This window comes from Halapricum hydrolyticum (assembly GCF_025517535.1).
GTDB lineage: Archaea > Halobacteriota > Halobacteria > Halobacteriales > Haloarculaceae > Halapricum > Halapricum hydrolyticum.
The window spans coordinates 54,931-105,531 of sequence record NZ_JAOPKC010000009.1 but is presented as its reverse complement, the minus strand read 5'-3'; the positions used below and the strand labels follow the sequence as shown (position 1 = coordinate 105,531).

At 63.8% G+C, this 50,601-nt stretch carries 48 protein-coding genes, 1 tRNA gene and 1 pseudogene (1 of these 50 only partly in view); 24 read left to right on the top strand and 26 right to left on the bottom strand.

Going from position 1 to position 50,601, the window contains the following annotated elements; genetic code table 11:
• On the top strand, positions 1–224 hold a 224-nt coding region (locus OB916_RS09785; protein WP_315909107.1), incomplete at its 5' end, for a hypothetical protein.
• A gap of 1 nt (position 225) precedes the next feature.
• On the opposite strand, the gene OB916_RS09780 is transcribed toward OB916_RS09785, so the two are convergent.
• The 4 genes from OB916_RS09780 to OB916_RS09765 all read right to left on the bottom strand — a co-directional run bounded on the left by OB916_RS09780 (position 226) and on the right by OB916_RS09765 (position 3,806).
• Entirely contained in the window at positions 226–426 is a 201-nt protein-coding gene (locus tag OB916_RS09780; protein ID WP_315909106.1) for a hypothetical protein, read from the bottom strand.
• Positions 427–608: 182 nt separating this feature from the next.
• Entirely contained in the window at positions 609–1,001 is a 393-nt protein-coding gene (locus OB916_RS09775; protein WP_315909105.1) for a DUF1667 domain-containing protein, read from the bottom strand.
• The gene (locus OB916_RS09770) at positions 998–2,317 is read right to left on the bottom strand and encodes an NAD(P)/FAD-dependent oxidoreductase (RefSeq protein WP_315909104.1); all 1,320 of its coding nucleotides are present in this window, start codon (positions 2,315–2,317) and stop codon (positions 998–1,000) included. The genes OB916_RS09775 and OB916_RS09770 overlap by 4 nt, the downstream gene beginning before the upstream one ends.
• A complete protein-coding gene (locus OB916_RS09765; protein ID WP_315909103.1) occupies positions 2,310–3,806 on the bottom strand; it encodes an NAD(P)/FAD-dependent oxidoreductase in 1,497 nt (498 codons plus the stop codon). The genes OB916_RS09770 and OB916_RS09765 overlap by 8 nt, the downstream gene beginning before the upstream one ends.
• A gap of 468 nt (positions 3,807–4,274) precedes the next feature.
• Between OB916_RS09765 and OB916_RS09760 the strand changes: the two genes are divergently transcribed.
• The 8 genes from OB916_RS09760 (at position 4,275) to OB916_RS09725 (ending at position 8,766) form a co-directional block, all read left to right on the top strand.
• On the top strand, positions 4,275–4,901 hold the full coding sequence (locus tag OB916_RS09760; RefSeq protein ID WP_315909102.1) for a halocyanin domain-containing protein: 627 nt from the start codon (positions 4,275–4,277) through the stop codon (positions 4,899–4,901).
• A complete protein-coding gene (locus tag OB916_RS09755; RefSeq protein ID WP_315909110.1) occupies positions 4,898–5,284 on the top strand; it encodes a DUF7318 family protein in 387 nt (128 codons plus the stop codon). Before OB916_RS09760 ends, OB916_RS09755 begins: the two co-directional genes overlap by 4 nt.
• Before the next feature lie 2 nt (positions 5,285–5,286).
• A complete protein-coding gene (locus OB916_RS09750) occupies positions 5,287–6,153 on the top strand; it encodes a ubiquinol-cytochrome c reductase iron-sulfur subunit (RefSeq protein WP_315909101.1) in 867 nt (288 codons plus the stop codon).
• Between the two features lie 4 nt (positions 6,154–6,157).
• Positions 6,158–6,961 (top strand): cytochrome b, encoded by an 804-nt coding sequence (locus OB916_RS09745; RefSeq protein ID WP_315909100.1) that lies wholly within the window; start codon positions 6,158–6,160, stop codon positions 6,959–6,961.
• A gap of 6 nt (positions 6,962–6,967) precedes the next feature.
• The gene (locus OB916_RS09740; protein WP_315909099.1) at positions 6,968–7,735 is read left to right on the top strand and encodes a cytochrome bc complex cytochrome b subunit; all 768 of its coding nucleotides are present in this window, start codon (positions 6,968–6,970) and stop codon (positions 7,733–7,735) included.
• Positions 7,736–7,739: 4 nt separating this feature from the next.
• Entirely contained in the window at positions 7,740–8,123 is a 384-nt protein-coding gene (locus OB916_RS09735) for a DUF7315 family membrane protein (RefSeq protein ID WP_315909098.1), read from the top strand.
• Positions 8,116–8,382 (top strand): DUF7314 family protein, encoded by a 267-nt coding sequence (locus OB916_RS09730; RefSeq protein ID WP_315909097.1) that lies wholly within the window; start codon positions 8,116–8,118, stop codon positions 8,380–8,382. Before OB916_RS09735 ends, OB916_RS09730 begins: the two co-directional genes overlap by 8 nt.
• A gap of 66 nt (positions 8,383–8,448) precedes the next feature.
• A complete protein-coding gene (locus tag OB916_RS09725; protein ID WP_315909096.1) occupies positions 8,449–8,766 on the top strand; it encodes a PRC-barrel domain-containing protein in 318 nt (105 codons plus the stop codon).
• A 9-nt stretch (positions 8,767–8,775) separates the two neighbouring features.
• On the opposite strand, the gene OB916_RS09720 is transcribed toward OB916_RS09725, so the two are convergent.
• Positions 8,776–10,236 (bottom strand): DHH family phosphoesterase, encoded by a 1,461-nt coding sequence (locus OB916_RS09720; RefSeq protein ID WP_315909095.1) that lies wholly within the window; start codon positions 10,234–10,236, stop codon positions 8,776–8,778.
• Positions 10,237–10,397: 161 nt separating this feature from the next.
• Between OB916_RS09720 and OB916_RS09715 the strand changes: the two genes are divergently transcribed.
• The gene (locus OB916_RS09715) at positions 10,398–10,916 is read left to right on the top strand and encodes a hypothetical protein (RefSeq protein WP_315909094.1); all 519 of its coding nucleotides are present in this window, start codon (positions 10,398–10,400) and stop codon (positions 10,914–10,916) included.
• Complete coding sequence (locus OB916_RS09710; protein ID WP_315909093.1) at positions 10,913–11,635, top strand: RNA methyltransferase; 723 nt, start codon at positions 10,913–10,915, stop codon at positions 11,633–11,635. The genes OB916_RS09715 and OB916_RS09710 overlap by 4 nt, the downstream gene beginning before the upstream one ends.
• A gap of 3 nt (positions 11,636–11,638) precedes the next feature.
• On the opposite strand, the gene OB916_RS09705 is transcribed toward OB916_RS09710, so the two are convergent.
• Together OB916_RS09705 and gatE are read right to left on the bottom strand one after the other, a co-directional pair.
• Entirely contained in the window at positions 11,639–12,049 is a 411-nt protein-coding gene (locus OB916_RS09705) for a hypothetical protein (RefSeq protein ID WP_315909092.1), read from the bottom strand.
• Position 12,050: 1 nt separating this feature from the next.
• The gene (gatE, locus tag OB916_RS09700) at positions 12,051–13,967 is read right to left on the bottom strand and encodes a Glu-tRNA(Gln) amidotransferase subunit GatE (RefSeq protein WP_315909091.1); all 1,917 of its coding nucleotides are present in this window, start codon (positions 13,965–13,967) and stop codon (positions 12,051–12,053) included.
• A 156-nt stretch (positions 13,968–14,123) separates the two neighbouring features.
• Between gatE and OB916_RS09695 the strand changes: the two genes are divergently transcribed.
• Positions 14,124–14,393, top strand: a complete 270-nt coding sequence (locus OB916_RS09695; RefSeq protein ID WP_315909090.1) for a hypothetical protein — start codon at positions 14,124–14,126, stop codon at positions 14,391–14,393.
• Between the two features lie 171 nt (positions 14,394–14,564).
• Here OB916_RS09695 and OB916_RS09690 read toward each other — a convergent pair whose 3' ends face one another.
• The 3 genes and pseudogenes from OB916_RS09690 to OB916_RS09680 all read right to left on the bottom strand — a co-directional run bounded on the left by OB916_RS09690 (position 14,565) and on the right by OB916_RS09680 (position 16,689).
• Positions 14,565–15,971: a class II fumarate hydratase gene (locus OB916_RS09690; protein ID WP_315909089.1), complete on the bottom strand. Its 1,407-nt coding sequence runs from the start codon at positions 15,969–15,971 to the stop codon at positions 14,565–14,567.
• A 53-nt stretch (positions 15,972–16,024) separates the two neighbouring features.
• Positions 16,025–16,189 (bottom strand): annotated as a pseudogene (locus OB916_RS09685) (ATP-binding protein); the annotation flags it as partial.
• A gap of 305 nt (positions 16,190–16,494) precedes the next feature.
• Complete coding sequence (locus OB916_RS09680; protein WP_315909088.1) at positions 16,495–16,689, bottom strand: hypothetical protein; 195 nt, start codon at positions 16,687–16,689, stop codon at positions 16,495–16,497.
• 185 nt (positions 16,690–16,874) lie between these two features.
• Between OB916_RS09680 and OB916_RS09675 the strand changes: the two genes are divergently transcribed.
• From OB916_RS09675 to OB916_RS09645, 7 genes are all read left to right on the top strand, one after another.
• Positions 16,875–17,531, top strand: coding sequence for a helix-turn-helix domain-containing protein (locus OB916_RS09675; RefSeq protein WP_315909087.1), 657 nt, complete (start codon positions 16,875–16,877; stop codon positions 17,529–17,531).
• A gap of 81 nt (positions 17,532–17,612) precedes the next feature.
• Positions 17,613–18,545, top strand: coding sequence for a methenyltetrahydromethanopterin cyclohydrolase (gene mch, locus OB916_RS09670; protein WP_315909086.1), 933 nt, complete (start codon positions 17,613–17,615; stop codon positions 18,543–18,545).
• Positions 18,546–18,611: 66 nt separating this feature from the next.
• The gene (locus tag OB916_RS09665; protein WP_315909085.1) at positions 18,612–19,298 is read left to right on the top strand and encodes an MBL fold metallo-hydrolase; all 687 of its coding nucleotides are present in this window, start codon (positions 18,612–18,614) and stop codon (positions 19,296–19,298) included.
• A 475-nt stretch (positions 19,299–19,773) separates the two neighbouring features.
• Positions 19,774–21,087, top strand: a complete 1,314-nt coding sequence (locus tag OB916_RS09660) for an RNA-guided endonuclease InsQ/TnpB family protein (RefSeq protein WP_315909084.1) — start codon at positions 19,774–19,776, stop codon at positions 21,085–21,087.
• A 128-nt stretch (positions 21,088–21,215) separates the two neighbouring features.
• Entirely contained in the window at positions 21,216–23,339 is a 2,124-nt protein-coding gene (gene rqcH, locus OB916_RS09655; protein WP_315909083.1) for a ribosome rescue protein RqcH, read from the top strand.
• A gap of 126 nt (positions 23,340–23,465) precedes the next feature.
• Positions 23,466–24,134 (top strand): DUF4013 domain-containing protein, encoded by a 669-nt coding sequence (locus tag OB916_RS09650; protein ID WP_315909082.1) that lies wholly within the window; start codon positions 23,466–23,468, stop codon positions 24,132–24,134.
• A 177-nt stretch (positions 24,135–24,311) separates the two neighbouring features.
• Positions 24,312–24,386: transfer RNA gene (locus OB916_RS09645), tRNA-Met, on the top strand.
• Between the two features lie 163 nt (positions 24,387–24,549).
• Here OB916_RS09645 and OB916_RS09640 read toward each other — a convergent pair.
• Both OB916_RS09640 and OB916_RS09635 read right to left on the bottom strand, forming a co-directional pair.
• The gene (locus OB916_RS09640; protein ID WP_315909081.1) at positions 24,550–25,263 is read right to left on the bottom strand and encodes a bacteriorhodopsin; all 714 of its coding nucleotides are present in this window, start codon (positions 25,261–25,263) and stop codon (positions 24,550–24,552) included.
• A gap of 2 nt (positions 25,264–25,265) precedes the next feature.
• The gene (locus OB916_RS09635) at positions 25,266–27,578 is read right to left on the bottom strand and encodes a methyl-accepting chemotaxis protein (RefSeq protein ID WP_390884072.1); all 2,313 of its coding nucleotides are present in this window, start codon (positions 27,576–27,578) and stop codon (positions 25,266–25,268) included.
• A gap of 156 nt (positions 27,579–27,734) precedes the next feature.
• Here OB916_RS09635 and OB916_RS09630 point away from each other — a divergent pair, with 156 nt between their 5' ends.
• Both OB916_RS09630 and OB916_RS09625 read left to right on the top strand, forming a co-directional pair.
• Positions 27,735–29,165 (top strand): serine/threonine protein kinase, encoded by a 1,431-nt coding sequence (locus OB916_RS09630; protein ID WP_315909080.1) that lies wholly within the window; start codon positions 27,735–27,737, stop codon positions 29,163–29,165.
• On the top strand, positions 29,165–29,893 hold the full coding sequence (locus OB916_RS09625) for a hypothetical protein (protein ID WP_315909079.1): 729 nt from the start codon (positions 29,165–29,167) through the stop codon (positions 29,891–29,893). The genes OB916_RS09630 and OB916_RS09625 overlap by 1 nt, the downstream gene beginning before the upstream one ends.
• A 13-nt stretch (positions 29,894–29,906) precedes the next feature.
• On the opposite strand, the gene OB916_RS09620 is transcribed toward OB916_RS09625, so the two are convergent.
• Positions 29,907–30,566 carry a glycerophosphodiester phosphodiesterase gene (locus tag OB916_RS09620; protein WP_315909078.1) on the bottom strand — a complete coding sequence of 220 codons (660 nt, stop codon included), beginning with the start codon at positions 30,564–30,566 and terminating at the stop codon, positions 29,907–29,909.
• 108 nt (positions 30,567–30,674) lie between these two features.
• Between OB916_RS09620 and OB916_RS09615 the strand changes: the two genes are divergently transcribed.
• Entirely contained in the window at positions 30,675–31,388 is a 714-nt protein-coding gene (locus OB916_RS09615; RefSeq protein ID WP_315909077.1) for an SDR family oxidoreductase, read from the top strand.
• On the opposite strand, the gene OB916_RS09610 is transcribed toward OB916_RS09615, so the two are convergent.
• The 10 genes from OB916_RS09610 to OB916_RS09565 all read right to left on the bottom strand — a co-directional run bounded on the left by OB916_RS09610 (position 31,385) and on the right by OB916_RS09565 (position 44,248).
• Positions 31,385–32,560, bottom strand: coding sequence for an inorganic phosphate transporter (locus tag OB916_RS09610; RefSeq protein WP_315909076.1), 1,176 nt, complete (start codon positions 32,558–32,560; stop codon positions 31,385–31,387). The two genes, OB916_RS09615 and OB916_RS09610, sit on opposite strands and share 4 nt — an antisense overlap.
• A 67-nt stretch (positions 32,561–32,627) precedes the next feature.
• On the bottom strand, positions 32,628–33,290 hold the full coding sequence (locus OB916_RS09605; RefSeq protein WP_315909075.1) for a hypothetical protein: 663 nt from the start codon (positions 33,288–33,290) through the stop codon (positions 32,628–32,630).
• Between the two features lie 100 nt (positions 33,291–33,390).
• The gene (locus tag OB916_RS09600; protein WP_315909108.1) at positions 33,391–34,014 is read right to left on the bottom strand and encodes a uracil-DNA glycosylase family protein; all 624 of its coding nucleotides are present in this window, start codon (positions 34,012–34,014) and stop codon (positions 33,391–33,393) included.
• Positions 34,015–34,281: 267 nt separating this feature from the next.
• Complete coding sequence (locus tag OB916_RS09595; RefSeq protein WP_315909074.1) at positions 34,282–35,763, bottom strand: glutamate synthase subunit beta; 1,482 nt, start codon at positions 35,761–35,763, stop codon at positions 34,282–34,284.
• The gene (gltB, locus tag OB916_RS09590; protein WP_390884071.1) at positions 35,763–40,295 is read right to left on the bottom strand and encodes a glutamate synthase large subunit; all 4,533 of its coding nucleotides are present in this window, start codon (positions 40,293–40,295) and stop codon (positions 35,763–35,765) included. The genes OB916_RS09595 and gltB overlap by 1 nt, the downstream gene beginning before the upstream one ends.
• Positions 40,296–40,498: 203 nt before the next feature.
• Positions 40,499–40,957: a GNAT family N-acetyltransferase gene (locus OB916_RS09585; protein WP_315909072.1), complete on the bottom strand. Its 459-nt coding sequence runs from the start codon at positions 40,955–40,957 to the stop codon at positions 40,499–40,501.
• A gap of 51 nt (positions 40,958–41,008) precedes the next feature.
• A complete protein-coding gene (locus tag OB916_RS09580; protein WP_315909071.1) occupies positions 41,009–42,076 on the bottom strand; it encodes an asparagine synthase C-terminal domain-containing protein in 1,068 nt (355 codons plus the stop codon).
• Positions 42,073–42,759 carry a PHP domain-containing protein gene (locus OB916_RS09575; RefSeq protein ID WP_315909070.1) on the bottom strand — a complete coding sequence of 229 codons (687 nt, stop codon included), beginning with the start codon at positions 42,757–42,759 and terminating at the stop codon, positions 42,073–42,075. The genes OB916_RS09580 and OB916_RS09575 overlap by 4 nt, the downstream gene beginning before the upstream one ends.
• Positions 42,760–42,911: 152 nt before the next feature.
• The gene (locus OB916_RS09570) at positions 42,912–43,994 is read right to left on the bottom strand and encodes a radical SAM protein (protein ID WP_315909069.1); all 1,083 of its coding nucleotides are present in this window, start codon (positions 43,992–43,994) and stop codon (positions 42,912–42,914) included.
• A complete protein-coding gene (locus OB916_RS09565) occupies positions 43,991–44,248 on the bottom strand; it encodes an rSAM-partnered protein (protein ID WP_315909068.1) in 258 nt (85 codons plus the stop codon). The genes OB916_RS09570 and OB916_RS09565 overlap by 4 nt, the downstream gene beginning before the upstream one ends.
• Before the next feature lie 172 nt (positions 44,249–44,420).
• Between OB916_RS09565 and OB916_RS09560 the strand changes: the two genes are divergently transcribed.
• Both OB916_RS09560 and OB916_RS09555 read left to right on the top strand, forming a co-directional pair.
• Positions 44,421–45,083 carry a 2,5-diamino-6-(ribosylamino)-4(3H)-pyrimidinone 5'-phosphate reductase gene (locus tag OB916_RS09560; RefSeq protein WP_315909067.1) on the top strand — a complete coding sequence of 221 codons (663 nt, stop codon included), beginning with the start codon at positions 44,421–44,423 and terminating at the stop codon, positions 45,081–45,083.
• Between the two features lie 144 nt (positions 45,084–45,227).
• Positions 45,228–48,284: an MMPL family transporter gene (locus OB916_RS09555; RefSeq protein WP_315909066.1), complete on the top strand. Its 3,057-nt coding sequence runs from the start codon at positions 45,228–45,230 to the stop codon at positions 48,282–48,284.
• Positions 48,285–48,301: 17 nt separating this feature from the next.
• Here the strand turns inward: OB916_RS09555 and OB916_RS09550 are convergent, their stop codons facing one another.
• The 3 genes from OB916_RS09550 to eno form a co-directional block, all read right to left on the bottom strand.
• Complete coding sequence (locus OB916_RS09550) at positions 48,302–48,673, bottom strand: DUF5518 domain-containing protein (protein ID WP_315909065.1); 372 nt, start codon at positions 48,671–48,673, stop codon at positions 48,302–48,304.
• Positions 48,674–48,767: 94 nt separating this feature from the next.
• A complete protein-coding gene (rpsB, locus tag OB916_RS09545) occupies positions 48,768–49,565 on the bottom strand; it encodes a 30S ribosomal protein S2 (protein ID WP_315909064.1) in 798 nt (265 codons plus the stop codon).
• A protein-coding gene (gene eno / locus OB916_RS09540; RefSeq protein ID WP_315909063.1) for a phosphopyruvate hydratase crosses the window boundary here: on the bottom strand, positions 49,562–50,601 show its 3' portion. The gene runs 160 nt beyond the window's last position; 1,040 of the gene's 1,200 nt are visible here — the last part of the coding sequence; the start codon falls outside the window, past its right edge; it ends in the stop codon at positions 49,562–49,564. Before eno ends, rpsB begins: the two co-directional genes overlap by 4 nt.

Here is a 50,601-nt window from a genome sequence, read left to right as displayed (position 1 = left end):
GCTTCGAAAACGTGTCCGCCGCAAACCCGGCGACGAAGCACTCAAAATCATCCTCGAAACCGCACTATGACGCCACCAACAATCGCTTACCCAAGAGCGTTCACAGAATAATCGAGGCGGATGTCACGGGGTCGTCCGAGACGGCTTGCCGTCTCGTGATGACGAGAGAGCTCTGCTCTCTCGAACCACTCGACCCCGAGGCAGTTGACACGAGTCCGGAGTGATCTACCGCGACGCGCTGTCGACAGACGCCCCCTCGTCGCTGGATCCAGGGGATTCGACGACCGGCTGGAGATACTCTTCGTAGCAATCTCGACAGATGTAACTGTCGATGACGCCGTCCTCTCCCTTCGTGTGGACGAGGACGTGGACGGTATCGGCGAACGGAACCTGCTCGCCACAGCTCCCGCAGGTCTCCAGCGCCATACCTAGCGGTTCGGTGACGAGTACCAAAGAACTTGCTCCGAGAATCGCGAGTTTACACTCACGTGATGTCGCTACGGCACCGTGCCACAGAAATTCGCAGACTGAGACGGGTTATTGTGCCGATTTACCGCTCTGACTGCCACATATCGGGCGGTCGGATACAAAATCCCTGTGAGGGTCGATCAGTCCGCCGCGACCGGTCCCTCCTCGGCAGCCGGCAGGTCTCGCGTCGCGACGATGGCGACGCCGGTGTCGCAGATGTTTTCGACGATCACGTCACCGAGTTCGACCGGGGCCTCGACCTCGACGGTGGCGAGTTCCTCGACGGCGGCCTCGAGTTTGCCTTTCGGGATCGGTTCGGCCGTCTTCACTGGCACGTACGGCAAGACGCCGCCCGTGACGCGCACCGTCGTCGGCAGCACTCTGGTCGGGTTGCGGAACTCCTCCCGGGCGTATTCTTCGCCCTGTATGCAGTCTGCACCCTCTAACGAGAGGATTTCGCCGTCCTCGACCTCCAGTTCGATATCACAGCCAATCGGGCACCTGATACACGTGATGCTGACGGTTTCGGTCATGCTTCCTCCCGTTGAACGACGTCCAGTTCGAGCCGTGGCTCGGGCAATTCCGCGAGGGTGTCGCTGTCGACGTTCAGCGTGACCATCTCGCCGGGCTCGGCCCGCCGTTCGAACGTCCGGGTCAGTTCCTCGCCGCCCGAGGAGAGCGTGACGAACACGTCTTCCATCGGCGCGTGGACGCGCATGTACAGCGGGATCTCCTCGCGATCGGGATCGATCGTCGAGATCCGGTCCGGGACGACGTAGCGCAGTTTCGCCGTGCTCTCGATCTCGATCGGCTCCTTGCGGGTCTCGACGCGATCCTGCAACGATCGGGCGGCACTGCGACCGGCGATCATGCTCTCCTCGGTGACCCAGTCGACCACGTCGTGGACGTGCAGGACGTTCCCGCAGGCGTAGATGTCCTCGACGTTCGTCTCGCGCGTCTCATCGACGATCGGCCCGCCGGTCACCGAGTGCAACTCGACGCCGGCGTCGACCGACAGTTCGTTCTCGGGGATCAACCCGACCGAGAGCAGTACGGTGTCACACTCGATCTCGTATTCGGTCCCGGGGATCGGTTCGAAGTCGTCGTCGACCTCCTGGACGGTGACGCCTTCGACGCGGTCGTTTCCGTGGATCTCCGTGATCGTCTGCTGGGTGCGAAGCGGGATGTCGAAGTCCTCCAGACACTGGACGACGTTGCGAGTTATCCCGCCCGTGTAGGGCATGATCTCGAGTACAGCCTCGACCTCGGCACCTTCGAGGTGCATGTGACGGGCCATGATGAGCCCGACGTCGCCGGAACCGAGGATGACGGCCTTCTCGCCGGGCAGTTTCCCCTCCATGTTGATCAACCGCTGGGCCGTCCCCGCGGTGAAGATGCCGGCCGGCCGCGAGCCGGGGATGTCCAGCGCGTCCCGGGTCCGCTCGCGACAGCCCATCGCGAGGATCACCTTCTCGGCGTCGATCTCGGTCACGCCGTCCTCGTCGTTGACGGCGTAGACGGTCCGGTCGTGGGTGACCTCAAGGACCATCGTGTCAAGCCGGATGTCGACGCCACGTTCGGCGACGTTCTCGATGAACTCCTGGGCGTACTCAGGCCCCGTCAACTCCTCCTCGAAATACTCCAAGCCGAAGCCGGGGTGGACACATTGCTGGAGGATGCCCCCGAGTTCGAAGTCGCGTTCGAGGATCACGATGTCGTCGACGCCTTCGTCGTAGGCGGCCTGTGCGGCCCCCAACCCGGCGGGACCGCCGCCGACCACGACCAGGTCGTGTTCCTCCCGGCGCATCGCGTCGACGTCGCTGGTGACCGCCTGCCGGCTTTCAGTCATCTGCGTTCACCTCCGAGCTCTCGTGGGACTTCTCCAGCAGTGGCTGTTTGATCTCGTCGGTCAGCAGCTCCGATCCTTCTTCCTCGAGTTTGACTTCTGTCATGGGGATGTCGAGTTCCTCCGAGAGGATTTCGATGACGCGCGGGCCACAGAACCCGCCCTGACACCGGCCGGCACCGGGCCTGACCCGACGCTTGATCGCGTTGACGGTCTGTGCAGGGACGGGCTGGTTGATCGCGTCTCGAATCTCGCCTTCCGTGACGGTCTCACACCGACAGATGATCTGTCCGTAGCGGGCATCCTCCTCGATTAGCCCCGCGCGTTCCTCGTGGCTCATGTGCCGGACCTTCGGCGGACCGCTGTAGTTGGGGTCGAACGCCGGGTCCTCCTCGAGGTCGCCGCGGAGTTCCTCGACGAGATCGACGACCAGTTCGGCGGTCGCCGGTGCCGAGGCCAGTCCTGGGGACTGGATCCCGGCGGCGTTGATGAACCCTGGCACCTCCTCTTCGATCTGGATCCGGAAATCGCCGGTCTCTTTGATCGCCGGCCGCAGCCCGGCGAACTCCTTGATGACGTCTTTCTTCGTCAGGTCCGGAACCGTCTTCTGTGCGCCGTTGAGCACCTTGTCCAGCCCCTGCCGGGTCGTCGCCTTGTCGCGCTTGTCGTCGATCTCCTGGGCGTTGGGACCGATCAGCAGGTTACCCTCGTCGGTCGGCGTCACGACGATTCCCTTCGTGACCTCGGTCGGAACGGGAAAAATAGTCGTGTCGATGTCGATGTCGAACTGCTTGTCGTAGAGATAGTACTCCCCGCGCCGAGGCGTGATCTCGAAGTCGTCGACGCCGACCATCTTCGAGACCTCGTCGGCGTACAGCCCGGCCGCGTTGATCACGATCTCGGCGTCGATCTCGCCTTTCGCGGTCTCGACGGTGAACCCGTCGTCCGTCTTCGTGATGTCGGTCACTTCGGCTTCGAGTTCGACGCTCGCGCCGTTCTCGACGGCGTTGTTGGCGAACCCGACCGTCAACTCGAAGGGATTGACGATCCCGGCAGTCGGCGCCCACAGCGCGGCGACGGCGTCGTCGGTCAGATGTGGCTCCTTCTCGAGCAGCGCCTCGCGCTCGAGGATCTCCAGCCCGTCGACGTCGTTTCGCTGTCCTTTTTCGAGCAACTCTTCGAGCTTCGGCCGTTCGCTTTCGTCGGTCGCGACGACCAGGGCCCCGCGCCACTCGATGGGGACGTCGAGTTCATGCTGGATTCGCTCGTGATATAGTTCGTTGCCTCTGACGTTCAGCCGCCCCTTCTGCTTGTCCGGGTCGGCGTTGAACCCAGCGTGGATCAGCGCCGTATTGGACTTGCTCGTCCCGGTGCAGACGTCTGGCGATTTTTCGACCAGAACGACGTCGAGCCTGTACCGTGAGAGTTCCCGTGCGATGGCCGTCCCGGTTACTCCACCGCCGACGACCAACACGTCTGTTTCTGATTGCATGATGTATTCTCCGAGCGACACTCTGGCAGAGCGGTTGTCGCCTCCCATCGCAGCGATGCCATCCAGATCGCCGGAGTGTCGCCTCCGATGGTAGTATGATACGGATCGTAAATTCTTTATCGACGATTCCCAAAAGCCAGTAAACAATAGGCATGGGCTGGGAGCCCTCCGTATAGCGACGTATCGGAATAGCTGAGGGCACAGATCGACTTCAAAAGGGTGTCCAACCGGCCGTCCTGCCGAGATTTTTGCACGATTCTATGGGGGAATTTTCCTGAAGTTGGTCGTGTAAAAGGCGTCTCATGCCTATATAAGTCGTGTGAGATTCGTTACCGTTGGACCTTCTCCCCTGATATTTGGGACTGATATACAAAGGGTATATATATTCGGTTGAGTTGCCGTCCCATTTTCCCCATATATCGGGGGTTTCGGTGGGTTTATACAAAACAGGTGCCCAGAGTGTGGTACATGCACAGGCGGGACTTTCTCCGGACGGCCGGCGGTGCGGCCGGCGGGGCAGGCGCACTCGCGGCCAGCGGGTCGGCGACAGCCCAGGCGGCCGAGCAGCCTGATTACGGCGGTTATCTCAGTGGCGCGAACGGCTTCGACGGGTCGACGGTCGACCTGCGCGGGCAGGATGCGGTGACGATCGCCGTCGGTGCCGGCAGCAGCGGGTACACGTTCGACCCTGCCGCGGTCTGGGTCGATCCCGGGACGACCATCGTCTGGGAGTGGACCGGTGAGGGCGGCGCGCACAACGTTGTCGGCGAGAACACCGACTTCACGTCCGGGGATACGATCGACCAGGAAGGCTACACCTACGAACGGACCTTCGAGGAGTCGGGGATCGTCACCTACTACTGCAATCCACACCAGGACCTCGGAATGCTCGGGGCGATCGCCGTCGGCGACGACGTCCCCACCGTCGAGGTCGAAGCCGGCGGCGGTGCCCAGAGTCCCGAAGAGATGGGCGTGCCCTTCCAGCCGCATTTCGTGGGCATCGCGACGCTTCTGATGCTCGGCATGACGTTCGTCTACACGTTCTTCTTCCTGAAGTACGGTGAATCGGCACACACCAGCGGGGGGCGAAACTGATGTCCTCGGGTAGTACCTACGGCGACATTCACCGCTACGAACAGCCCCGGGAGAGTCCGGCGGCGGCGCTGGCGATCGTCCTGCTGACGATCGTCGAGATCGTCTTCGTCGGGTTGTTCACCTGGGGGCTGCTCAACGGCTGGGGCCTCTCCGGCGAAGGAAACATGTTCCTTGGCGGGATTCTCGGTGTCATCTTCATCGACCTGTCGTTCATCCTGCTTCTGTACCGCAAGGAGTTCCTGCCGGACGTGATGATCGTCAAGAAGCGCCGGCGCAAGTGGGAGGACCTGTACGTCCGCGAGGAGGACGTCGACGGAACCTCCGTGACTGACGGCGCTCTCGAGAACGCCAAGCGCGCACTCTACCCGTACTACAAACGATAACCATGTCCGCAGACGAAGACAAGTATCCGAGTGAATCGGGACGACGGCGGTTCGTGAAAGGCGTCGTCGGCAGCGCCGCCCTCGGCTCGGTCGCGACCGGGACCGCGGCGACCATCGAGATGGCGACCTCGGCCGCCGGTGCCGGCGGCGGTATCACGGAGTACTTCGCCATCGAGAACACGGACGGCCCGGCGCCACGCGGCATGCCGATTGTCCCCATTGAGATCCGAAACGACAACGAGATCCACGGCGTCTGGCCCGAACCTGAGACCCGGACTATTCAGGGTCAGGAGGTGACCGTCGCCGAGACGGATATAGGCGGGACGACCTACAGCACGACCTGGTATCAGTACTGTGGCGTCCAGACCTACGAGGGGATCCAGCCCGACGCCGACCAGGACAACGCGTTCCGGTCAACGGGTGGCACCTACGACTGGCAGGACGACGTCGACGACGGGTCAGTGATGACGCTGGATATGTTCGACGACTATGAACAGTGGGGCAACGGGATCGGCCGGGACGGGCTCGGGAAACCGGCGGTGGCGAACTGGCGTTCCGAGGGCGACGTCCAGACGATTCCCGTCCAGGTCCTGCGAAGCCCCGAAGTGAGCAAGATGATCGACGGAGAGGGCAAGTACAGCTCGCTGTCGGGCGATACGCGAAGCTTCCTGGAAGCGGCGACACAGGACGACGTCATGGCCTGGCTCAACAAGTGCACGCACTTCTGCTGTGTACCGGGATTCAAAGCTTTCGGCGGTAGCGCCCGTTTCGGCGGCGAAGACTCCGTCTACTGCCAGTGCCACCAGTCGATCTACGATCCGTTCAGCCCGGTGAAACGGACCTTTACCGCACTGCCGCGGTCAGAGTGATACCATGAGCCTCGAACGCAAAGACGACCACGACCACGGCGCCTGGCTGGAGAGTCGCGACGACCTCTCGCACATCGAGACCGCCTACCTGACGGTGCTGATGTGGCTCGACAAGCGGCTTCGCATCGTCGACTACCTCGAACTGCTCGAGGACCTCTACTACAAGGTCAACATGCAGATGCCAAAGAGCCACACCGAGCAGTACGGCCTGGACAACAAGTTCTGGTACTGGTATCCGCTCTACGCGCTCGGGTCGTTCTCGACGCTGGCGTACGTCGTCGCGGCCATCTCCGGCGCGCTGCTCGGCTTCTACTACACGCCCGGTGCCGGAGCCAGCGAGACGTCCTCGCTGGCCTACCAGCAGATCGAGTTCATCATGCTGGAGCTGAACTTCGGGTACTTCCTGCGGAGCTTGCACCGCTGGTCTGCACAGGTGATGGTCGCAGCCGTGTTCCTGCACATGCTGCGGGTGTACTTCACCGGGGCCTACAAGGAACCGCGCGAGCTGAACTGGCTGCTCGGGATCGTGCTGATCAGCCTGACGATGGTCTTCGGATACACCGGCTACCTGCTCCCGTGGGACCAACTGGCGTTCTGGGCCGGCCAGATCGGCGTCGAGATGAGCCTCTCGATCCCGCTGATCGGCGAGTGGGTCGCCCAGTTGCTGTTCGGCGGCTTCACGCCGAACCCGGCGACGCTACAGCGGATGTATATCCTGCACGTGTTCTTCTTGCCCTTCATCGTGACGGCGCTGATCGCCATCCACATCGGCATCGTCTGGATGCAGGGGATCGCGGAACCACACTGATCAGCCATGACTGACGACACTGACACGACCGACGAACGCACCGACGGCGGGGAAACGGGCATCGTTCCCCCGGACGACGAGACGCCGGCCTGGAGCGAGCGCAAGGCGCGCAAACAGGGCCTCTCGCGTCTGACGTACGAGTATTTCGAGCGCGCTCGTCGTGAGGACCAGGATCTGCGCCAGCAGTCCAGCTACGTCGAGCGGGACGTGCTGGGCTTTCCGGCCTGGCCCCACGAGATGGTCCGCAACCTCGCGCTGACGAGCTTCTTCGTCGGGATGATCATCATCCTCTCGGCGACGCTGCCACCACACATCGACGCGCCGGCCAACCCCAGTAGCACCCCGGAGGTCATCCTGCCGGACTGGTATCTCTACTGGTCCTTTGGCCTGCTCAAACTCGGCTTCCTCAACCCCGAGCTATCGCTTCTGGGCGGAGAGAAGCTGATGACCGACCGGACCTACGGCGTCCTCGCGAACCTCGTCGTCGTGGGGATCGTCGCCATCGTCCCCTTCCTGAACAAGGGAAGCGCCCGCAGACCGGTCGAGCAGCCGTTCTGGGCCTCGGTCGGCGTCGCCGGCGTGGTCTTCTCGTTCACCATCGCCGTCCTCTCGATCAAGAACCTCGTGCCGATCGAAGAGGGGCTGTTGAACGACCTCACCTTCCTGTTGCCGATCGTCGCCGGGTTCATCAGCTACGCCGTGCTGAAATCGATGCGCGAAGGCTACATGTTCAACCTCAACCGCCGGTACTACCGGCTCAGACCGCCCAAGTAAACACATGAGTAACGATACGCAACCGCCACGCACGCCCGACGGATCGGTCGTCGTCCCGATGCGCGTCTACAAGGGAATTACCGTCTTCTCGACGCTCGTCGCGACGGCGCTGGTCGTGTTCGGCTTCTTCATGTTCGATGCGGCCACCCGGCTCGACAACCCGATCCGCGAGGCTGCCGTCTGGGCGGTCGGACTTACTGGCTGGACGCCCGCTGTTGGCACCGTTAACGTCGCGTTCGGCCTGCTCGGGATCGGCGTACTCCTGCTCGGAGCGGGATCGTACGTCCTCGGCACCCGCTTCAAGACCGCCGAGATGGTCGAAAGCGAGGATTCGACTGACAGTGACACAACCACGATGGACTCACAGGAGGAACACAACGATGGCTGACGAATTCGCGAAAGGGTTCGGTATCCTAATGACGGCAGGACTGGGCTGGATGATCATCGCCGGCTGGTATCAGACGCACGGTTTCGAAGAGACACAGCTGTTCGGCGAACGCCCGTCCGATCCGGGCGTCTACGCGGAGATCGCACTGACTGTCGGTGACGCGCTGTTCTGGTTCGCCATCTTCGGCGCGCTGACGTTCTGGATTGTTATCCCGGCCGGGCGCAAGCTCCGCGCGGAGATCGAGTCCCGGTCTGCCTGACCACCGGCAGCACGACGCACCGGCCACCCATCAAGAGTTAAGGCCCCACATCCCGAGACACCGAATATGACTGTCGACAGAGAGACCCCTCCGTCGGAGATCACGACGCTGGTCGGTCGCGAGGTCTACTCGAACAATGGCGTTTTCGTGGGCGAGGTTGAGGATCTGCGGCTCGATCTCGCAGCCGAAAGTGTCACCGGGCTGGCGCTGCACCAGCTCAACCAGGAACTGTTCGATCAGGAGATCAATCAGGCGCGCGGCGTCATCGTTCCGTACCGGTGGGTGCAGGCGGTCGGAGACATCGTTATCGTCAACGACATCGTCGAGCGACTCAACCGCCCCGGCGAGGGCTCCGGCGAGTCGGACGACGAGGTCGTTGCCTGATCGCGGTCGTTAGCTTCCGTTCGAACCGTCGCTGCTGCTTTCGACGCCCATCGCCTCGAACAGCTTCGTCTTGACGGCCTCTTCGGTCAGCGAGAGCAGCAGGTCGCGGTTGTCCTCGGTCGATTCGATCCCCGTGAAGATACCCAGCGGGATCTCGACGCTGGCGTCGGTCGAGTGGCCGGCCGCGTCGCCGATATCGGAGAAGGCGTCGCCGAGGACGTTCCCGATGTTCAGCCGAATGTCCTTCGAGCGCGCGGCGAGATAGATCGTGTCGTCGACGATCCCGAAGACAGCCGTCGTCGTGATCCCTTCGAGATTGAGCAGTTGCTGGGCGGCCTGGGTCAACGCCTCGCGGTCGCGGATGAAGCCCGCGTTCGAGATCAGGTGACTCCCCCGGACGTCGCGGTTGCGGATCGCCTCGGCGAGTACGTCCAGCGTCTCGGGACTCATCGACGGCGATTCGACCTGCTCGAGCGTGTCGTGATCGGCAAACGGATACAGATACGCCGCCGCAGTGAGATCGGCTGGTGTCGTATCCCGCTTGAAATCGAGCGTTTCAGCGCGGATGCCGTACAGTAGCGCGGTCGCGACTTCCTGGCTGAGATTCAGGTCGAACTCCTGGACGTACTTCGTGAGGATCGTCGAGGTGGCCGAGACGTTCGGACGAATGTCCGAGAAGTCGGCCTCGATCTCGGCTTCCGGCTCGAGGTGATCGATGACGATGTCGACGACCGTGTCGGGCATCGGTTCCGTATCGCCGGTTTTGGAGTAATCGACCAGCGCGACGGTATCGTACTCCCCGAAATCGACCTCCTTGCGGGAGACGAGTTCGATCCCGAGCAGGTTGACGAACGCCCGGTTCTCGTGATGGCCGATCTCGCCCTCGTAGACGATGTCGGCGTCGATGTTTCGATGTTCGGCGATCGCCTGCAACGCCGCAGCGCTGGCGATCGAGTCGGGGTCCGGGCCGCGATGGATCAGGATGGCGAGTCGCGACTCGGTGCCGTCGATGAGCGCCGCCAGTTGCTCGGCCCGGTGTTCGAGCTCCCCCGTCTCCAGCGAGCGCAGCGCCGAATCGGCGATGACCGCCGAGGGATTGATGACGACGTCGGCCCCCAGCTCGGTCAGTTCGTCCGCAGAGACCGGGTCCGACGCCCTGGCGACGATGAAGTGGTCGGCGTCGGCGTCCCTGAGCGTCTCCGTGGCCGCCTTGTTCGCCTCGACGTCCGACGAGAGGATCAACACTGCATCGCGCCCCTCGACGTGACCGACGATCTCCTGGTCTCTGATGTCGCTGACCTGCGCGTTGAGATCCTGGTCACGGAGCGCCTCGACCCGCCCCTCGTCCTTGTCGAGGATCAGTACGTCTTTGCCCTCCCCGACGAGTTCCTCGGCGACCGCGTGTCCCACGCTTCCACAGCCAAGGATGGCATACGAGGACATCGACGCCATCGTAGTCCCGGTGCTCATGGTACCTCGTTCGTGGGCGTCGAGGCTCTTATAATCAGGACTTTCGTCTCACGAGCGACAACGAGGGGTGATTCGACCGAAGGCGAAGACGCGAGCGATGACGGGAGTACGGCTCGTCCCGTGGCACGCGGTTTTTACCCACCGCTCTCTAACCGTTCGACATGGGCAAGGTCAGTATCGGGTTGCGGGGCTGGCGCTTCGACGAAGAGGACGTCTTCGATTCGAACGGATCGATCAAACCGCTCGCGGAGATGCCGCCGGAGCCTCGCCAGCGCGTCTCGCGGCTCACGGCCATCATCGGCAACGCCTGCGACGCCTGCATGCTCGTCGAGGACGACGAACGCCACTGCAACGTCGCGCTCGCGGTCTACGGCGAGCCGATGAACGAGGTCCTGCTCTGTGATGAGCACGAACCGGACTTCCTCTACTGGTTCCGCGAGGAGGGCGGTACCGAATACGCCGGCAGTGCAGCGATGAAAGACCGGTTCCTCACGTGGTTCGCCGACGGCGGACGCGCCCCGGACGACTACGCCGGGATCGAACACGTCGACTCCGAGCCGGACGCGCTCCCCGACGCGGCGGTCGCCGGCGAGATCCCCTCGCTGGAAGAGGAACTCGAAGCAATGGACGAGGGCGAGCGAGAAGCGCTCGACGTGGACTTGAGCGACATCGATATATGATCAGTGTCGCTGTCGTCGACGCTCAGACGCCGGGCAACGTCGGGACGATCGCCCGCGCGATGAAGAACTTCGGCCTCGACGAGCTGCTGCTGGTCGATCCGCCCGAGTTAGATCCGGACGGCGAGGCCTACGGGTTTGCGGGCCAGGCCCGCGAAGACATCCTCCCGAACGCACGGGAGGTCTCCTTGGAGTATCTAACCGACAACTACCACACGGTCGGCTGCACGGCGATCACCAACGAGGACGCCCGCAAGCACGTCCGGTATCCCTTCAAGACGCCGCGGGAACTGGCCGACAGCCTGGCCGATGTCCGGGCCGACACCTGCCTCGTGTTCGGCCGCGAGCGGGTCGGGCTCACCAACGAGGAGATCGCCGAACTCGACGAAGTGTGCTCGATTCCGGCGGCCGAGGACTATCCCGTGTTGAACCTCGGCCAGGCCGCGACGATCGTCCTCTACGAGATGCGCTCGCTCACTCTCGAATCGACGCAACTTCCCGACCCGACCCACGACCGGGCGAGCGAACGCGAGATCGAAGGGCTACACGGCCAGTTCGAATCGTTCCTCGAAGCGATCGACCATCCCGAGGAGAAACGCGACAAGGCCGGCCGGCTCTTCCGACGGCTGATCGGGCGCGCCCACCCGACCGACCGGGAAGCCGTCACGCTCAGGGGGATCTTCCGGCGCGCCCAGCGACGGATCGATAGCCGCGACGAGTAACAGCTACCGGACGACGCGAGTCTCGCGGACGTCTTCGATCAGATCCGCCAGTACGTGAGCGTACAGCGTCACGCCTGTCACCAGCCCCAGATCGGGCTCGACCCACCAGGTCAGCGGGACGGCGATCCCGACGATCACGACGTGGCTCAGCAGGCGCTCGAGCCGTTCGAGGTCGTGCTCGCGGAAGATGGACTGCTGATCGGCTAGCGCCGCAACCGGGTTCGTGAGGACGTACCGTAGCGCTCGCCAGTCGCCGGTGTTGTACCGGGCCCACAGGAAGTGATCGAGGTCGACGAGCACGCCGATTGCGGTCGCGTAGCCGACGACGAAGGCCGGATGGACGACGGTGACGCCGGCGGCGACGAGCGCGATCCCGAGTGCGAGCGAGATCGCACCGTGGGCTTTCGAGTACACGCTACGCTCGCTTCTGGATCTCCTCGCGAAGCACGTCGCTCACGAGGTCGCCGTCGGCCTTGCCGCGCAACGCACCCATGCACTCGCCCATCAGCCCGGAGAACGCGCCCATGCCCTCTTCTTCGACCTGCTCGGCGTTGCGTTCGACGACCTCGACGACGGCCTCCCGGACCTCGTCCTCGGCGACGCCGCCCAGGTCCTCCTGTTCGACGGCTTCCTCGGCGGACAGCGAGGGGTTCTCGGCCAGCGCCGTCAGCAGATCCTCCAGCCCCTCGTTCGGCACGCCGCCGTTCTCGACCAGCAGGAGTGCGTCCTCGATGTGCTCGTCAGTCAGGTTCTCGACCGGCACGGCGTCGCGCCGGAGTGCCGTCAGCGTCGATTCGACCGTGTCGGCGGCCAGCGTCGGATCGACGCCCGCCTCGACGACCCGCTCGAACAGCGGCATGTCCTCGCCGTAGGCGACCTGCTCGGCGAGTCCGGCGTCGAGGTCGAACTCCGCCTGGTAGCGATCGACCTTCTCGGTCAGGAGTTCGGGCGTCTCGACCTCGCTGGCGTCGGGCTCGACTGGCGGCACGTCCGTCTCGGGGTACATCCGCGCCGCCCCCGGGAGCGGCCGGAGGTACCGCGAGGTCGCGTCCTCGTTTGCGTCCCGGGTCTCCTCGGGGACGCCCTCGAGCGCCGTCTCGGCCCGTTCGGCGACGGCCTCGATCGCCAGTTCGGCCGTCTCCGGATCGTCCGCGACGATCGCGACGGCGTCGCCCGCTCGCGGCTCATCGCCGCTCGCGCTATCCGAGGCGCTTCGCGCCTCGCGGGCGTCGACGGCCTCGCGCAGCGCCTCGACCTCCGCCTCGGTGACGCCGTAGGCGGGGAGTTCGTCCGTGTGGAAGATCCCGCCCGCGCCGTGGCGCTTGGCGTGATCGGAGAACTCCGTCCCGAGGCGGCGATCGGGCTGGATCTCCCGGCCGACGAGCCCGTCGAAGCCCTTCAGGCGGACGGCCCGGACCACACCACCGGACGTGAGTGCGCTCTGGATCACTCCCGAATCAGTGTCCTCGAAGACGTCGGTCACGTCCCGTGGTTCGCCGACGGCGGCCTCCCGTTCGTCGAGTTCCGCGGCGATCTCCAGCAGTTCGACCTGCCGGCGCACCTCGTTGCGCACGATGTCGTCGATGTCGTCCAGACTCTGGACGCCTTTTAGCTCGACGCGAGCGCCCTCGGCGATCGAGACGTTGACGTCCTGTCGGATCGTGCCCAGGCCGCGCTTGACCTTCCCGGTCGAGCGCAACAGCATGCCGATCCGCTCGGCGGCTTCCCGAGCCTGTTCGGGCGAGCGGATGTCGGGGTCGGTGCCGATCTCGACTAGGGGAATGCCGAGCCGATCCAGCGAGTAGCGGACTCCCGAGTCGGTCTCCTCGACGCGCTGGGCACTTTCCTCTTCGAGCATGAGGTCCTCGACGCCGACGGGGCCCTCGTCGGTCTCGATCTCGCCGTCGCCCGCGACCAGCATCGTGCGCTGGAATCCCGAGGTGTTCGAGCCGTCGATGACGAGTTTGCGCATCGGGTGGACCTGATCGACCGGCTCCATGTCCAGCAACTGGGCGATCTCCAGCGCCACAGTCATGGCCTCATCGTCGACCCGGTGGGGCGGTTCGTCGTCTTCCTCGACGAGACACGTCGAGTCGTAGGCCAGGTACTCGAACTCCCGCTCCACGCGGCTCTCCTCGAGGGCGGCCTCATCGAGTTCGCCCAGCTCGCTCCGGGTCGGGTGGAGATAGCGGGTCAGTCGGCGGGTCGATTCCTCGGGCTCGCGCAACTCGGTCGGGCACGCACAGAAGAGCTTCGTCGCCGTGTCGAGTTGCTGGTGGATCTCCAGACCGGCCACCAGCCCCAGATCGTCGTAGTCGAACTGCTCGGTCATTGGCGGTAGCTGGGAGGGCACGAACAAAAAGCACACCGTCTCGCTGTGGCCGCAACGCTGCCTGCGCAGCCGTCGTTACCGCGGGTGAACAGAAACCTGATACATACTACCACTATAAGTCAGTTCAGAATCAACAATCAGTCGATAGCGTGTGAGATGAGCTCATACGACCCACCTGAAGAAGACGAAAGCACGTCGAGTTACGATCCAGGGGTCAAAGAGCGGGAGGTCACTGACAAGCGCGAATTCAAGGACCTCCTCCTGGAAGCTGATCGGATCGATTACATCGTGTATGGGGTGCTGTTGGGGATCCCTGCCGGCATACTGACGACGATTCTCGTCTGGCATTTCATCCCGGGGTTTTCAGAAACTGCCGAAGCACTTCTCCGCTGGCTTCTGGACGTCGTCTCGGCCGCGTGGGCGTGAGATTGCTGACCGTTACCGCGTGGGCGTGAGACTGCTGACCGTTACCGCGTGGGCGTGAGACTGCTGACCGTTACCGCGTGGGCGTAAGATTCCCGATCGTTAGGCCCTGAGACTGCCGATACTGCACTGGGGCACATCTGCCCCCGGCGTTTACCCCGCCGCGCGGGACGACTAGTCGTCGCCGAGGATTCCCGGCTCGGTCATCTTCGCCGGATCGAGCACCTCATCGACCTCGTCCTCGTCGAGATAGCCCTCCTCGAGGACGACCTCGCGGATCGTCTTGTCCTCAGCGAGGGCCTGCTTGGCGACCTTGCTGGCCTTGTCGTAGCCGATCGCGGGATTCAGGGCGGTCGCCAGCGCCATCGACTGCTGGACGCGCTGCTCGCAGTGCGTGCGGTCGGCCTCCAGCTTCGCGACGAACTTCGTGGCGAAGGTCCCGGAGACGTTCGCGAGCAGTTGCGCCGACTGCAGGAAGTTGTACGCGATCACCGGCTTGTAGAGGTTGAGATCGATCTGCCCGTTGGCCGCGCCCGTCGAGACCGCGGCGTCGTTGCCGACGACCTGTGCGTAGACCTGGTTGACCGACTCGGCGACGACCGGGTTGATCTTCCCGGGCATGATCGACGAGCCGGGCTGGTTCTCGGGCTGATCGATCTCGCCGAGACCGTTTCGCGGTCCCGAGGCCAAAAGCCGCAGGTCGTTTGCGATCTTGTGTAGCGAACCCGTCACCGTCCGAAGCGCGCCGTGGGCCTCGCTCATCGCGTCGTGGGCGGCCTGGGCCTCGAAGTGGTTGTCGGCCTCGCGGAAGGGCAACAGTGACCCCTCGCTGATGTACTCGGCGGCCAGTTCCGGGAACTCCGGATGGGTGTTCAGGCCGGTCCCGACGGCCGTCCCGCCGAGCGCGAGTTCCGCGAGCCGATCGGTCGAGTCCTCGACGCGAGCGATCCCCTTCTCGACCTGCGCCCGGTAGCCCGAGAACTCCTGGCCCAGCCGGACCGGCGTCGCGTCCTGCAGGTGGGTTCGGCCGGTTTTGACCACGTCGTCGAACTCTTTCTCTTTGGCTTGCAGTTCCTCGCGGAGCGTCTCCAGCCCGGGAATGACGTCCCGCTCGACGGCCTCCAGGGCGGCGACGTGCATCGCCGTCGGGATCACGTCGTTGCTCGACTGCCCGAAGTTGACGTGGTCGTTGGGGTGGATCTCCCGCGTGCCGACCTCTCCGCCGTAGATCTCGGTCGCGCGGTTGGCGATCACCTCGTTTGCGTTCATGTTCGTCGAGGTGCCGCTACCCGTCTGGAAGATATCGACCGGGAACTGGTCGTCGTGCTCGCCGGCGATGACCTCGTCGGCGGCGTCGATGATGGGGTCGGCCTTCTCTTCCGGGATCGTTCCCAGATCGCGGTTGGCCTGCGCAGCGGCTTTCTTGACGATCCCGAGCGCGCGCACGAAGCGCCGCCCGAAGCGCGCGTCGCTGATCGGGAAGTTCTCGACGGCGCGCTGGGTCTGGGCCCCCCAGTAGGCGTCGGCCGGCACCTGCATCTCGCCGAGGCTGTCGGATTCAGTTCGGTATTCGTCCGCCATACCCACACGCACTCTCGGAAGTAACAAAACACCACTGGTGGTTTCGGGCGCGATCAGTCGACGAACTCGATGCCCGTGACGGTGAACCGGGCCCCGCCGTCGTCGCTCTCGGTCACGCTGACGTCCCAGCCGTGGGCGTTGGCGATCGTCCTGACGATCGAGAGTCCGTAGCCGCTGCCGTCCTCGCTGGTCGTGACGCCGTGGTCGAAGACCTGGCCGCGGCTCTCCTCGGGGTCAAGTGGTTCGAGACACGAAGCGTCTCGTCAGCACGGAAATCTTCGATTTCCGAACGACCCCGAGGCACTCGGCCTGCCCCGTCTGTAGAGCGCTCGCGCGGACGCGGACCACGCCGAAACGATCCCATCCGGATCGAGCACGAAGATGGCGTGTGATCTGATCCCCTCGATGACCTCCGAGGGATACCGTCCGGTCGCTCCGAACCCGGCTGTGCGCTCTCGGGCCCCACCATATGGGGTCATCAGCGACAGAAAAAATTCCTGTTATGAATTGTCTATCAGGGCCTTTATCGCCCCTTGTCGCGAGAACGGAGTTCTGTGACTATGACTTCCCAGTCAGACGGGAGCCCGTCACTGCGGTATTCCCACGAGCCACCTGGATTGACGCCGTTCTCCAGAGCCGCGACCAATAGGGAGTGGAGAGCGGCCTCGAAGTCGGCCGGACTCTCGATCTCGCCGTCAAATGTCGGATTAGATGTCATAGGTTTGTTCCAGGCGCAACCCGAGTAGTGGCGGTTCGCGCCACCCTCACCGAAGGCCTACCAGCACAGAGGAACCCACGGCAGATAGTAGTGGCGGAAAGCCTGGTACACCAAGCAGAAACGGCCAACCAGCTGGCAGAACGAGACAGTCTTTAACGACTAGGCTGTGAAACGACTAGTATCCGATGACAGTCATCGTCGAGCTAACGGTCCCGTCCGAGGCGTTCGAGTTGGGACGAATCCTCAGCATCGAAGGGCCCGGGCGGGTCACGCTCGAGACGATGGTGCCGCTGGGAGGACGGCCTACCCCGTTCGTCCGCGTCAGACACGATGTTCGAGACGAGTTCGTACAGAGCGTCCGCAAACACCCGACAGTTTCCGACATTCGTCCGCTCAATACCCACGATGGAGAGACCCTGTACGCGCTCGAATGGGATCCATCGGAAGACACTCTCTTCAGGACGATTCTGGAAGACGACATCGTACTCCTGGAGGCGGCCGGGAGCGCGGATCGCTGGGGGTTCGAACTCCGGTTTCCCTCACACGAGACACTGTCGGAGTTTCAGGAGTTCTACCTCGAGCAGAATCTGGACGTGACGATCGACCGGATATACAATCCGACGAAACCCGACGCCGGACCGTGGTACGGGCTGACATCGCCACAGCGGGAAACGCTGGCCCACGCCGTCGAGCACGGGTACTACTCGCTGCCACGGGGCATCTCGACGAAGGAACTCGGTGTGGAGTTCGACATCTCCGATCAGGCCGTGACCGAACGCCTTCGCCGCGGTATCACGACACTGGTGTCGAACACCATCTCACAGCTCGAAGACGAGCCGTGACGGCGACGCACCCACGACGTTCCTGACGCTGGCGACGCGCGGAGGGTAAGCCGTATGTCTCTCCCGGGCGACCGACCGAACATGGATCCGCTCAATCGGATGGCGACCGAGCTGGTCGACGAAGCTATCGACTTCGCCGACGAACTCGCGATCGCCGTTCAGCAGCTCGATTCGGATGCGACAGTACTCGACTTTGGCGTGCACGTTCCCGGCGGGATCGAAGCCGGGCTGATGCTCGCGGAGATCCAGACCGCCGGGCTGGCGACGCTCGACACGACGCTTCGCGAGATCGAGGGGGCGCCCCGGACGCACGTCGAACTCTCGACGGACTACCCCGGGCTCGCGCTGCTGGGCTCACAGAAGGCCGGCTGGGAACTCAGCGTCGGGGACTTCGAGGGATTGGGTAGTGGTCCGGCCCGCGCGCTGGTCGCCGAAGAGGCAGCGTTCGACCGACTCGGCTACCAGGACGACTTCGAGTTCGCGGTGTTGGCCCTGGAAACCGAGACGCTGCCCGACGAGGCGGTCGTCTCGGAGGTCGCGGATCGCACCGGCGTCCCCGAGAGCGGCGTGTTCCTGCCGACGTACGCGACCGCGAGTCTGACGGGGAGCGTCACCTCGGCCGCCAGAGCGGCCGAACTGGCTGTGTTTCGCCTGTCGGAGCTGGGATACGATCCGCTCGACGTGCTCTCGGCGTCGGCGTCGGCTCCGATCGCACCGGTCGCGGACGAGGAGGCAACTGCGATGGCCCGAACGACCGACGCACTCGCCTACGGCGGACAGGTTCATCTGGTCGTCTCGGAGTCGTTCGATCGATTCGACGAAGTGGTTTCGACCGCCTCCGACGCGTACGGAGAGCCGTTCGAGACGATCTTCGAGTCGGTCGACTGGGCGTTCGAAGACCTCTCGACGGAGCTGTTCGCGCCCGCGCAGGTGACGGTCGACGTCGTCGGCGGCGACACCCACGTCTACGGGCAGCAACGCGAGGACCTGCTCGCCGCGAGTTTCGATCTGTAGTCGCTCCCGACAACTGCCGAGTGTCGACGTCGGGAGGTATTTGTCCGGGCGGGTCGAACTTCGCCTATGGCCGAGCAACTCCAGCCTGGCGTGTGGTTTCTGGACGTCGGGCTCGTTCGGCCGGTGAACACGAACAGCTATCTGATCGACGACGGGACGGTCACGCTGATCGACACCGGGCTGTGGATCAACTGTCCGTCACTGCAGTCGGAACTCGCCGACGCAGGGTACGAACCGTCCGACATCGATCGCGTCTTGCTCACCCACTACGATCTCGATCACACGACAGGGCTGGGTCGACTCGCGCCCTCGTTCGACGGCCAGGTTTACATCGGCCGTCGCGATTACGACCTCTCGACCGGCGCGTTCGATCCGCCGCTGCTGCACCACAAGGGCCTGTTTCATCGAGTCGTCCGGCTGTTCTTTCCGATCGCTGCCGACGACGTTCGCCCTGTCAGGGACGGCGAGCGGATCGGCAACTTCACCGCGTTCGACACGCCGGGCCACAACCCCGGACACGTCGCGTACGTCCACAACGACGGTGCGGCGTTCGTGGGTGATCTCGTCTGGGAGCGCGGTGGTCGTCTCAGGCCTCCGGTCTGGCTGGACAGCTACGATATGAACGAGCTCAGGGAGAGTATCGCCGAGTTCTGGTCCCGGGCACCGCCGTTCGAGGTGCTCGGAGTAGGACACGGAGCCCCGATCACGACCGACGCGAGGCAGGTCTATCGTGAGCTGCTCGATCGGCTGTGATACGGATTAGCTGATAGCAGGCGCTAAGCCCCCTCCCTCAAGGAGTCGTTCGAGAATCTTCGATTCTCGTGATCCCGAAAATCGAAGATTTTCGGACGACACCGCAGTCCGCGCAAGCGGACAAGGAGCGTTAACGAGAGCGAAGCTCTCGTTCGCACATCAGAACGCTTCGCGTTCTGAGGACGCAGTAGGGAGGGGATACAGCGTCCCCAGAAATCGAAGATTTCTGGTGTGCGAACGAATCGCTCCGCGATTCGTCAACGCCGTCTTCGTTTTTCAGACACCGTGATTGTTGCAGGCCCACGCAATCCAAGCATATATTAAGCATCAAACGTATAGTATGCATACGGTGAAACGGAAGACAATCACCATCCGAGAAGACCAAGAAGAATGGATTCAGGAGAACCACCTGAATCTCTCCTCGTTCGTCCAAGAACAACTGGATGAACTTATCGAAGAACGCGACTCATAGCCCATGAACTACAACTACAGGTATCGCCTCAAGCCGACCGAAAGCCAGCGTGAGACGCTGGACTACCACCGCGATACCTGTAGACAACTCTACAACCACGCCCTGTACCGCTTCAACCAGATTCCCGAAGATGAGGGCACCGTCAAACAGCGTGTGCGGACAATCCGTGACGAGCTTCCCGCCCTCAAAGACTGGTGGGACGCACTCACCGACGTGTACTCGAAGGTTCTCCAGCCCACAGTCATGCGGATTGCGAAAAACATCAACGCACTCGGGAAGCTCAAAGAACAGGGCTACAAGGTTGGTGAACTTCGGTGGCAATCACCTCGGGAGTTCCGCAGTTTCACCTACAACCAGTCTGGCTTCGAACTCGACAAGAAGAGTGGTCAGACCGTGTTGTCGCTGTCGAAACTCGCAGACATTCCCATCCAACTCCACCGACCACTGCCCGAGGACGCCACAGTCAAACAAGTCACGCTCAAAAAAGAGAAAACCGGCGAGTGGTTCGCTATCTTCGGCATCGAGATGGACACAGAACCGCCAGCCAAGCCATCACTGGAGGATATTGACACTGACGAGATGGTCGGTATTGACGTGGGGATTCTGAAGTATGCCCACGATACAGACGGCACAGCAGTCGAGTCACTCGACCTCTCGGAAGAACGCGACAGGCTTGAACGGGAGCAGCGGAAACTCTCACGCAAAGAGTACGAGTCGAACAACTGGGAGAACCAACGTCGGCGTGTCGCTGCGTGCCATCTCGATATCAAGCGCAAGCGGCGTGATTTCCTGCACAAACTCTCGAACTACTACGCTCGGGAGTACGAACTGGTGGCGGTCGAAAACCTCGACGTGAAAGGGATGCTGGAATCGCCGCGTAACAGCCGCAACACGGCCTCGGCAGCATGGAATACCTTCACCGATGTGCTCGAAACGAAGTGCGAGCGGGAAAGGACGCACTTCGTGGAAGTTAAACCCGAAGGCACCACCAAAGAGTGCGCTCAGTGTGGCGTCGAAACCGACAAGCCGCTGTGGGTGCGTGAGCACTCCTGTCCGGCCTGTGGCTTCGAGGCCGACAGAGACGCAAACGCAGCGTGGAACATTCTTTCTCGCGGACTTACCGACCTAGGAGTGGGTCACACCGAAGGCACGCCTGTGGAGACTGCGCTCCCTGCGGGGACTGCGGTTGTTCCTGCAAAGCGCGTCGTGGAAGCAGGAAGCCCCACCCTCAGCGAGCGTAGCGAGGCGCAAAGCGCCTCGGACCATTCGAGCGGGCAAAGCCCGCGAGAAGACGTCAGCGCGAGCAGGGTGGGGTAGTTCACTGTACGTCCCTTCCACATCGACTGCGGGGCGGTCGGAGCGGTAAATCGGTACAATAGTCCGTATGAACCCGTCCGCTCGGCCGTGAACGTCACGTCTTTCTGCGAGCCCCGACAGATGCAGGTATGGACGAAAAGCGGGAGCTGACGAGCGTCGACATCGCGGCGCTGGCCGGTGAACTCGGTCAGTACCGCGGCGCGCACGTCGACAAGGTCTATCTCTATCCCGAGGAGGAGCTGCTGCGGTTTCGTATGAGCGACTACGACCGGGGGCGGACCGAGCTGCTGATCGAAGTCGGCGAGAACAAGCGCGCGCACGTCGCCGACAAGGAGAACGTTCCGCAGGCGCCGGAGCGGCCGCCGAACTTCGCGATGATGCTTCGTAATCGGCTGTCCGGGGCGACGCTCGAGGCCGTCGAGCAGTTCGAGTTCGATCGCATCCTCAAGTTGCGATTCGAACGAGAGGCCGACTCGACGACCGTCGTCGCGGAGCTGTTCGGCGACGGCAACGTGGCGGTCCTCGACGAGAACGACGACGTCGTCGACTGTCTGGAGACGGTACGGCTGAAGTCCCGGACCGTCGTGCCCGGCTCACACTACGAGTATCCCTCGGCCCGGTTCAATCCGCTCACCGTCGATTACGAGACGTTCACCGATCGGATGCGACAGTCCGACAGCGACGTCGTCCGGACGCTGGCGACTCAGCTGAACTTCGGCGGGCTGTACGGCGAGGAACTGTGTACTCGGGCGGGCGTCCCCTACAACCAGGACATCGACGGCACCGACGAGTCGGAGTTCGAGGCCCTCTATCGGGAGATCGAGTCCCTGTCACGACGGCTCGGCGAAGGCGATCTGGACGCTCGCGTTTATTATGAATCCGACGGCGACGAGCGGGTTCGCGTGGACGTGACACCGTTCCCCCTGGAGGAGTACGCCGACCGGGAGAGCGAGGTCTTCGAGACGTTCAACGAGGCGCTCGACGATTACTTCGCGAACGTCAACGCCGATCACGACGACCGCGGCGAGAGCGGGAGCGGCCGACAGCGGCCGGACTTCGAGAGCGAGATCGAGAAACAGAAGCGGATCATCCAGCAACAACAGCAGGCGATCGAGGACTTCGAACAGGAGGCCGAGGCCGAGCGCGAGAAGGCCGAACTCCTCTATGCTAACTACGACCTGGTCGACGAGGTGCTCTCGACGATCCGAGGCGCCCGCGAGGAAGATCGCTCCTGGGAGGACATCGAGGCGACGCTGGCGGCGGGAGCCGAGCAGGGTATCGACGCCGCGGAAGCCGTGATCGACATCGATGGTAGCGAGGGCACGGTGACAGTCAACGTGGACGGCACCCGGATCACGCTTGAGGTCTCTGAGGGCGTCGAGAAGAACGCCGATCGGCTCTACACCGAGGCAAAACGCATCGAGGAGAAGAAAGAGGGTGCCAAAGCGGCGATCGAAGACACCCGGGACCGCCTCGAAGAGGTCAAAGCCGAACGGGAAGCCTGGGAGACGGCGGACGACGAGGACGCGGACGAGGAAGACGAGAAAGACGAGCAAGACGTCGACTGGCTCGCCCGATCGTCGATTCCGATCCGCCAGACAGAGCAGTGGTACGAGCGTTTCAGGTGGTTCCACACGAGCGACGACTTCCTGGTGATCGGCGGGCGAAACGCCGACCAGAACGAGGAACTCGTCAAGAAGTACCTCGATCGCGGCGATCTGTTCTTCCACACGCAGGCCCACGGTGCCCCGGCGACGATCCTGAAAGCGACCGGACCGAGCGAGAGCCCGGACGAAGACATCGAGATCCCCGAGACCAGCCGCGAGGAGGCCGCGCAGTTCGCGGTCTCGTATTCGACGGTCTGGAAGGACGGCAAGTACGCCGCAGACGTGTACGTGGTCGAGCACGATCAGGTGACCAAGACGCCCGAGAGCGGGGAGTACCTGGAGAAGGGGAGCTTCGCGATTCGCGGCGATCGGACCTACTACGAGGACACGCCCGTCGGCGTGGCAGTCGGGATCACCTGTGAACCGGAGACGCGGGTGATCGGGGGGCCGCCGAGTGCCATCGACCCGCGGGCGGAGACCAGCATCGAGGTCGAGCCGGGTCAGTACGCCCAGAACGACATCGCGAAGCGCCTCTATCGGGAGTTCAAAGAGCGGTTCGCCGACGAGACCTTCGTCCGGAAAGTCGCCAGCCCGGACCTGATCCAGGAGTTCCTGCCCCCTGGCGGCAGCCGGATGGTCGAGTGATACTGTCGGCCGTCATGGCTGGTCGAGTGATACTGTCGGCCGTCGTGGCTGGTCGCTATCGGCTGTCGTGGTTAGTCCCTTCTCGAGGGCACCGCCTTTATTTATCATCGCGCTGTTGATTAGTCCATGATCGAAGACGCACTTGAATTCCCGCGCAACAGCGACGACTGGCTGACGACGGTCATCATCGGTGCGGTGCTGTCGTTGCTCTCGTTTCTAGTGATACCCGGGCTCATCATCCAGGGCTACCTGCTCAGCGTCGCCCGAGATAGCGCCGAGGGCCGGGACGGAGCACCCTCGTTCGACGACTGGGTTACGCTCCTGGTCGACGGTCTGAAGGCGTTCCTCGTGGCGTTCGTCTACGGAATCGTTCCGGCGATCGTCCTCACGCTTTTCGTGTCTGTGCTCGCGGGAGGGGCAGCGCTGTCGGCGGCCGGCGGGAGTACGGGTATCGCTGCCGGGTTCAGCCTCTTGACAGTCTTGGTCGTCCTGGTCATGCTTCCGATCTTCCTGCTGGTCGCGTACCTCACCGTCGTCGCGCAGGTTCGTCTGGCGGTCACGGGCAGTCTCGGCGCGGCTTTCGAAGTCGGGACGGTCGCGCGGATCGGGTTCAACGCTGACTTCTTCGTGGCCGTGCTCGTCGCCATCGTGGTCGGGATCGCGCTCAGCATCGTCGGTGGGTTGCTCACCGTGATCCTCGTCGGCTTCCTGGTGTTGTTCTACGCCCAGATCGTCATGTACTACCTCTTCGGTCGGGGATACGCGGATGCGACGGCCGAGACGACCGGCGTCTGATCGGTCGGTAGGATCCCTCACGGGCCGATGACTACGCAGGCGAGTCACTGGATGTCGATACAAGAGAACTGAGCGTGTCCATAACCCTGTCACCGTGGGCAGTCTGGACCACGGTAGAAAGTCACGGACGGCATTCGAATCACAACCCTTAATCGTAGTGCTGAATTATGATCCGGTAGCGGGATGGGATAGCCAGGAGATTCCGGCGGGCTCATAACCCGCAGATCGGTGGTTCAAATCCACCTCCCGCTATGTTTTGCCGTTCACAAAACCGTGAGCGGCAAGCATCGGTCACGGTGATTTGAACCTGGGGACGAGGGAGCAGAGCGACCGAAGTCCACGTGGTTCAAATCCACCTCCCGCTACTTTCTGACGACGCAACACGAGGAGCGGAAGACAACTCTCGATTCGTGGCCTAGTCCGCCGAGGTCGCCATCGCGTCGGTTTCGGACGTCTGGAGGAATTCGATGTCACGCAGCGTCGAGTAGGCGATCAGACCGAACCCGACCTTCGCGACGATGTCGATGTAGGTGACCACGAGCGAGGCGGTTTCGGTGTCCATGAATCCGAACCCGGGGCCACCGAGGAGCCAGATAATCGGGTAGATCAGCCAGAGCACGACGACGAAGTTCCGCAGCGTCCGGTACAGCGCCAGCGTCATGTCGTCGCACTCGTGGGCCAGATCGCTGATGTCGGTGTACAGCAGGTACACCAGCACCGCGAAGACGACAGAACCGGCGGCGAACAGCACCAGGTTCAGCGGTGAAGCGACCATCCCGCCCGCGAAACCGAGCACGATCGTCGCCGCCTGGAGTCCGGCGAGTTTGCCGAGCGTCGATCGGTCGGCGCCGGCCAGCCAGCCGATGTAGATGACGTGCAGCGGCGTCGTCAACAGCCAGTCGACGTACCTGGGCACGTACAGCGTCGCGCCGCGGGCGCTGGTCACCGCGCCGATGTCCAGTGCCATCAGCCCGTATGCGACCGTCGCGATCGCCGTGACGGCGACCAGATCGAGAAACGGGAGCCGATGGGGATCAGACAGGCGCGTGTACCCCATGGCGAGTGCGATCGTTCCCGCTGCCATGCCGACGGTGCCGAGCGCGAACCAGGTGGTGAGTGTCAGATCCATGGTTAGTCGTCCGTGGCCGCGGTTTCTCCGGTCGGAGCAGTCGAGGCGGCCGTCTCGACGGTGAAGCGTTCGAGTAGCTGTTCGAGGTCAGCTGCTCGCTGACGCAGATCGCTGGCGGAGTCAGACACCTCCGAGATAGCCCGCTCCTGATCGTCCGCGGCCGCCGCGACCGTGTCCGCTTCCTGGGTGGTCTGCTGGCTGATCGCCGAGAGGTCGTCGATCGTCTGCATGACCTCCTGTGCGGTCCGGGCCTGTTCGGCGGTCGCATCGTCGATCTCCTGGATGCCGGCGTCGGCGTCTTCTGTTCGTTCGACAATCGTCTCCAGCGCGTCGACAGTCTCGGTGACGGTCTCGACGCCGTCGGTGATCCGCTCGCTGGTCGACTCCATCGTTTCGACGGTCTCGCCAGCCTGGCTCTGGATGCGCTCGATGCGCTGTTCGATGTCGCCGGCGGCCGCTTTGGTCTCCTCGGCGAGGCTCTTGATCTCGTCGGCGACGACGGCGAATCCGTCGCCCTGGCCGTCGGCGTGGGCGGCCTCAATGGAGGCGTTCAGCGCCAGCATGTTCGTCTGCTCGACGATCTCGGTGATCACGTTGATGATGTCGTTGATCTCGTCGAGGTCGTCGTCCAGGGCGTTGATCTCTTCGACCATCTCCTCGGTTTCGGCCTCGATGGCGTTCATCTCCTCGATGGCTTTCGTGGCGGCCTCTCGGCCTTCCTCGCCGGCTTCCGCGGCAGCCTGGGACGTTTCTGCGACTTCCTGTGCGGAGGAGGCGACCTCTTCGGCGGTCGCAGAGAGGTTCTCCATCTCCCCGGAGGCGTTCTGGAGACGCTCGCTCTGCTTGCGCGCACCCTCGAATATCTCGTCGATCGAACTGGTGACCTGCTGGCTGGCGTCGCTGACTTCGTCCGCGTTTCGCTGGACCTGGTCGGACGCCGAGAGCACGTCCGCGGAGAACGATTCGACGTCCGAGACGATCCGTTCGAGCGAGTCGAGCGTCGCGTTGATCCGCTTGCCGACTCGCTCCATCGCTTCGCTCTCGCTCTGTGGCTCGACTCGGCCCGTCAGGTCGCCGTCGGCGGCCCGATCGAGCACGGACTCGTATTCGCCGGCCTTCGACGTGAGATGGGACGTCATCGCTTCCATCTCGGCGCGTTCGTTTTCGGCCTCCTGTCTGGCCTGTTCGGCCTCACGCTTGGCCTGTTCGGCGTCTTCGCGTGCCGCTTCGGCTTCGGCGATGTTCTCCCGTAGCGAGTCTCGCATGTCCGCGAACGACTGGTACAGCGATCCGAACTCGTCCTCGCGAGTCGTCCGGAGGTCGACCTCGAGGTCGCCGTCCGCCATCTCTTCGGCCCGGGCGGTCAGCCGACGCAGCGACGTGATCGTATTGCTGCCGATGGTCACGCCGACGAGCCCCAGATTGATCACCGCCAGCAAGACCAGCGCGAGCAGATCGGCGTTGATCTGATCGACCAGTGCGTAGGCGTCGTCGCGATCCGCGTGGACCAGTACCGTCCAGTCGATCGTCTCGAGTTGCGTGGCGCTCATAATCGTCTCGTCACCGGAGACGAACGTGTTCTCGCCGGGGCCCAGTGACCCGATATCGCTCCCGGTGGCAGTGTATTCGGTGAGGAGTTTACTCCCGTTGGGATGAGCCGCATACCGTCCCTGCTGATCCACGACGACTGTTTGTGTTTCGTCGGCGTTCTGTGCGATCCGATCTGCGTGGGCCGAGAGATCTATCATGTACACCAGCGCCCGGTCCTCGGTGCCATCGATCGGTGTGATCGCAGCAATGATCGGGTGATCGACGATCGGCACGGAGAACGGCTCGGTCACGACGACGTCGTCTGTCCCGTCGAACGACGGTGGATCAGTCGCGAACGGTGCACCCTGCGCTTCGGCGTCGACGCCGATCATCCCGTCGGCCGAACTCGTCGGGAACTCCATCGTCGCGGTATCGAGGTAGTGTACTGCGACGACGTCTTCGGGGACCTGGTCCGTTGCGATCAACTCGTCGAGATGCTGTTTTATTTGGTCAGTATCCCCGCTGGCGTAGACGGGTAGCTGTGAGGTCGTCCGGATGTCGCTCTCGACCGAGCGCAGCCAGGTGTCAATCTGGCGTGCCTCGGTATTCGACTGTGCTGTTAGCTCCCCCTCGACGTCGTCCTGCAGTTGCGCACTCGTCTGGGCGCTGATTACGCCACCGAACGCGACGATCACTGCCACTGAAAACGCAAGCGCCATACCCAGGCGCATCGCGTAACTCTGTCGAACGGCTGCAGGAAGAAGCGACCGTTTCGATGGTTGCATCGCCGTAACGTTCGGCCAGTGATAGTAAAATGCAGGCCCTCGATTTTCATCGGTGATAACACGAACCGATAGACGACCGTCGTGGCTGAGAGCAACTGACAGAGCCGGTACTATCATTACCCGGGACCGAATAGTATCATAACACTTACCACAGCAATGTCGGGTGCTGACAGTGAGGGCGTGCGTGCAGTGCTCGCGGACATCATCGGTGATGCCGACCGGGGCCAGCAATCCCTGCCGCGCCTGTTTGGCAGTCTCGATAGCGACGATAGGACCGTCCGCATCGGGGCAGCCTGCGGGATCTGTCTGATTGCCAGCGACGATCCCGCAAGCGTCGAATACGCCGTTCGGCGACTGGTCGACCGCCTTGACGACGACACCTCGCGGCCGGAGACGATCCTGGCGTTCGAATATCTCGTGACGCAGTTCCCCGAGCGTGTCGACGACGTCTTACAGCAGCTTCGCGAAGAGCGCGAGTCGGAGCCGCTCAAGTACACCCGCCAGGGCGGCTTTGTTCGGAGCGGCTATTTCCAGCCGGCCGAAACGCACCGGGACGGCGTCGGACGGGTGCGCCGTCCCGGCGAGGGTACGACACCGGGAGCGGGTCTCGTCTATGGTCCGACTGACGAACGACCCGACGAGCGATCCACGTCCGGGGGCGAGTCCCCGGAAGAGACAGACGAACGGTCTGCAGGGCCGGCGGGATCGTCCGAGCCCGATGAGACCCCTCGCCAGCGAGTCAACCGCCTCTACGAGCGGGTCGACGCGATCGTCGAACGAAGCATGTTCGACCGGTTGATGCTGATGACGGGACAGACGGCCGGACGGTACGCAGACAAGTATCGCGTGCTGGCGACACGAGCGGGCAGCGAAGAGGCGGTTTCGCTTCGGCTGTTTCACGAACCGGCCGCGGGTCGCGAACGGTTCCGGTCGCAACTCGAAGCCGCGATCGAGCAGTGGGGCCAGATCGACCACGAACACGTCGTTTCGCTGTACGACGGGGGCTCCCGACCGGAGCCGTGGGGGGCGACACAGCACGTCGAGCTGACGCTTGCGGCTGACATGCCGGCCTGGAACGTCTCCGAAGCCGTCGGGACCGTCGCACGACTCGCCGATGGGCTCGCGAAGATCCACCAGCAAGGCGTCATCCACGGCGGGATCGATCCCGGGAGCGTCGCTGTCGAACTCGAAACCGAAGCCGGGCGTCGAACCAGGCTCGACAACGTCGGCCTGTTACCCGTGTATCGGCAGTTTGTTCATCCCTCGAGGTGTCTGGATCCGCGCTTCGCCGCGCCGGAATACTTCGACGCTTCCTTCGGCGGGATCGATCAGGCGACGGATGTCTATCACCTCGGAGCCGTTCTCTATTATCTACTGACCAGTGAGCCACCGTATGACGGCGCATACGACGAGGTGCGTGCGCAGGTTCCCGGCGATACTCGACCGACGCCGCCGTCCGCGATCGCTGACAGTCCCGCCGAACTTGACGGCGTCGTCTCGAAGGCGCTCGACCGGCAGAAGCTGACGCGCTACGAGACCGCGATCGCGTTCAAACAGGATCTCCTCGACGCCCGGGAGCGGATATAATGGCTGATCTGATCGGTCTCAACGAACTGGCGAACAACCCGAACCTCACGTTCATCGCGTTCATCGCGTTTTTCCTGTTGGCGGCTCTCGGCGTCCGATTCGCGCTATACGCCTACTGGAACGGCCGCGTCAGCGACGACACGCAGACGACGCTGTGGGGCTATCTGCTGCTCGTCGGCGCGGTCGCCGCGGGATACGGACTGCTCGGGATCGGCCGGATCGTCCTGTTTCTGGACTGGTTGCTGGAGATGGCAAGTGGAGCCGCCCTGTTGTTTGCGCTCGTCCTGGCGCTCGCACTGCGGGAGATCGACGCCGCCAGTACGGGAACGGGGCGACGACTGGAGGCTGATACGTCGGTGACAGTGCTGTTTCTGGCGGCCGTCGGACTGATTACGGTCGGACTTCTCGCGTTACCGGAGCACCGCCGGGGGACCGCTGGGGTGGTGGGGGCCGGCGGTCTCGTCTTTTTGCTGTACGGGTATCGGTTCGGACAGCGACAGCTGGACCGGACGCGAGTCCGCGGAACGCTGCTTGAGACGCTGCTTCGACATCTGCTTCCGGTCCTGTTGTTCGCGGCGCTGATCTCGATCGCGGAACTGGCCGTGTTCGCGGGACTCGATCGCGTGATCGTGCTGCACGTCCAGGTCGTGCTGGTGATCATGACCGCGACGACGCTGATGACGTCGACGATCAAACTCCGGCAGAACCTCCGGGGGATGCGGACTTGATCCGCGAGCAGCGCTATCGACAGGCAGCAGGTTCGTCGACGATAACGCCGTCAGCGCCCATCTTCTCGTACTCCACTGTCCGTTCCGGGTCGCTGATCGGCCAGACGTTGACCGCCAGCCCGGAACGGTGAGCACGCTCTAGCAGCGCGAAATCGACCAGTCGCCAGTGGGGGTGGATCGCGGCGCAATCCAGGCTCGCCGCCCGTTCGATGGCCGCCTCAGAGGAAGAATCGACCAGCAACGCGCGATCGACTGACGGATCGGTGTCGCGTGCGGCCGCGAGCGTCTCGACGTCGAACGAGGACAGCAATATCTCGGTCTCGAATTCGTCGACGAGTTCGAGCACCCGCTCGACGAGATCGCGCTCTTTGAGTTCGATGTTGAGCCCGACGTCGTCGGGTACAGTTCGCAACACTGCTTCCAGCGAGGGAACGCCTTCGCCGGTGCCGAGCACGTCCATCGACTGCAGCGTTGCCAGCGAGATATCGGCCACGGCCCCGGTCGAGTCGGTCACTCGATCGACGGTCTCGTCGTGGATGACGACCGGATCACCCGAGCGGCACTGTCGAACGTCGACTTCGATCATGTCCGCTCGGTCGGCGGCCTGACGGATGGCTGTCAGCGTGTTCTCGGGATAGAGCCCTGCGAATCCGCGATGGGCGATACAGCGCATATCGGTAGCCACGGCCGGGGTGACAATAGGGCTTTGGAGCCGTTCTCGGGTCGGAGGGCGAACGTGGACCATGTTTTATTCACGCTCGGCCCTTGAGAACAGTCACCGATGTCAGTCGAGTTCGATTTCAGCGATTCAGTGATGCTCGTGACCGGCGCTGGCGGCGCGCTGGGGAGTGCGATCGCGACGGCCTTCGCGGAGTCAGGGGCGACCGTTGCGGCCGTCGACATTGTCGAGCCCGAAAGTGAAGACTTCCTGCTTGATCCCGACCACGAGCGGATCGACGTCTATCAGGCCGATTTCGTCGACGAGACGCAAGTGAGCGAAACTGTCGAGGCGGTCGTCGCCGACCACGGCGGGATCGATTACCTGGCCAACGTCGCCGGGACCTGGCGTGGCGGGACCCCGATCGACGAAACGGACGTCGAGACCTTCGAGTTCCTGATGGACGTCAACCTCAAGACGATGTTTCTCGCCTCGAAACACGCGCTCTCGCACTTGCGCGAGGGCGTCGGGGCAATTGTCAGTGTCTCGGCACGCTCAGCGCTCGAAGGTGGCGAGGGCGACGGCGTCTACCGCGCCTCGAAGGCGGGCGTCAAACTGCTGACCGAGACGCTCGCGGAAGAAAACGAGGAGGGCGTTCGGGCCAACGCAGTCTTGCCGAGCGTGATCGACACGCCGATGAACCGCGAGATGATGCCCGATGCCGACCACGACGCGTGGGTCGAACCGCGCGAGATCGCCCAGGTCGTCCAGTTCCTCTGTAGCGACGCGGCGGGTGTCACCAGCGGCGCCTCGATCCCGGTCTACGGCGAGGCCTAGAGCCCGAAGACGGGGACGAACTCGAAGGTCAGATACGCGCCGATCGTCGCGATCACCGGGACGACGTTCTGCAGCAGAACGACGCGCGCCGTCGTCGCCGGATCGAACAGGTCCGTGGCGCTGGGGATGGCCGTTTCTTCCTCGCCGATGTCCGGGAGCGACTGGCCGGGTTCATCCTCGGCGAGCGCGTCGACGGAGACCGGCGGCGTCTCGTCGCCGGTGACCGCCTCCGGTAGCGTCACCGGACGCGTCGCTCGGCCCCAGCCCAGTCCGATGATCGAGACCGTGGCGATCACGACGAAACTCGCGGGGATCCCGATCACCGAGAGGAAAACCACCAGCGCCGAACTGACGGACGCGACGACGATGGCAGCCGTCAGCGGGAGTTCGGTGATGTCGCTGCCCATCGTCTCCAGGGTTCGCCGGGCGATCGTGAACGTCCCGATTGCGACGGCAGCGCTCCCGAGGAGGATCGCTCGGTTCATCTCCAGGGAGTCACTGCCGACCAGCGGCGCGACGGCGTTGGCGATGTTCGAGGTCCCGGAACTGAACGCCATGAGACAGCCGATGGCGACGACCGTCACGACGCCGATCAGCTCGCGACGGTTCGTCGTGTCGTGGGGGCGCGGGGTGGGGACGGCACCGGAACGATCGACCTCGATCAGCGGCCCCGTAGAGCGGTCCATCGCGATCGCCTCGTTGATCCGGGCGTAGAAGTACCGGCCGATAATCAGTGATACCCAGAACCCGAGCACCGGCGCGACGATCCACCAGATCGCGATCGCGCCCATGACTTCCAGGTTCAGCGATCCCGTCGCGACGCCCAGTCCGGCGATGGCCCCGACCGCAGTCATCGACGTCGAGGCCGGCACGCCGAAGACGTTTCCGACGAACAGCGCGAGCCCGATGAAAAACAGCACGCCGATACTCGTTTCCAGCGTGAAAACGCCGGTACGGGTGACCAGGTCCGATCCGAGCGTCTCGACGACGTTCCGGCCGATCGTCCACGCACCGACGAAGAAAAAGATCGACATCAGCCCGGCCGCACCCGTCTTCGAGATGGCTCCGGCACCGACAGCCGGACCGAAAGCCGGTCCAGTCGTCGAGCCCCCGATATTGTATCCGACGAATACCGCGACGAGCATGCCGATTGCGAGCAGGAATTCGACCATACGTGTGCTCGTAGCGAGAGCGTCAAATAGTTCGTGTTCTGGTCTTCGTAGACAAACGCTCGCAGCCCTACTCTTCTGACGCCTCTTCGTCGTCGATTTTTTCTTTGACTTTCTCCTCTACTTTCTCCTCGACGGTTTCGTCGACTTTCTCTTCGACAGTCTCGTCCATCTTCTCCTCGACGGTCTCGTCGACTTTCTGTTCGGTCTTCTCCTCTACTTTCTCCTCGACGGTCTCTTCGACCTGTTGCTCGGTCTTCTCTTCGACCTGTTGTTCGACCGTTTCGCTGACAGCGTCTTCGACCGACTGCTCGACGGTCTCGCCGACCTTCTTTTCGACCGTCTCGTCGACGGCCGCTTCGACCGATTGCTCGACAGTCTCGTCCATAGCTGCTTCGACGCTCTCACCGACCTGCTGTTCGACAGTCTCGCCGACAGTCTCCTCGACGGTTTCGCCGACCTGCTGTTCGACAGTCTCGCCAACTTGCTGTTCGACGGTCTCGCCGACCGTTTCGTCGACAGTTTCCTGGACGGTCTCTTTGACCGTCGTGGTCATCCAGTCGGGATCGAACCGGGCCATCTTCCAGACGACGTGAACGATGTAGGATACCAGCACACCGAACCCGAACGCCAGCCCGACGTTGGTGTCGGCGATCAGAATCGACCCCACTGACAGGGCAATCAGCAGCCCGTATATCAGATCGACCAGTGAATCGACGCGGCTCGGATTCATGCAACCACCTCACTGCAGACGCGTCCCCGTGTCGCATTCGCTCCCCGACGACGTGTGAAAGTCATACTCGAATGGATGAAGGGACCGCTCAAGTAGCTTGCTACCTCACCCGATACGGATCTCCGCCGGGGATGAACCGTCCGAGATCGACTTCCTGCCGGTAATCGCGTTCCTGGAGTGCGATCAGTGCGTCGGTCAGCGCCCGTTCGTCGTCGTCAGTCCATTCGCTGGTGTCTTTGATGGGATAGATCAGCCAGCCAGCCCCCTGAACCTCGCTCGCGTGCAAGGCGTCCATATCTACCTGGCCGTTGCGTGCCGAGTAGTTGGCGAACACGTACTCGGTTGCTCGCCGACCGACCGGCAGGAGGACGTGGGCGGTGATCGCTCGCAGCTCCGAATCGAAAAACCGCTCCAGATCGGCGTAGTCAGCCCTGTCCGGCTCCGTTTCGTGGACGCACATGTGAAGATACGAGAAGTACGTCCGGTCGACCGTCGGGGGCGTCCCGGTCGCCTCGAGCAGGCCCGCCTCGAGCAATGCACGCTGGAGGCGCTCGCTCGCTTTCGTCCCCGTGAACGGAAACCCGGTGTCGGTACCGCCGTGGACGCCGGGGTGGTCGCCGATGACGTGGAAGTGCGCGTTCGCGTCGCCGTATCCCGGGACGAACTCGGGGCAACCGGGATCCATCCCGAAAGGATTCGACTGCCTGTGCGTGACGTTCTTCACGACGTCCTCCACGGGCCAGAGCGAAAAAACTCCGACGGTTTCTCCCCATCGTTCTCGAATGATAGTGTAAAACCAACACCTCTCTCGGCGACACGTTGCTCAACCGTACGAACCTGGAGCCGTCAACCGCCGTCCGGATGGCGCGCAGACTCGATGCCGAAGGGGCACGGCCCGTCACCGAAGACGAGGTCGTGGACGCTCTCTCTCTCTCGGCGACAGACGATCCTGAACCAGGGCTACCGGAACATCGCGTTCCAGCCGTCCGTTTCAGCGCTGCGAGACGACCATCTCGTTTGGCGTCTCCAGACTCGCGGGCAGGTCGGTCTCGCCCATCAGATACTCGTCGATGTGACGAGCGGCGTCGCGGCCGTCACCGATCGCCCAGACGATCAGCGATGGGCCGGAATTAGCGTCGCCCGTGGCGAAAATCCCGTCGACGCTCGTCTGGTGGTCCTCGGTCTCGAAGGTGCCGTCGTCGGTCATCTCCAACCCCAGCGACTCGAACGGCGTCGATTCCGGCCCCTCGAACCCGGCGGCGATCAGGACCATCTCGGCCTCGACGCGCATTCCTTCCTCGATGATGGTGCTCTCCCACTCGCCGTCTTCGTTCTGGTCCCATTCGACCCGGTGAGCCCGCAGTTCGTCGACCGTTCCGTCGCCGTCGGCGTCGAGGAACCCCTGGGTTTGCACGCAGTATTCCTCGACACCGCCCTCTTCCTGTGAATAGGACTTCTCGTACGTCTGGGGCTGGTCGGGCCACTGGTTACCGGGCGGCCGCTCTTCCGGGGGTTTGGGCAGCAGTTCGATCTGGACGACCTGTGTCGCACCCTGGCGATGGGCCGTACCGACACAATCCGCGCCGGTGTCTCCACCGCCGAGGACGACGACGCTCTTGCCCTCGGCGTCCATCGTTTCGGGGACGGCGGCCCCGCCGCTCTGGCCGGGATTCGCTCGTGGCAAGTACTCCATCGCGAAGTGGATGCCGTCGAGATCACGCCCGTCGATCGGAATGTCGATCGGCTTCTGTGCGCCGACCGCGATGCAGGCGGCGTCGTACTCCTCGTCGAGTTTCTCGGCGGGAATGTCCTCGCCGACCTCGACGCCGCACTCGAAGGTGATCCCCTCCTGGCGGAGCTGATCGATCCGCCGATCGACCTTCTGTTTGCTGAACTTTGCGTGCGGAATGCCGTAGCGCATCAGGCCGCCGGGGTGTTCGTCACGCTCGTAGACCGTGACGTGATGGCCCACCCGATTCAGTTGCTGTGCGGCTGCCAGCCCTGCGGGGCCGCTGCCGACGATCGCGATCTCCTTGTCGGTGCGCTCCTCGGGCGGGTCGGGCTCGATCCAGCCTTCCTCCCAGCCTCTGTCGACGATCGCCCGCTCGATGGACTTGATCGTCACGGGGTCGTCGTTGTACTTGAGGGTGCAGGTGTTCTCACAGGGGGCCGGACAGTTGTACCCCGTGAATTCGGGGAAGTTGTTCGTCGCGTGCAGCCGCTCGAGGGCACGTTTCCAGTCGCCCCGGTAGACCAGGTCGTTCCAGTCGGGGATGATGTTCCCGATCGGGCACCCGCTCATGCAGGCGGGCGTACCACAGGACATGCATCGCTCTCCCTGCGACCGGAGGTGGTCTTCGTCCCACTTCTGTTCCCAGATCTCCTCGAAGTCGCCCTTCCGCTGTTCGGGGTCGCGTTTGTGGATCGGTTCGCGCTCGTGTTTCAGGTAGCCGTCGGGATGGTCTTTGCTCATCAGTCGTCACCCTCCGTTGGAGACGCGGTGGTGGTCGGCGCGGGCGGCGAGACGCGGATGTCCTCGCCCGCTTCGAGGTGTTCCTCGACGACCTTCGCGTAGGCGTCCGGCATGACCTTCACGAACTTCTCGCGGTACTCATCGAAGTTCTCGAGGATTCTCTGCCCCTTCTCGCTGCCCGTGTAGCGGACGTGGTTTTCGATCATCCGCTTGATCATCTGGACATCGCGCTCGTCTTCGATCGCTTCCAGTGAGACCATATCCTTGTTGACGTTCCGTTCGAAGTCACCGGTCTCGTCGAGGACGTACGCCTCGCCGCCAGACATACCGGCACCGAAGTTCTTGCCCGTCCCGCCGAGGATGACGGCGATTCCGCCGGTCATGTACTCACAGCCGTGGTCGCCGACGCCCTCGACGACGGTCTTGACCCCGGAGTTGCGGACGGCAAAGCGCTCGCCGGCCTGGCCGTTGAAGTAGGCTTCGCCGTCGGTCGCCCCGTAGAGTGCGACGTTGCCGATCAGGATGTTCTCGTCGGCCTCGTAGGTGGCCTCGGCGGGCGTCTCGACGATCAGCTTGCCGCCGGAGAGACCCTTGCCACAGTAGTCGTTGGCGTCGCCCTCCAGGTGCATAGTGATCCCGTCGGCCAGGAACGCGCCGAAGCTCTGTCCGCCAGTCCCGTCGACGTCGATCGAGACGGTGTCCTCCGGCAGGCCGTCCTCGCCGTGGCGCTTCGAGATCTCCGAGGAGAGCATCGCGCCCAGCGTCCGGTCCTCGTTGCCGGCTCGCAGATCGACGTGGACGCTGTCGCCGTCCTCGATGGCAGGCTCGGCCGCCCTGAGCAGTTCCTGGTCGAGCTTCTCGTCGAGGCGGTGATTCTGCTCGGTCGTCTTCCTGCGGTCGTCGCCCTCCGGCTGCCAGAGCAGTCCCGAGAGGTCGACGTGCTTGGCCTTCGGGTGGTCGACGTCTTTCTGTTCGAGCAGGTCGACCCGACCGATCATCTCCTCGACGGTTTCGAAGCCGAGTTCGGCCATGTACTCTCGCACCTCCTGGGCCATGTGGCGCATATAGGTGGCGACGTACTCGGGGTCGCCGGGGAACCGCTCGCGGAGGTCCTCGTCCTGGGTCGCGACGCCGACCGAGCAGGTGTTGTTGTGACACTGCCGCAACATCAAACAGCCACAGGTGATCAGCGGGGCCGTCCCGAAGCCGTACTCCTCGGCACCGAGAAGCGCTCCGACGACGACGTCGCGACCTGTCTTCATGCCGCCGTCGACGCGGACTTTGATCCGCGAGCGCAAGCCGTTCTCGACCAGGACTTGCTGGGCCTCGGCCAATCCGAGTTCCCAGGGCAGTCCCGCGTTCTTGATCGAGGTCTGCGGGGAGGCACCGGTTCCGCCGGCCGCCCCGGAGATGAGTACCGAATCGGCCTTGCCTTTCGAGACGCCGGCAGCGATGATGCCGACACCCGCCTCGGAGACGAGTTTGACGTGCACGCCAGCCTCGGGGTTGGAACATTTCAGGTCGTGAATGAGCTGGGCGAGGTCCTCGATGGAGTAGATGTCGTGGTGGGGCGGCGGCGAGATCAGCGGGACGCCCGGCGTGGTCGAACGGGTGTCGGCGATGATCTCGTTGACCTTCTCGCCCGGCAGGTGCCCGCCTTCGCCCGGCTTCGAACCCTGGGCCATCTTGATCTCCAGCATCTCGGCGTTGGCCAGGTAGTAGCTCGTCACGCCGAACCGGCCCGAGGCGACCTGCTTGTTCGCGCACTCGCGTTCGGTCCCGAACCGCTCGACTGGTTCGCCACCTTCGCCGGTGCCGGCCCATCCGCCGACGCGGTTCATCCCCGCTGCCAGCGTCTCGTGCGCTTCCTTACTTAGCGAGCCGAAGGACATCGACCCCGTGAAAAAGCGCTGTGTGATCTCCTCGACGGGCTGTACGTCCTCGATCGGAATGGACTCTCGCTCGTCGGTGTCGAAATCCAGCAGCCCACGTAGCGTCTGCAGGCGCTGTTCCTGGTCGTTGATCATCGAGGCGAACTCCTGGTAGGCCTCGTAGTCGTCGTTCTGGGCTGCGTCCTGGAGCTTGCCGATCGTATTGGGGTTCCACTGATGGAACTCGCCGTCGCGCCGCCAGTTGAGCTCGCCGCCCTGGTCGAGGTGGAGCGAACCGCTGACGTTGGTCTCGAAGCCGTACTCGTGACGTTCGAGCAGGTCGTGTTCGAGTTCTTCGATACCGATCCCTTCGGTGCGGTTCTCGGTGCCGCGGAAGTACTCCTCAACGAAGTCGCTGTCGAGCCCGACGGCCTCGAAGATCTGCGCCCCCTTGTAACTCTCCAGGGTGGAGATGCCCATCTTGGCCATGACCTTCTGGATGCCGTCCTCGATGGCGTGGCGGTACTGCGCGAGTGCCTCCTCGGCGTCGTGGTCGACGATCCCCTCGTGGACGAGGTCCTCGATCGTCTCGTAGGCCAGATACGGCGTCACGGCGTCGGCACCGTAGCCGACGAGCGTGGCGAAGTGATGGACTGCACAGGGCTGGCCGCTCTCGACGACGATGCCCGTGCGCGTGCGCAGGCCCTCGCGGACGAGATGGTGGTGGACGCCGCCCGTTGCCAGCAGGCTCGGGATCGGCACCCGGTCGGGCCCCGTCTTCCGGTCGGAGAGAACGAGCATCTCGTAGCCGTCCTCGACGGCCGAGACGGCCGTCTCGCGAACCTCATCGACGGCCGCTTCGAGGTCTTTCCCCTTCTCGTAGGTGATGTCGATGGTTTTCGCCTCGATACCGTTTTCGTCGATGTCGGCGACTGTGGCCTGCTGCTCGCGGGTGAGTATCGGCGACTGGAGGTGGAGCTGGCGGCAGTGCTCTGGCGTCTCGCCGAGCAGGTTTCGCTGGTGGCCGACGTGCTGTTCCAGCGACGTGACCGTCTCCTCGCGGATGTAATCGATCGGCGGGTTCGAGACCTGTGCGAACAGCTGCTTGAAGTACGTGAACAGCGTCTTGTTCCGGCTCGATAGGACGGACAGTGGCGTATCGTTGCCCATCGCGCCGACCGGGTCCTTTCCGTCCTCGGCCATCGGCTCGACGAGGTGTTCGACGTGGTCCAGGGTGTAGCCGAACGCCCGCTGGTGGGCCGTGATGTCGTCGTCGACGTAGGTGGGCGTCGCTTCGGGGCCACCGTCGAGGTCTTCGAGGCGGACCTCGTTTTCTTCCAGCCAGCGGCCGTACTTCTCGTCGGTCAAGCTGTCGAACATCTCCTCGTCGGAGACGACGCCGCCCTCGTCGGGGTCAGCGTAAAACAGTTGGCCCGGTTGCAGGCGGTCCTTGTGGACGACGTTGTCCTCTTCGACCTCCAGTGCGCCGGTCTCGCTGGCCATCACGAGCCGGTCGTCCTCCGTGACGACGTACCGGCACGGTCGCAGACCGTTGCGATCCAGGACTGCGCCGACCCTGAAGCCGTCCGTGTAGGCGATCAGTGCCGGGCCGTCCCAGGGCTCGTTGATCGTCGAGTGGTAACGGTACCACTCCTCGCGATCGGCGTCGAGCTGATCGTCCTGTTCCCAGGCTTCGGGTACCAGCATCCGCAGGGCGTGGGGCATCGAGCGTCCGCCTTCGACCAGCAACTCGAGGACGTTGTCGACGACGGCAGTGTCGGACTGGTCCTCGTTGGTGATCGGCTTGAGCTTCTCGATGTCCGAGCCGAACTCGGGACTTTCCAGTTCGGATTCGCGGGCCTGCATCCAGTTGAGGTTCCCGCGTAGCGTGTTGATCTCCCCGTTGTGGATGATGTTCCGGTACGGGTGTGCGAGTTCCCACGCGCCCAGCGTGTTCGTCGAGAACCGCGAGTGGACGAACGCCAGCCGCGAGACGACCCGTTCGTCCGAGAGGTCGGGGTAGTACTCGCGAACCTGAGCGTTTGTGAGCAATCCCTTGTAGACGGTCTTGCGACGGTCAAGCGAACAGATATAGAAGCGATCGCTGCCGGTCGGCTGTTCGAATCCGACGCGGTTCTCGATCACCCGTCGCAGAATGTACAGTCCGGAGTCGATCTCCGCGGGTTCCAGGTCCGCCTTCGGCTTCACGAAGAACTGTTCGACGTCCGGTTCCGTCGCCAGTGCCGTCTCGCCTAAACTGGCGTTGTCCGTCGGAACCGATCGCCAGGCGACGACCTTGAACCCTTCCTGTTCGGCGGTCTCCTCGATCAGCGTTCGGAGTTCGTCGCTCGGTTCGTCTTTCGGCAGGAAGACGACCCCGACGCCGTACTCGTCGAACCCGCCGAGTCCGTCGACCTCGTCGGTGAAAAACGCGTGCGGCTTCTGGATCAGAATCCCTGCCCCGTCGCCGGTGTTCGGCTCCGCCCCGCGGGCACCCCGATGATCGAGGTTCTCGAGCAGGTCGAGCCCGTCCTCGATGGTCTCGTGGCTCCGCTCCCCGCCCAAATCAAGCGTGATACCCACGCCACAGTTGGCCTTCTGCCCTCTCATATCATATAAACTATCTTTAATTCCGGTGTCGGTGCTGTCCATGGTCTGCATCCATATGTGTGAAATAGACTCATAAATCGCACGGTGTTTGAAGCTCCATTTGGTTTCTGGGCGGCAAATATTACGAACGTGAACCTAGGACAGGCGACTGAAACAATACCTATCGAAAGACGTAGTATTCATAATACTGTTTAATCACCCTAGCATACCTTCGCCGGGGGACCACGTCGGAAACGGGACTGGCGGCAGGCAAGTCAGATCGGTTTCCGAAGTCTGATCCCGAGGAGACCGTGCCACTCGGCGGTCTCTATCCGCTCGAATTCGTTGGCGTCGAAAAACGGCATCGCGGAGCGGGGCACGGTCGTCGACAGCGACTCGTGTCCGTGCTCGCCCGCTGCGGATTCGATGCGGGAAAGCACCGCACTCCCGAAGCCCTCCCGCTGGTAGTCGGGGCTCGTCACGATCGTCAGGAGCGTTCCGTCCTGTCGGTCGAGCGTGGCATACGAGACGGGAGTGACTTCGGTTTCGGCGACGACGACGAGATACTGATCGTCGTCGATCCAGGTTGACAGCTCCTCGTCGACGGTCGCGACGAGATCACCGACGGTCTTGCGATCGTACTCGTCTTCGAAGGCGGCCTTGAGCGCCTGGGCACGAAGGATGTCGAGACTGCTCGCATCCCCCGGCTCGGCGTCGCGTATCGTGACTTCCATCGGGCAGGTGTTCGTCCGGTAGCACCTTGACAGTAGTGCCGTGGCCGACGATCAGCGGCTCAGCGACTCGACGTACTGCGTGACGTGATCGTCCATCCGGCGCTTGAACCCGGCCTGGCGGGCCAGCCGATCGAGTTCGCGGGCGACGAGACTCCCGTACTGGACGGCCTTCTTCTCGCGGGTCGCCAGCTCTTCGGGGAGCCACCGCCAGGCCGCCTCCCGGAGTGCGACCTTCCGGGTGTCGCCTTCGACGAGCAACTCGCCGGGCAGACCGAGCGCGGCCTCGACGATCGCGTCGTGCAACAGCGGTGCGACCGGTTCGACGCCGGCCGCGCGGATGGTCAGTACGTCACGTTCGAGCTGGTCGGGGAGCGTCTCGATCATCTCGCGGGTCGCTCCCCGGACGGTGTCGCTGTCCACTCGCGGGTCCGTTGGTGCCTTCGCGACCTTGGCGTACCCACCGAACAGCTCGTCTGCGCCCTGTCCCAGCGCCAGCCGGTCGAACCCGTCGGTAGCGACGCGTTCGGCGACCAGGTACAGCGGGAGCGCGATCTGGATATCCATCGCGTTGGTCCGACCGGTCGCGGCCACGATCTCGGGCACCGCTCGCTCGAGATCGGCGTGTGTCACTTCGACGACCGTGAGGTCGCTGTCCAGCAGTTCCGCACCGCGCTCTGCCGCTTCGACGTCGTGACTGTCCGGGAATCCAACGACGTACAGGGGCACGTCGAACACGGCCGCGAGCAGCGCCGAGTCCAGCCCGCCGGAGAAGGCAATCGCGAGGCCGTCGGTGTCGATCGTCGAGAAGGCCCGTTCGAGTGCCGACTGGACGGCTGCGACGCCGTCGCTGGGTTCGGCGGGTGAGGGATCGGGGAGCGACCCCCAGCGCTCGAGACCTTGCTGGGTTCGGATGTGGCCGGCTGGGAACGGGTGCGGATCGTCGAGTTCAGTCGGATCGAACGCCCACGTCTCGCCGTCGACGAACAGCGGATACCGGCCGAGCATGTCACGGACCAGCATACCGTCGATCTCGCCGGCGAAGCCCCGGGAACCGGGGAGCGGATCGCTTCGCTGGATGGCCGCGCGTACGACTGTCGGAGACGCACCCTGGAGAGTCATTCGAAGAACTTCAAGAGCCGGGCTCGGACGCGCCGTTTTGCCCCACCAGCAGCCTGTTTGAAACTGATGTGCCACGGCGTCCGTCGCCCTTCGATAGTTGTCCGGCCGTCGGCAATCGCCGACAGGATCGACTCGACGGACTGTTCGTCGGTCTCGACGTTGGTGATCGCCCGGCCGACCATCTCCGCGATGTGTGCGTCGCTCCCGGCGGTCATCGGGATGCCGTGTTCGGTCGCGAACTGCCGCGCCTGACGGTTGGCGTAGCCGGTCAGCAGCCGGGAATTGTAGACCTCGATCGCGTCGGCACGGGCGAGGTCGGCCCGCGATATCTTTGCCATCACGCCACTGCGAGATTCCTGGAACGGGTGCGGGACGACGGCGATCCCGCCCTGGTCGTGGATCCGGTTGAGCGTCTCCGTGAACGGCAGTCCTTTCGGTATCGCGTCTGAAATCCCCAGCGCGAGCACGTGCCCCGCTGCGCTCGTCACTTCCATACCGGGAACCCCGACGAGATCGTATTCGGACGCCTTCTCGACGGCCGCAAGACTCGCGTCGATCTCGTCGTGGTCGGTAATTGCAAGCGCATCGAGAGACGCATCCTGCGCTCGCGCCAGGATGTCGTCGACGGAGTCACGCCCATCGTATGAAAGCGAGGAGTGAACGTGAAGCTCGACCGAGAGCACGACCGGGGATTCGATGGCACCGAAGAAAAACGGCTCGATATCATACCGCCGCCTGTACGTTCGTGAAGAATACTCGCCAGACTGGGGTGTGACTTCTCTTGACGCTCAGCCAGCAGTGTCAGACGGTCCGGCCGGAATGCGGACGGACACCGTCAGTCGGCCGTCGATTCGGCCGGGGATCCCCCGGCAGCGGCTTCTTTGTCGACGTAACACACCGGATCCGGTTCGAAGGGGTCGTCGTGGACTGCCAGCGCACGTCCACGAGAGCCACCGCTGCAGATGTCGCCGAACTGGCAACCCCGGCAGCGATCGGGGAGGCCGGCCTCTTCGTGGCGGAGTCGCTCCAGCAGCGGGTTGGACTCGTCGGTCCAGATCGAGCCGAACGGCCGATCGCGAACCGATCCCAGCGCGTACCGATCCCAGAACGGACCGGGGTAGACGCGCCCGGCCGGGCCGAGTTTCGCGACTGGCGGCGACGGCGCCGTGCCGAGTCGTTCGCGCAGCGCCTCTCGAACGTCGGTCGAACACGCCTCCTCGAGGCGATCCTGTGCGTATTCGGCCACGTACCCGGCGTCGATACCGCCGCTGAGGACTGTTTCGAGGTGGGTGCCCCGCTCGTGGGCGTCGCGCGCCAGATCCGCGAGCCGCCGGACGGCTCGTCGTCGCTGCTCCTCGTCGAGTTCGGGTTCGGGGACGTGCGTGAGCCGGAAGCGATCGGCCGACAGCAGCGCCGCGAGGTCGTAGATTTCCTCCATGTCGGTGACGCTCTCGGCCTGCAGCGGGAAGCGCAACTCGGTCGCCAGATCGGTGTCGTCGGCGGCTCGGAGCGTCTCCAGCGCGGCATCGATGGCATCCGAGGAGGTGTGTTGCTCTCGTGGGGTCGACAGGCCCTCGACGAGCACGCTAACCCGGGTCAATCCGGAGTCGGCCAGCGATTCTAGCCGGGATTGATCGAGTTGCTGTCCGCTGGTACGGAGTGTCGTCTCCAGTCCATGATCGTCGGCGCGCTCGATCAGTTCGTCGACAGCGTCGAGCCCGGAAGTTCCAGTCAGCCGAAGCGTCTCGACACCGAAAGCGGCGAGTTGGTCGATGACGACGGGGCGCTCGGACGTCAACAGCGGTTCACGGTCGCCGAGCAGTTCCTCATCTTCTAGCACCCACTCGACTATCGGTGCACTCGAGGGTGCGATCGTCGGGTGCTCGCAGTCACAGAGGAGTGCGTCGAGTTGAATCATGCCGGCTCACCTGCCTCGAGCGTCGATCCGTCTCGATCGATCGCGTCTGCGGGACAGAGCCATCGAGCGTCGACGCCGGGAAACAGCGACGCCGCACGCTCGCGGGCGTCCGCCTCGTCGTCCGCCCGGAGGGTTCCGGTGTGAACCATCGGATCCGTTGGCGTTTCGCGGGTGAACACGACCCACTCAGTGGCAGGGATCGTCCCGGAGCCGTTCCGGCCTGCCGTCGTTCGTGCCGCTGGTCGGACTGGCATTGCCCATTCGTAGTCGTGGCCTGCTCTTACGGCTCCCGTTCGTTCCCGGCGATTGGGAACACACCGGACGGCTTATGGGCTGTATCGCCAGTTTCCGGCAATCGTTTCTGGTTATGGGGGTGATCGATCGCCGATCGCAAGCGGTTTTCGCCCGTCCATAGAATCCGTTCGTATGCAGGTCATCGTCAATGCCGCCACGAGCGTCGACGGGAAGCTCTCGACGCGCCGTCGCGAGCAGGTCGCGATCAGCGGCCCCGCGGACTTCGATCGCGTCGACGCGCTGCGAGCCGATAGCGACGCGGTGATGGTCGGCGTCGGGACCGTGCTGGCCGACGATCCGTCGCTGACCGTCGACGACCCCGAACGGATCGACGCCCGGACCGGGCGCGGCGATCCGCCACAGCCGGCCCGGGTGATCGTCGACTCGCGACTTCGCACCCCCACAGACGCGACCGTCTACGACGACGCGGCCGAGACAGTCTTTCTGGTCAGTGAGGCCGCCACCGACGAGGCCGTCGCCGACGCACGGACGCGGGACGCGGTCGTCATTTCCGCCGGTGACGACCGGGTCGACCTGTCGGCAGCACTCGATCGACTGGAAACACACGGCATCGAGCAGTTGATGGTCGAAGGCGGTGGCGAACTCGTCTTCTCGCTGTTCGATGCCGGGCTCGTGGACGAACTGTCCGTGTTCGTCGGGTCGATGGTGATCGGCGGACGCGACGCGCCGACGCTTGCGGACGGTGACGGCTTCGTGGAGACGTTCCCGGATCTACGGCTCGGGGACGTCGAGCGAATCGACGACGGCGTGCTCTTGCGATATACGGTCGTGTAGCCGCCGCTCGCTACTCTTCGATGTCGTGGCTGTCGCTTGCCGAGAGAAGCGGTATGCGCCGGGGGAACCGCCAAACATATAGCAGCCTCGACCTGATGAGGGGATAGTTAGTATGTCGGTAACAACAAACTGCGGGGTGAGTCCGTGAGCGCCGCCGACAGGATCGTCGGTGCGGTGACCGACCATTCCCGGCTCGCGATCGCTGTCATGCTCGTGTTGACGGTGATCGTGGGCGCGGGTGCGGGGGCTGTCGAACAGGAGTCGTCGCTCGATCAGTTCCAGTCGGACACGCCCGAGGCGGACGCCTCGGAGTACATCGATGCGAACTTCGCGTCCGGGCCGGAGAACGTCACGCGCGTCCAGATCATCGTTCGGGGTGAGAACGTCCTCTCGAAAGGGTCGCTGGTCGAGACGCTCGAATATCAACAGCGGCTCCGAAACGATCCCCGTCTCAACGCGACGCTGTTCGAAGATCCGACTGGCGGGACGCCGCCGACGGTCGGCGTTGCGAACCTGCTGGCTCAGAGTGCCCTCCAGCAGGAGATCGGTGGCGAACTCCAGCGCACGGCCGCCGAGTTCGAACAACTCAACGAGACGGTCCAGGTCGAGCGTCAGGCTCTCAGACAGAACGCGACCGAACTACGACGGTTTTCCGACGACGTCAACGCGACGAGCGCGGCGTTGCGGGGCGGTCTGACCGAACTACAGGAGGACCCGAACGCCTCGGCGACGGCTGTCTTCGAGGAGACGAACGCGGCGACGCCGATCGATCTCGACGCGGGAGACGCTGCGACGTTCGAACAGGCAGCCGCGCAACTGCGCAACGCAAGCACCGAAGCCGAGCGAGCACAGGCCTACGAGCTGGGCACCAGGGGAGTACTCGAAGACGAGCTAACCCGTGTGCAGGAATGGGCACAGACGCTGGATCAGCGTCGGTCCGATCTGCAGGCACAGGCCCAGCAGCTCGAGGAACTCGGTGCACAGTTGCAGTCGCTCCGACAGGAACTCGAAGGTGTCCGGTCCGCGTCACTCGACCGGCAGATCGAGGCCATCGACTCACTCGAAGAAGACGAACTCAAGACGCTCATCCAGACTGTCCTCGGCGGTGACGGCGGGCAGGCCTCCGAGCAGGCGCTCCGGTTCATGCCGGCAGGCGAGTACTACGAGACAGGTTCGACGCAAGCTGACGCGACGATGCTGCTGGTCACTCAGCAGACAGAGCGGGAGGTCGCTCCCGGCGGCGTCGCCAGCCAGGAACTCATCGACGCACAGCTGGCGATGCAGGACCTCGGTTCGGGGAGCGACCTCGAGTTCCTGGTGTTCGGCAGCGGGATCATCACCGAGGAGATCAACCAGTCGATGAGCGACAGCATCACCCTGGTCGGCCCGCTCGCCTTGCTTTTCGTCGTCGTCGCACTGGCAGTGGGATACCGTGATCTGCTCGATATCGTTCTCGGCGTCCTCGGGATCGCCGCAGTCCTCGTCTGGACGTTCGGGTTCATGGGATGGGCCGGGATCGATTTCAACCAGATTTTCATCGCCGTGCCCGTCCTGTTGATCGGGCTGTCGATCGACTACGCGATCCACATCTTCATGCGCCACCGCGAGGAGCGTTTCGAGATGGGTAACGGCGCGCTCCGGCAATCAATGCGGGTCGCCCTGGGCGGCGTCGGTATCGCGCTGGCGCTGGTGACGGCGACGACGGTGATCGGGTTCCTCTCGAATCTCGTGAGCCCGGTGCCGCCGATCCGGGAGTTCGGGATCGTCAGCTCGTTCGGAATCGTCGCTGCCTTCCTGGTGTTCGGCGTCCTGACGCCGGCGTTGAAGGTCGAAATCGACGAGTTCCTCGAAGCTCGCGGGATCGACCGGAAGAAACGGGCCATCGGGACTGGTGGCGGACGGCTGAGTCAGACGCTCAAGATCGGCTCGCTTGGCGCGAAGTGGTCCGCACCCGTCGTGATCGTGATCGCCCTGCTGATCAGTGCCGGTGGCGTCTACGGTGCGACGCAAGTGGATACCTCCTTCTCCCAGGAGGACTTCCTCGCCGAAGAGCCGTCCGACTGGACGCAGAACCTGCCCGAGCCGTTCGCGCCCGGCGAGTACAACGCGAAAAAGAACCTCGAATACGTCAACGAGCGCTTCCAGCGCCAGGACGCACAGGCGAGCATCCTGATACGCGGCGACGTCGCGGCCGACGGCACGCTCTCCTCGATCGCTCGCGCCCAGCGCGACGTCGCATCCCGGGACGTAACACAGCGCCTCTCGAACGGGCAAGCGTCGATACAGACGCCGCTGACGGTGCTCAACGACACCCGCGAACGGAACGCAACCGTCGCTGCGATCGTATCCGACGCTGATACCGACGGTGACGGCATCCCCGACGAGAACCTGACGGCCGTCTACGACGCGCTGTTCGAGACAAATCCCCAGAACGCGGGTGCCGTGCTCGCCCGGGGCGACGACGGCGAGTATACCGCCGCGCGACTTGTCGTCGACCTGAAGGGGACCGCGTCCGGCGTGGAGACGACCGAACAACTCCGTGACGTTGCGGCGGACGTCGAAGGTGACGGACTCACGGCCATCGCGACCGGACAGACGATCCTCTTCGAGATCATTCAGGACCAGCTACTCGACACCGTTCTGGAAAGCCTCCTGATCACGCTCGTCTCCGTGTTCGGGTTCCTGATGATCGTCTATCGCGTCACCGACGGGAGCGCAACCCTCGGGTTCGTGACGCTGGTCCCGGTCGCACTGAGCGTCTCCTGGATCCTCGGGACGATGTATCTCTTCGGGATCCCGTTCAACGTCCTGACGGGCATGATCACCAGCCTCACGGTTGGGCTCGGGGTCGCCTACAGCATCCACATCTCCGAGCGATACAACCAGGAGCTAGAGCGTCACGACTCCGCCTGGGCTGCCCTCGATCGGAGCGTCACCGGCACCGGCGGGGCGCTGCTCGGGAGCGCGGCGACGACTGTCGGCGGGTTCGGTACCCTGTCGATCGCGCTCTTGCCCTCGCTCCAGCAGTTCGGGATCATCACCGGGCTCACGATCATCTACGCGTTCCTCGCGAGCGTGCTCGTGCTTCCGAGCCTGCTCGTCGTCTGGACGCGGGTGATCGGCCCGGCCGAAAAGCTCGATGTCCCGCCGAGTGCCGACGACGGTCCTGGGGATACTGACACGGTCGGGACTGCCGAGTAGCGGCCTTTCGGACGGCGCTACAGGTCGGTTTCACTCTCGACGTACCAGCCGAGATAGCCACCGAGGGCACTCAGACCGACGACATAGACGGCCGAGGCCAGGATGGCGAAGATAACGAACACGACGACGATCCCTGCGAATGCGCCCGGAACGTCGAAAAACACCGGCAAGAACGGTAATCCACCGGCGAGAAGCGCGACGACGAGCAAGAACGGCAACATGGCGATCGCTCCCGAGAGCGCACCGACTTTGAGTGCCGTCGACGAATCCTCCTTCTGGAGGTATCCGGCGACTGCACCCCCAAGCACCGGCGAGAACGGGATGAACGTCGTGACGACCGTGACGACCGCGCCGATTACAGCGTTCAGGACGGTATCTCCTTTTCCCATGCACGCTACCTGACCGACCGCTCATGTGAACCTTTCGGAGACACGAGTGGCTGTCGGAGTGCGCGAACGGACGAAACGTCTCGAAAAACCGCGATCAGATCTCGCTCTCGAAGTCCTCGAGCGCGTAGGCAGGCTCGGCGCCGCGGCGGTCCAGGGTCTCGTTGGCCAAAAGCCAGTAGACGACGCTCAGGGCCTTGCGACCCTTGTTGTTCGTCGGAACCACGAGGTCGACGTTGGTGACCGTGTTGTTCGAGTCGCACATCGCGATGACCGGGATGCCGACCGTGATGGCTTCCTTGACGGCCTGGGCGTCGCCGATCGGGTCCGTGACGACCACGACGTCGGGCTCGATGTAACCCTCGTAGTCGGGGTTGGTGAGTGTCCCGGGGATAAACCGGCCCGTTCGCGCTCGTGCCCCGACGGCCTCGGCGAACTTCTCGGCCGGGAACCGACCGTACTGCCGGGAGGACGCCACGAGGATCTGCTCGGGGTCATAGTTCGCGAGGAAGTTCGCGGCGGTGCGGATCCGCGAGTCGGTCATCGAAACGTCCAGCACGTACAGCCCGTCCGTGCGGACGCGGTGGATGAACCGCTCCATGTCCGCGGTCTTCTGCTGGGTCCCGATGTGGACCCCTGCTCCGAGGTAATCCTCGACGGGGATGAGGAGGTCGGCCTCCTCGCCTTCGGGCATGACGTCCTCGTCGAGAGCCGGCTGCTCGTCCTCGGTGTCGGGTTCGTCGGCTGCGGATTCCTCAGCAGCCTGTGGCTCGTTCGCAGCGTCCGTCGGCGCGTCGGCCTCGGACGCCGGCGATTCCTCCGTCTCGGTGACAGCGCCGGCGTCGCCGGCGGCCTCCGAAGTCTCGTCGATGTCGTCTTCTTCGTCCTGACTCATGCTTGTTCTTCGATGCGGATGAGTTCGTTCAGCTTGGCGGTGCGTTCGCCGGCGACGGTGCCGGTCTTGATGTAGGGGGCGGCCGCGCCCACGGCGAGGTGGGCGATCGTCGTGTCCTCGGTCTCGCCCGAGCGGTGGGAGACCACCGACTGGATGCCGTGTTTGGCCCCGAGTTCGATGGCGTCGACGGCGTCGGACAGCGTGCCGATCTGGTTGGGCTTGATGAGAATCGAGTTCGAGGAGCCCTTGTCGATGCCTTCCTGAAGGCGGTCGACGTTGGTGACGTACAGATCGTCACCGCAGATGAGCGTCCGGTCGCTGACGCGGTCGGTGAGTTCGGCGAAGGCCTCGAAGTCGTTTTCGTCGAGGGGGTCCTCGACGTAGGCCATGTCGTACTCGTCGACCATCTCGACGACGTAGTCGATCTGTTCGGCCGTCGAGCGGTTGTCCTCGCCCTCGTAGACGTACTCGCCGTCTTCGTACATCTCGGCGGCGGCCATGTCCAGGCCGAAGGAGATCTCGAAGCCGAGTTCGTCGCCGACTTCGGTAGTGGCCTGGTCGACGATCTCGAAGGCTTCGTCGTCGCCGATCGGTGGCGCCCAGGCACCCTCGTCGCCCTTGTTGGCGGGGACGCCCTTCTCTCCGAGGAGCTCGCCGATGCGAGCGTGGACCTTGGCGTTGGCGAAGACCGCCTCAGTGACGCTCGGCGCGCCTACGGGGGCCGAGAGGAACTCCTGGATGTTGGTGGCTTCCTCGGCGTGCTCGCCGCCGCCGACGACGTTGCCCAGCGGTGTCGGGAACTGATCGCCGCGGAAGGTTCCGCCCAGGTGCTGATACAGCGGTGCGCCGAGCACGTCGGCACCGGCTTTGGCGGCGGCCATGCTGATCGCGACCGCGCTGTTGGCACCGATGCCCGAGAAGTCCTCGGTTCCGTCGGCGGCGTGCAGCGCGGCGTCGACGTCGCGCTGGCTGCCAGCGTAGACCTCGCCGACCAGCCGCGGGACGGCGTGTTCGCGGGCGTTGGCAATCGCCTCGT

What these genes read in the sequence shown, in the direction of transcription:
- rpsB (WP_315909064.1), bottom strand. Translation starts at nt 49,565, where the DNA reads ATGAGTCAGGACGAAGAAGACGACATCGACGAGACTTCGGAGGCCGCC.
- OB916_RS09625 (WP_315909079.1), top strand. Translation starts at nt 29,165, where the DNA reads ATGGCTGATCTGATCGGTCTCAACGAACTGGCGAACAACCCGAACCTC.
- OB916_RS09735 (WP_315909098.1), top strand. Translation starts at nt 7,740, where the DNA reads ATGAGTAACGATACGCAACCGCCACGCACGCCCGACGGATCGGTCGTC.
- OB916_RS09680 (WP_315909088.1), bottom strand. Translation starts at nt 16,689, where the DNA reads ATGACATCTAATCCGACATTTGACGGCGAGATCGAGAGTCCGGCCGAC.
- OB916_RS09580 (WP_315909071.1), bottom strand. Translation starts at nt 42,076, where the DNA reads ATGACTCTCCAGGGTGCGTCTCCGACAGTCGTACGCGCGGCCATCCAG.
- mch (WP_315909086.1), top strand. Translation starts at nt 17,613, where the DNA reads ATGGATCCGCTCAATCGGATGGCGACCGAGCTGGTCGACGAAGCTATC.
- OB916_RS09620 (WP_315909078.1), bottom strand. Translation starts at nt 30,566, where the DNA reads ATGCGCTGTATCGCCCATCGCGGATTCGCAGGGCTCTATCCCGAGAAC.
- OB916_RS09715 (WP_315909094.1), top strand. Translation starts at nt 10,398, where the DNA reads ATGGGCAAGGTCAGTATCGGGTTGCGGGGCTGGCGCTTCGACGAAGAG.
- OB916_RS09710 (WP_315909093.1), top strand. Translation starts at nt 10,913, where the DNA reads ATGATCAGTGTCGCTGTCGTCGACGCTCAGACGCCGGGCAACGTCGGG.
- OB916_RS09675 (WP_315909087.1), top strand. Translation starts at nt 16,875, where the DNA reads ATGACAGTCATCGTCGAGCTAACGGTCCCGTCCGAGGCGTTCGAGTTG.
- OB916_RS09660 (WP_315909084.1), top strand. Translation starts at nt 19,774, where the DNA reads ATGAACTACAACTACAGGTATCGCCTCAAGCCGACCGAAAGCCAGCGT.
- OB916_RS09595 (WP_315909074.1), bottom strand. Translation starts at nt 35,763, where the DNA reads ATGAGCAAAGACCATCCCGACGGCTACCTGAAACACGAGCGCGAACCG.
- OB916_RS09780 (WP_315909106.1), bottom strand. Translation starts at nt 426, where the DNA reads ATGGCGCTGGAGACCTGCGGGAGCTGTGGCGAGCAGGTTCCGTTCGCC.
- OB916_RS09740 (WP_315909099.1), top strand. Translation starts at nt 6,968, where the DNA reads ATGACTGACGACACTGACACGACCGACGAACGCACCGACGGCGGGGAA.
- OB916_RS09725 (WP_315909096.1), top strand. Translation starts at nt 8,449, where the DNA reads ATGACTGTCGACAGAGAGACCCCTCCGTCGGAGATCACGACGCTGGTC.
- OB916_RS09760 (WP_315909102.1), top strand. Translation starts at nt 4,275, where the DNA reads ATGCACAGGCGGGACTTTCTCCGGACGGCCGGCGGTGCGGCCGGCGGG.
- OB916_RS09550 (WP_315909065.1), bottom strand. Translation starts at nt 48,673, where the DNA reads ATGGGAAAAGGAGATACCGTCCTGAACGCTGTAATCGGCGCGGTCGTC.
- OB916_RS09745 (WP_315909100.1), top strand. Translation starts at nt 6,158, where the DNA reads ATGAGCCTCGAACGCAAAGACGACCACGACCACGGCGCCTGGCTGGAG.
- OB916_RS09615 (WP_315909077.1), top strand. Translation starts at nt 30,675, where the DNA reads ATGTCAGTCGAGTTCGATTTCAGCGATTCAGTGATGCTCGTGACCGGC.
- gltB (WP_390884071.1), bottom strand. Translation starts at nt 40,295, where the DNA reads ATGCAGACCATGGACAGCACCGACACCGGAATTAAAGATAGTTTATAT.
- OB916_RS09565 (WP_315909068.1), bottom strand. Translation starts at nt 44,248, where the DNA reads ATGCCAGTCCGACCAGCGGCACGAACGACGGCAGGCCGGAACGGCTCC.
- OB916_RS09770 (WP_315909104.1), bottom strand. Translation starts at nt 2,317, where the DNA reads ATGACTGAAAGCCGGCAGGCGGTCACCAGCGACGTCGACGCGATGCGC.
- OB916_RS09775 (WP_315909105.1), bottom strand. Translation starts at nt 1,001, where the DNA reads ATGACCGAAACCGTCAGCATCACGTGTATCAGGTGCCCGATTGGCTGT.
- rqcH (WP_315909083.1), top strand. Translation starts at nt 21,216, where the DNA reads ATGGACGAAAAGCGGGAGCTGACGAGCGTCGACATCGCGGCGCTGGCC.
- OB916_RS09750 (WP_315909101.1), top strand. Translation starts at nt 5,287, where the DNA reads ATGTCCGCAGACGAAGACAAGTATCCGAGTGAATCGGGACGACGGCGG.
- gatE (WP_315909091.1), bottom strand. Translation starts at nt 13,967, where the DNA reads ATGACCGAGCAGTTCGACTACGACGATCTGGGGCTGGTGGCCGGTCTG.
- OB916_RS09635 (WP_390884072.1), bottom strand. Translation starts at nt 27,578, where the DNA reads ATGCAACCATCGAAACGGTCGCTTCTTCCTGCAGCCGTTCGACAGAGT.
- OB916_RS09650 (WP_315909082.1), top strand. Translation starts at nt 23,466, where the DNA reads ATGATCGAAGACGCACTTGAATTCCCGCGCAACAGCGACGACTGGCTG.
- OB916_RS09570 (WP_315909069.1), bottom strand. Translation starts at nt 43,994, where the DNA reads ATGATTCAACTCGACGCACTCCTCTGTGACTGCGAGCACCCGACGATC.
- OB916_RS09665 (WP_315909085.1), top strand. Translation starts at nt 18,612, where the DNA reads ATGGCCGAGCAACTCCAGCCTGGCGTGTGGTTTCTGGACGTCGGGCTC.
- OB916_RS09585 (WP_315909072.1), bottom strand. Translation starts at nt 40,957, where the DNA reads ATGGAAGTCACGATACGCGACGCCGAGCCGGGGGATGCGAGCAGTCTC.
- OB916_RS09695 (WP_315909090.1), top strand. Translation starts at nt 14,124, where the DNA reads ATGAGCTCATACGACCCACCTGAAGAAGACGAAAGCACGTCGAGTTAC.
- OB916_RS09630 (WP_315909080.1), top strand. Translation starts at nt 27,735, where the DNA reads ATGTCGGGTGCTGACAGTGAGGGCGTGCGTGCAGTGCTCGCGGACATC.
- OB916_RS09690 (WP_315909089.1), bottom strand. Translation starts at nt 15,971, where the DNA reads ATGGCGGACGAATACCGAACTGAATCCGACAGCCTCGGCGAGATGCAG.
- OB916_RS09730 (WP_315909097.1), top strand. Translation starts at nt 8,116, where the DNA reads ATGGCTGACGAATTCGCGAAAGGGTTCGGTATCCTAATGACGGCAGGA.
- OB916_RS09720 (WP_315909095.1), bottom strand. Translation starts at nt 10,236, where the DNA reads ATGAGCACCGGGACTACGATGGCGTCGATGTCCTCGTATGCCATCCTT.
- OB916_RS09640 (WP_315909081.1), bottom strand. Translation starts at nt 25,263, where the DNA reads ATGGATCTGACACTCACCACCTGGTTCGCGCTCGGCACCGTCGGCATG.
- OB916_RS09605 (WP_315909075.1), bottom strand. Translation starts at nt 33,290, where the DNA reads ATGAATCCGAGCCGCGTCGATTCACTGGTCGATCTGATATACGGGCTG.
- OB916_RS09560 (WP_315909067.1), top strand. Translation starts at nt 44,421, where the DNA reads ATGCAGGTCATCGTCAATGCCGCCACGAGCGTCGACGGGAAGCTCTCG.
- OB916_RS09610 (WP_315909076.1), bottom strand. Translation starts at nt 32,560, where the DNA reads ATGGTCGAATTCCTGCTCGCAATCGGCATGCTCGTCGCGGTATTCGTC.
- OB916_RS09765 (WP_315909103.1), bottom strand. Translation starts at nt 3,806, where the DNA reads ATGCAATCAGAAACAGACGTGTTGGTCGTCGGCGGTGGAGTAACCGGG.